The 57,671-nt window shown below is 31.5% G+C and carries 45 protein-coding genes and 2 rRNA genes (2 of these 47 cut by a window edge); 18 read left to right on the top strand and 29 right to left on the bottom strand.

Annotation, left to right across the window (positions count from 1 at the left end):
- From H0I32_RS09115 to H0I32_RS09090, 6 genes are all read right to left on the bottom strand, one after another.
- Window positions 1–1,399 carry the 5' portion of a TonB-dependent receptor gene (locus H0I32_RS09115; protein ID WP_173586186.1) on the bottom strand. 1,262 nt of this gene lie to the left of the window's left edge, so only the first 1,399 of its 2,661 coding nucleotides appear in the window; its start codon is at window positions 1,397–1,399; the stop codon falls past the left edge of the window.
- A 150-nt stretch (window positions 1,400–1,549) separates the two neighbouring features.
- Window positions 1,550–3,196, bottom strand: coding sequence for a glucose-6-phosphate isomerase (gene pgi / locus H0I32_RS09110; RefSeq protein ID WP_179313585.1), 1,647 nt, complete (start codon window positions 3,194–3,196; stop codon window positions 1,550–1,552).
- A gap of 8 nt (window positions 3,197–3,204) precedes the next feature.
- Window positions 3,205–4,512, bottom strand: a complete 1,308-nt coding sequence (locus H0I32_RS09105; RefSeq protein WP_179313586.1) for a peptidoglycan DD-metalloendopeptidase family protein — start codon at window positions 4,510–4,512, stop codon at window positions 3,205–3,207.
- Window positions 4,513–4,525: 13 nt separating this feature from the next.
- Window positions 4,526–5,458, bottom strand: coding sequence for a tryptophan 2,3-dioxygenase family protein (locus H0I32_RS09100; protein WP_179313587.1), 933 nt, complete (start codon window positions 5,456–5,458; stop codon window positions 4,526–4,528).
- A 7-nt stretch (window positions 5,459–5,465) separates the two neighbouring features.
- Complete coding sequence (locus H0I32_RS09095; protein WP_173586182.1) at window positions 5,466–6,248, bottom strand: DUF3108 domain-containing protein; 783 nt, start codon at window positions 6,246–6,248, stop codon at window positions 5,466–5,468.
- 323 nt (window positions 6,249–6,571) lie between these two features.
- Entirely contained in the window at window positions 6,572–7,048 is a 477-nt protein-coding gene (locus H0I32_RS09090) for a CCC motif membrane protein (RefSeq protein ID WP_173586181.1), read from the bottom strand.
- A 1,014-nt stretch (window positions 7,049–8,062) separates the two neighbouring features.
- On the opposite strand from H0I32_RS09090, the gene H0I32_RS09085 reads away from it, so the two are divergent.
- From H0I32_RS09085 to pth, 6 genes are all read left to right on the top strand, one after another.
- Window positions 8,063–8,239, top strand: a complete 177-nt coding sequence (locus H0I32_RS09085; protein ID WP_179313588.1) for a hypothetical protein — start codon at window positions 8,063–8,065, stop codon at window positions 8,237–8,239.
- 8 nt (window positions 8,240–8,247) lie between these two features.
- Window positions 8,248–8,961, top strand: a complete 714-nt coding sequence (locus H0I32_RS09080) for a GLPGLI family protein (protein ID WP_179313589.1) — start codon at window positions 8,248–8,250, stop codon at window positions 8,959–8,961.
- Between the two features lie 92 nt (window positions 8,962–9,053).
- Window positions 9,054–9,254, top strand: coding sequence for a hypothetical protein (locus H0I32_RS09075; protein ID WP_179313590.1), 201 nt, complete (start codon window positions 9,054–9,056; stop codon window positions 9,252–9,254).
- 73 nt (window positions 9,255–9,327) lie between these two features.
- Window positions 9,328–10,056: a GLPGLI family protein gene (locus H0I32_RS09070; RefSeq protein ID WP_173586177.1), complete on the top strand. Its 729-nt coding sequence runs from the start codon at window positions 9,328–9,330 to the stop codon at window positions 10,054–10,056.
- A 50-nt stretch (window positions 10,057–10,106) separates the two neighbouring features.
- The gene (locus H0I32_RS09065) at window positions 10,107–12,758 is read left to right on the top strand and encodes a carboxypeptidase-like regulatory domain-containing protein (protein WP_246293600.1); all 2,652 of its coding nucleotides are present in this window, start codon (window positions 10,107–10,109) and stop codon (window positions 12,756–12,758) included.
- A gap of 109 nt (window positions 12,759–12,867) precedes the next feature.
- Window positions 12,868–13,500: an aminoacyl-tRNA hydrolase gene (gene pth / locus H0I32_RS09060; RefSeq protein WP_179313592.1), complete on the top strand. Its 633-nt coding sequence runs from the start codon at window positions 12,868–12,870 to the stop codon at window positions 13,498–13,500.
- A 56-nt stretch (window positions 13,501–13,556) separates the two neighbouring features.
- Here pth and H0I32_RS09055 read toward each other — a convergent pair whose 3' ends face one another.
- The gene (locus H0I32_RS09055) at window positions 13,557–16,868 is read right to left on the bottom strand and encodes a reprolysin-like metallopeptidase (protein WP_179313593.1); all 3,312 of its coding nucleotides are present in this window, start codon (window positions 16,866–16,868) and stop codon (window positions 13,557–13,559) included.
- Between the two features lie 94 nt (window positions 16,869–16,962).
- On the opposite strand from H0I32_RS09055, the gene H0I32_RS09050 reads away from it, so the two are divergent.
- The 3 genes from H0I32_RS09050 to serS all read left to right on the top strand — a co-directional run bounded on the left by H0I32_RS09050 (window position 16,963) and on the right by serS (window position 20,625).
- Complete coding sequence (locus H0I32_RS09050) at window positions 16,963–17,868, top strand: bifunctional riboflavin kinase/FAD synthetase (RefSeq protein WP_217363212.1); 906 nt, start codon at window positions 16,963–16,965, stop codon at window positions 17,866–17,868.
- Window positions 17,865–19,178: an HTTM domain-containing protein gene (locus H0I32_RS09045; protein ID WP_179313594.1), complete on the top strand. Its 1,314-nt coding sequence runs from the start codon at window positions 17,865–17,867 to the stop codon at window positions 19,176–19,178. The genes H0I32_RS09050 and H0I32_RS09045 overlap by 4 nt, the downstream gene beginning before the upstream one ends.
- Window positions 19,179–19,353: 175 nt before the next feature.
- Window positions 19,354–20,625: a serine--tRNA ligase gene (gene serS, locus H0I32_RS09040; protein ID WP_179313595.1), complete on the top strand. Its 1,272-nt coding sequence runs from the start codon at window positions 19,354–19,356 to the stop codon at window positions 20,623–20,625.
- 278 nt (window positions 20,626–20,903) lie between these two features.
- Here the strand turns inward: serS and H0I32_RS09035 are convergent, their stop codons facing one another.
- Window positions 20,904–21,857 carry an NAD-dependent epimerase/dehydratase family protein gene (locus tag H0I32_RS09035; RefSeq protein WP_179313596.1) on the bottom strand — a complete coding sequence of 318 codons (954 nt, stop codon included), beginning with the start codon at window positions 21,855–21,857 and terminating at the stop codon, window positions 20,904–20,906.
- A gap of 173 nt (window positions 21,858–22,030) precedes the next feature.
- On the opposite strand from H0I32_RS09035, the gene H0I32_RS09030 reads away from it, so the two are divergent.
- Window positions 22,031–22,558: a hypothetical protein gene (locus tag H0I32_RS09030; protein ID WP_179313597.1), complete on the top strand. Its 528-nt coding sequence runs from the start codon at window positions 22,031–22,033 to the stop codon at window positions 22,556–22,558.
- A gap of 94 nt (window positions 22,559–22,652) precedes the next feature.
- Window positions 22,653–24,719 (top strand): M13 family metallopeptidase, encoded by a 2,067-nt coding sequence (locus H0I32_RS09025; RefSeq protein WP_179313598.1) that lies wholly within the window; start codon window positions 22,653–22,655, stop codon window positions 24,717–24,719.
- A gap of 72 nt (window positions 24,720–24,791) precedes the next feature.
- Here H0I32_RS09025 and H0I32_RS09020 read toward each other — a convergent pair whose 3' ends face one another.
- Complete coding sequence (locus H0I32_RS09020) at window positions 24,792–25,505, bottom strand: hypothetical protein (RefSeq protein ID WP_179313599.1); 714 nt, start codon at window positions 25,503–25,505, stop codon at window positions 24,792–24,794.
- Between the two features lie 93 nt (window positions 25,506–25,598).
- Complete coding sequence (locus H0I32_RS09015; RefSeq protein WP_179313600.1) at window positions 25,599–26,408, bottom strand: NAD(P)H-binding protein; 810 nt, start codon at window positions 26,406–26,408, stop codon at window positions 25,599–25,601.
- A 121-nt stretch (window positions 26,409–26,529) separates the two neighbouring features.
- Between H0I32_RS09015 and H0I32_RS09010 the strand changes: the two genes are divergently transcribed.
- Window positions 26,530–27,012, top strand: coding sequence for a CBS domain-containing protein (locus H0I32_RS09010; RefSeq protein ID WP_173586167.1), 483 nt, complete (start codon window positions 26,530–26,532; stop codon window positions 27,010–27,012).
- On the opposite strand, the gene H0I32_RS09005 is transcribed toward H0I32_RS09010, so the two are convergent.
- Together H0I32_RS09005 and H0I32_RS09000 are read right to left on the bottom strand one after the other, a co-directional pair.
- Window positions 27,009–27,359, bottom strand: a complete 351-nt coding sequence (locus tag H0I32_RS09005) for a hypothetical protein (RefSeq protein ID WP_179313601.1) — start codon at window positions 27,357–27,359, stop codon at window positions 27,009–27,011. The two genes, H0I32_RS09010 and H0I32_RS09005, sit on opposite strands and share 4 nt — an antisense overlap.
- 41 nt (window positions 27,360–27,400) lie before the next feature.
- Complete coding sequence (locus H0I32_RS09000; RefSeq protein WP_179313602.1) at window positions 27,401–28,045, bottom strand: spermidine synthase; 645 nt, start codon at window positions 28,043–28,045, stop codon at window positions 27,401–27,403.
- Window positions 28,046–28,249: 204 nt separating this feature from the next.
- Between H0I32_RS09000 and H0I32_RS08995 the strand changes: the two genes are divergently transcribed.
- Entirely contained in the window at window positions 28,250–28,645 is a 396-nt protein-coding gene (locus H0I32_RS08995; RefSeq protein WP_173586164.1) for a hypothetical protein, read from the top strand.
- A 45-nt stretch (window positions 28,646–28,690) separates the two neighbouring features.
- On the opposite strand, the gene H0I32_RS08990 is transcribed toward H0I32_RS08995, so the two are convergent.
- Window positions 28,691–29,692, bottom strand: a complete 1,002-nt coding sequence (locus H0I32_RS08990; protein WP_173586163.1) for an NAD(P)H-dependent glycerol-3-phosphate dehydrogenase — start codon at window positions 29,690–29,692, stop codon at window positions 28,691–28,693.
- 235 nt (window positions 29,693–29,927) lie between these two features.
- Between H0I32_RS08990 and H0I32_RS08985 the strand changes: the two genes are divergently transcribed.
- Complete coding sequence (locus H0I32_RS08985) at window positions 29,928–30,869, top strand: nicotinic acid mononucleotide adenyltransferase (RefSeq protein ID WP_179313603.1); 942 nt, start codon at window positions 29,928–29,930, stop codon at window positions 30,867–30,869.
- A gap of 116 nt (window positions 30,870–30,985) precedes the next feature.
- On the opposite strand, the gene H0I32_RS08980 is transcribed toward H0I32_RS08985, so the two are convergent.
- The 4 genes from H0I32_RS08980 to mfd form a co-directional block, all read right to left on the bottom strand.
- Window positions 30,986–35,422, bottom strand: coding sequence for a chemotaxis protein CheB (locus tag H0I32_RS08980; protein ID WP_179313604.1), 4,437 nt, complete (start codon window positions 35,420–35,422; stop codon window positions 30,986–30,988).
- Between the two features lie 569 nt (window positions 35,423–35,991).
- Window positions 35,992–37,293 carry a TlpA family protein disulfide reductase gene (locus H0I32_RS08975; protein WP_179313605.1) on the bottom strand — a complete coding sequence of 434 codons (1,302 nt, stop codon included), beginning with the start codon at window positions 37,291–37,293 and terminating at the stop codon, window positions 35,992–35,994.
- 135 nt (window positions 37,294–37,428) lie between these two features.
- On the bottom strand, window positions 37,429–38,292 hold the full coding sequence (locus H0I32_RS08970) for a DMT family transporter (protein ID WP_179313606.1): 864 nt from the start codon (window positions 38,290–38,292) through the stop codon (window positions 37,429–37,431).
- Window positions 38,292–41,621 (bottom strand): transcription-repair coupling factor, encoded by a 3,330-nt coding sequence (gene mfd, locus H0I32_RS08965; RefSeq protein WP_173586158.1) that lies wholly within the window; start codon window positions 41,619–41,621, stop codon window positions 38,292–38,294. Before mfd ends, H0I32_RS08970 begins: the two co-directional genes overlap by 1 nt.
- Before the next feature lie 113 nt (window positions 41,622–41,734).
- Between mfd and H0I32_RS08960 the strand changes: the two genes are divergently transcribed.
- Window positions 41,735–42,166 carry a TerB family tellurite resistance protein gene (locus H0I32_RS08960; RefSeq protein WP_173586157.1) on the top strand — a complete coding sequence of 144 codons (432 nt, stop codon included), beginning with the start codon at window positions 41,735–41,737 and terminating at the stop codon, window positions 42,164–42,166.
- Window positions 42,167–42,244: 78 nt separating this feature from the next.
- On the opposite strand, the gene fbp is transcribed toward H0I32_RS08960, so the two are convergent.
- Window positions 42,245–43,261: a class 1 fructose-bisphosphatase gene (gene fbp, locus H0I32_RS08955; protein WP_173586156.1), complete on the bottom strand. Its 1,017-nt coding sequence runs from the start codon at window positions 43,259–43,261 to the stop codon at window positions 42,245–42,247.
- A 126-nt stretch (window positions 43,262–43,387) separates the two neighbouring features.
- Between fbp and H0I32_RS08950 the strand changes: the two genes are divergently transcribed.
- Genes H0I32_RS08950 through H0I32_RS08940 form a run of 3 tightly spaced genes read left to right on the top strand, consistent with a single transcriptional unit; the run spans window position 43,388 to window position 46,963 of the window.
- Window positions 43,388–43,864, top strand: a complete 477-nt coding sequence (locus tag H0I32_RS08950; RefSeq protein ID WP_173586155.1) for a GNAT family N-acetyltransferase — start codon at window positions 43,388–43,390, stop codon at window positions 43,862–43,864.
- Complete coding sequence (locus H0I32_RS08945) at window positions 43,864–45,114, top strand: aspartate kinase (RefSeq protein WP_173586154.1); 1,251 nt, start codon at window positions 43,864–43,866, stop codon at window positions 45,112–45,114. The genes H0I32_RS08950 and H0I32_RS08945 overlap by 1 nt, the downstream gene beginning before the upstream one ends.
- Before the next feature lie 19 nt (window positions 45,115–45,133).
- Window positions 45,134–46,963, top strand: a complete 1,830-nt coding sequence (locus tag H0I32_RS08940; protein ID WP_173586153.1) for a GNAT family N-acyltransferase — start codon at window positions 45,134–45,136, stop codon at window positions 46,961–46,963.
- Window positions 46,964–47,086: 123 nt separating this feature from the next.
- Here H0I32_RS08940 and H0I32_RS08935 read toward each other — a convergent pair whose 3' ends face one another.
- The 11 genes from H0I32_RS08935 to H0I32_RS08885 all read right to left on the bottom strand — a co-directional run.
- Entirely contained in the window at window positions 47,087–47,533 is a 447-nt protein-coding gene (locus tag H0I32_RS08935; RefSeq protein WP_173586152.1) for a TM2 domain-containing protein, read from the bottom strand.
- 75 nt (window positions 47,534–47,608) lie between these two features.
- Entirely contained in the window at window positions 47,609–47,995 is a 387-nt protein-coding gene (locus H0I32_RS08930; RefSeq protein ID WP_173586151.1) for a VOC family protein, read from the bottom strand.
- A gap of 71 nt (window positions 47,996–48,066) precedes the next feature.
- Complete coding sequence (locus H0I32_RS08925; protein ID WP_179313607.1) at window positions 48,067–48,522, bottom strand: DUF1801 domain-containing protein; 456 nt, start codon at window positions 48,520–48,522, stop codon at window positions 48,067–48,069.
- Window positions 48,523–48,532: 10 nt separating this feature from the next.
- The gene (locus tag H0I32_RS08920; protein ID WP_179313608.1) at window positions 48,533–50,242 is read right to left on the bottom strand and encodes a phytoene desaturase family protein; all 1,710 of its coding nucleotides are present in this window, start codon (window positions 50,240–50,242) and stop codon (window positions 48,533–48,535) included.
- Between the two features lie 38 nt (window positions 50,243–50,280).
- Window positions 50,281–51,222 (bottom strand): 2-hydroxyacid dehydrogenase, encoded by a 942-nt coding sequence (locus tag H0I32_RS08915; RefSeq protein WP_173586148.1) that lies wholly within the window; start codon window positions 51,220–51,222, stop codon window positions 50,281–50,283.
- A 196-nt stretch (window positions 51,223–51,418) separates the two neighbouring features.
- Complete coding sequence (mgtE, locus tag H0I32_RS08910; protein WP_256928798.1) at window positions 51,419–52,795, bottom strand: magnesium transporter; 1,377 nt, start codon at window positions 52,793–52,795, stop codon at window positions 51,419–51,421.
- A gap of 56 nt (window positions 52,796–52,851) precedes the next feature.
- Window positions 52,852–53,640 carry a 16S rRNA (adenine(1518)-N(6)/adenine(1519)-N(6))-dimethyltransferase RsmA gene (rsmA, locus tag H0I32_RS08905; protein WP_173586147.1) on the bottom strand — a complete coding sequence of 263 codons (789 nt, stop codon included), beginning with the start codon at window positions 53,638–53,640 and terminating at the stop codon, window positions 52,852–52,854.
- A 236-nt stretch (window positions 53,641–53,876) separates the two neighbouring features.
- Entirely contained in the window at window positions 53,877–54,194 is a 318-nt protein-coding gene (locus H0I32_RS08900; protein ID WP_179313609.1) for a DUF4286 family protein, read from the bottom strand.
- A 229-nt stretch (window positions 54,195–54,423) separates the two neighbouring features.
- A complete protein-coding gene (locus H0I32_RS08895) occupies window positions 54,424–56,208 on the bottom strand; it encodes a tetratricopeptide repeat protein (RefSeq protein WP_179313610.1) in 1,785 nt (594 codons plus the stop codon).
- A 177-nt stretch (window positions 56,209–56,385) separates the two neighbouring features.
- Window positions 56,386–56,495: ribosomal RNA gene (rrf, locus tag H0I32_RS08890) — 5S ribosomal RNA — on the bottom strand.
- A gap of 126 nt (window positions 56,496–56,621) precedes the next feature.
- Window positions 56,622–57,671: ribosomal RNA gene (locus tag H0I32_RS08885) — 23S ribosomal RNA — on the bottom strand; it runs 1,777 nt beyond the window's last position.

Genomic DNA, 57,671 nt, shown 5'->3' with positions numbered 1-57,671 from the left:
TTGACCAATTTTCATTAGCCTCATACTCTAAACTAGATAATAGACCGTACCAATTATGATTATTTATTGAAGAACGTCTTAAATAAGAGTCATCAGATGTACCATACTGACCTCCATTAATGGTTGTTGCGGTTGCAATGTTATTCAATTCTATTTGATCAAAATCAATTTCTTCAGCATTTAAACCATCTCCGCCAACTCTAACTCTACCACTACCAACATTACCGGTTCCTCCACCACGACCCCATGATGCATATAAAACAGTAGATAAATCTAATTTCTCGTTAATACTTAAATCCCAGTTTAAGTTAGCAACTGGTTTGTGGTAAAAGTTACGACGTTCTGTATAGCGTTCACCTTCGTAAAAACCTGTATTACTGTTTGCTTTATCACCATAGTCTTGATAAAACTCAAGATCTTGAGAAAAATTTTGATCGTGCCATTGCGGAGCTCCTGTTAACAAGAAGTTGAATGTGTTTTTTTCGTTTGGCTTATAACCAACTGAAAACATATAGTTTTGTCCTTGACCTGCAGTACCAATTGAATATTTTCTATGTGCTTGCCAATGATCTAATAACACAGAAAACGCCCATCCTTTTTCACTTAAACCAGAATCGTAACCAATTGAACTTTTAACATAACTATCATTACCTCCTAAAAATCTTACAAATCCACCTTTTTGTTTATCTGTTGTCTTAGACACAATGTTTACTGTACCTCCAACAGAAGAAATAGCTAATTTTGAAGATCCTAACCCTCTTTGAACCTGTACTACATTAGCAACATCTGACATACCTGACCAGTTAGACCAATACATTGCTCCGTCTTCCATACCATTAATTGGTTGACCATTTAATAAATAAGCTGTGTTTGTTTGATCAAAACCTCTTAAGAAAATCTGGCTATCACCAAATCCCCCAGCTTGGTTTGAAACGTACACAGAAGGAGTATTCTTCATAGATTCTCCAAATTCAACGTTACCAGATGACTTTAATCGAATATCTCTTCCACTAATAGTAGAAACTGCAACAGGTGTTTCTCTACTATTTGCTAAATCAATTACCCTCGTACCAACAAGTACAACTTCATCCAAAGAACTATCTAGGCTTAAAAAGATAGTACCAAAGTCGGTATTACCATTAAATTTCAACGTTTTACTTTCAAACCCAACGTAAGAAATTACAATTTCACCCGACTTTTCCTTTGTTAATAATGTGAATTCTCCTGTGAAATCTGTATCAACCCCATTTTCTGTATAATACTCTATAATATTAGCCCCTGGAAGTGCTGAATTTGTCTCAGCATCTATTATTTTCCCGGTAATAGTACTTTGAGCAAATGTTACTGTAGTAAACAACGTAATTACAGCTAAGAGTAAAAATTGATTAAAATTTTTCATTATAAAATTATCAGTTAATTGTTTTTACAGAAGCAAAATTACATAATACAATAGTCCTACTAATAATTAAATGTTATTAATTACTCACATAGAAAAATAAATATAGAATTAACAAATCTTAACAATTAATATTTAAAATAATTACAATTTTTAACAATTACTCATATAAAAAGCCAATAAATTTTGCGTAGAGGCATCATGACTGGCGTCTTTACTCGCTTTATTAAGCTCATCTAGTATAGATTTTGCGAGTTGTTTACCTAACTCAACACCGAATTGATCGTAACTATAAATGTTCCAAACGATGCCTTGAACAAATATTTTATGCTCATACATAGCAATTAATTTCCCTAAACTCTCTGGTGTTAGCTTCTGAATTAATAAAGAAGTTGTTGGTTTATTACCTTCAAATATTTTGAATGGTGCCAATGTAGAAATTGCTTCTTTAGACATAGATTTACCTTCAAACTCTGCTAAAACTTCTGCTTCTGTTTTACCATTCATTAAAGCTTCTGTTTGCGCAAAGTAATTAGACATCAATTTATCATGATGATCCTTATTGCCATATAATGAATTTACAAAACCAATAAAGTCTGTAGGAATAAGTTTTGTTCCTTGGTGAATTAATTGAAAAAAGGCATGTTGAGAATTTGTTCCTGGTTCTCCCCAAATTAAAGTACCTGTTTGGTAATTTACTTTATTACCATCTCTGTCTACACTTTTACCATTACTTTCCATAATACCTTGTTGAAGGTAAGTTGCAAACTGGTTTAAATATTGTGTATAAGGAATAATTGCTTCGCTTTCTGATTGAAAGAAGTTATTATACCAAACGGTTAATAATGCTGAAATTACAGGGATGTTTTGATCAAAGTCGGCCGTTTTAAAATGCGTATCCATTTTATGCGCTCCGTCTAATAAACTTTCAAAATGCTTGTAACCTAAAGCTAAACTAATAGAAAGACCAACAGCACTCCAAAGTGAGAATCGTCCGCCTACCCAATCCTTCATCGGGAAAATATTTTCTTCATCAATCCCAAAAGCTTTTACGCTTTCAATATTAGTAGAAACAGCAACAAAATGCTTAGAAACGGCTTCTTGAGGTAAAGATTCTAAAAACCAAGCTCTAATAGAATTAGCATTAGAAAGTGTTTCTTGTGTTGTAAATGTTTTAGAAACAATTACAAAAAGTGTTGTTTCTGGATCTAAATTTTTTATAATTTCCTGGTAATGATCACCATCTACATTACTAACAAAATGTGTTTCTAATTGGTTTTTATAAAACTGTAGTGAATCTACTACCATTGCTGGCCCAAGATCTGAACCTCCAATACCAATATTTACAACATCAGTGATTGCTTTGCCAGTAAAACCTTTATGATCACCATTAACAACAGAATTTGTAAACGCTTCAATTTTTCGTTTTACTTCATGGATTTCAGGAATAACATTTTCTCCATCTACTAAAATCTCAGCATCTTCGGGTGCTCTTAAAGCGGTATGTAAAACTGCTCTACCTTCTGTAGCATTAATTATATCTCCATCAAAATACTTAGAAATGGCATCTTTTAGATCTAACTCATTTGCTAATTCTAAAAGTAAACTTACCGTTTCTTTTGTAATTCTATTTTTAGAAAAATCTGCATAAAAATCATCCCACTTAACCGTTAGGTCGTTTGCCCTTTCAGCATCAGAACTAAATAAATCTTTTAAATGTTTAGATTTAATATCTTCAAAATGTGCTTGTAATTTTCCCCAAGCTTTTGTTGTGGTCGGATTGGTTGCTTTTAATGCCATAATTTTAATTATAAAATTGGATCTTCAGTTATTGTGTTTTCAGTTTCCTTAGGTTCTGCTTCTAAGAAAAAGATATTATCGAGTTGTTTTCTTATTGGTTTAATATGCTCTAAGTATTTCACCTTTAGACTATCGGAGATTGGTTCTGCATCGGGCAATTCCTCTTTAAAAGGATCTACTTGTTTTCCATTTTTCCAGAAACGATAACATACGTGTGGACCTCCAGTATTACCTGTCATACCTACGTAACCAATAATATCACCTTGTTTAACATATTCACCTTTTTTTACATTTTGATTTCTCATATGTAAATATTGTGTGCTGTAAGTAGCGTTGTGTCTAATTTTTACAAATTTACCATTACCACCACGTCTTGTAGACTCTATAACGGTTCCGTTAGCTGTTGCCATAATAGGCGTACCAATTGGTGCTGCAAAATCAGTTCCTTTGTGTGGACGTACTTTGTAACCATAAACAGCTATACGCCTTGTTAAATTATAGCGCGAAGAAATACGGCTAAATTGAACAGGTGCTTTTAAGAAGGCACGACGTAAATTTTTAGCATCTTCATTAAAATAATCTCTAATACCTTTTATTGAATCGGTTTCAAATTGAAACGCATATAATGAATCTCCGTTATGCTCAAAATAAGCAGCTTTCACATCTTTAATTCCTGCATAAATAGTATCATCAATATATTTATCAGTGTAGATAACCTTAAAGCGATCCCCTTTTTGTAAACGTCTAAAATCTATAGTCCATGCATAAATTTCATCGGCCATTTTATAAGCTAATCTTTGGCTCAATCCTTTTTCTTCTAATGTTGCAGAAATACTACTTTCTATAACTCCGGTTGCTGTTTTTTCAACATAAGTTATTTTCTTTCTGCTCTTATAAGCATGAATAGAATCTTTTAACCCAATAACAACATAATCTATTTGATTTGGTTGATAGATAAATGTACTTGGACTTGGGAGACTATCTTTTTCTGATCCTTTTGAATATAATAAAGTGTAAGGTCTACCAGCACGCAAGTTCCTAATATCAAAAGTATCTTTGGTCGTTTCTGCAATTTGAAAAATATTAGGATACCCAATATTGTTTCGTTGCATAATTTCACCAAAACTATCACCAGATTTAATGGTGTCTCGTTTTACAATGTAATTATTGATATCGAAACCAAATTCTAGAATTTTTTCTTCTTCAGCAATTTCTGCTTGTTCTTTTTCGTAGGCAGACTTTGCAGAATCATCATCTTTACATGACCATAAACTAATTGCAATAATGAATATTGCTAAACTTTTTTTTAATTGCATTAATATTAATCGCTTATAAATTATTTCCCCAATTTTCTACTTCTTCTTTACTCCAGAGTTCCGGAAAGAAAATACGCTTCTGATATTTTGGATGCATATATTTTTTCCAATTACTTCCTCCTGTAGCTTCACCATCTCCAATACCACTATCTATGTAATGTTTTGCTGCATTGTAATGTGCCATTACCCAAGAAACATTAACCGTATAATCGTAATGACGCATTGCTTTTATAAGCGTTTTGCTTTTCTGATCTTTCTCTGGTAACTCCTTAAAACGCGTCCAAAGATTTTTGGTGTTATAGGTTTCCATAAACCTTAAAAATTCATCTTTATAACGTTTTTCAAAATTAACTAAAAGTGTGGATTTTTTACCAGTTTTATGGTCTTTTCCTGCGGCTTGCCAATATAAATGTTCAAAGGCGTGAGTAAAAAGCGTTTCCCTGTCAATATCTTTTCTAAATCTATAATCTATGAGATTAATTAATTCGGTTGAAGCAAATTCAATTAGTCTATATTGAGCACTTTGAAAACCACTTGCAGGCGTAAGGGTATATCTAAACTTCATGTATTGTTCTACATCCATTCCTTCTCTCATAATATTAAAAGAGGTTGAAAGCATATCGAAATAACGACTAACACGCATTAGTTTATTTTCGAAAAACGTAACATCTAAATCTTCTTTTTCTGCGACTTGAGCTATTTCCCAAAGAATCATTTTAAAAAGTAATTCGTTAATTTGATGGTAGGCAATAAAAACCATTTCATCTGGAAGTGTGGTACGTTGAATTTGCAGATTCAACAAAGCATCAGTTTGTATATAGTCCCAATAGGTTATGGGTTTACTGTAAAGAAGACCATATAAATGGTCGTCTGTATCTTGATCTATTTTTGCGTACTTTTCTTCAAGCGCTTTTACAATATCATCGTAATTTTTTTGCTCTGACATATTTAAATTATTCTTTGTAAATGATTTCAAACGGATGTTTTAAACCTTTAAAAGCAACTAACTCTGCTCTTAAAGAACCTACCGCTAAATCTGCTTTTATTTTTAATGGAATTTTATTTTTATCCTCGCTTACCCATAACGTTAAGCTTTCTTCTTCTTTAAATACACGACCTGCCATAACGTAAGGTCTAAACTTAAGCGCTTTAACTTTACCAAATTCAGTCTTAATAATTTCTTTCCCTAAATATTTTATTTTGAAGCCATAATTCTCTTCATCAAAAAACATATTCGTCTTTATTTCATCTCCTACTTTTAAAGATGGAATATCAATTTTGTTTCTAAGATGATAATACATGGATACCATATCTTGAACATCTTTCTCAGTAGAAACTGTACTTATTTCATTTTTCTTAAGATTCTTTACTTGTGCTAACCTAGAATCATGATCAAAATTAATTTCAATGTCTTTGGTATGACCGCCTTCATCTATTTTTCTAATAAATTTATACGGTACACCTGTTTCTCTATCAAAATAACTTTCATAGCGGTCTTTTACTTTAAAAAACCATTTTATAGCACCGGTGGTCCAACCTTTTCCGACAACATGGTAAACAGGTTTTCCTTTTAAATTTGTTTCATTAACCGATAGTGTTGCGTTACCTGCTTTTAGAAAACCACTATAACTCATTTCAAACTTAAACCATTCGCCACCTTGAAAAGCAGATTGCTTCTCACCATTAGGCGCTTGGAATCCCACAAAAAATAATATGATAGTAAATAAATGTTTCATGTTCTTATATCTAGTTATTTACGGTCACATACGCTCGCTATTAATTACCTCTCCGATATAATTTATTCTTAAATTACTCGACTCATAACCTCTAGTTTGTAAATATAATTAATGTGACGCATTTTTTATGTTACAAGCATCACAAATACAATTACCGTTCCAAATGTAATAATAACAAGGCAATCATATATTTCTTTTCTAAAACATCACCTAACAGCTTAGTTGGCGTTAAGCGAATGAAAATCAAGTTTTATTTAAACAAAAAACGCGTCTAACTTTAAAAAGTTAAACGCGTTTTTGTATTTTAAAGTCTCTCTTCTTTTTTATAATTCTTCAACCTGAACTGAATCTACCTCTTCTTCTTCTATAATATATGCATCATCATCCCAATTTTCAGAACTCTCTGGCTCTATAGTTGTTTCGTATTCAGACTCGTAATAATAATCATCTTCTTCAAAATTTCCATTTTGGATACCATCTAAAACGGCAGATGAAACTAAAGTACCATAAAAAGCAAGTGCAGCAAGTGCAAAAAGAACTACTAAACCATTAAGTACAATGGCAATAATATTTATAATCCTTGCGGTATTTACATTACTTCTAGACTGTGGATTGAAAGCCTCTGGGTTTTCGCCAAACTCTCTTAAACTTTTATTTGCCATCACCAGACCAATAATAGACATTGCTAATGGAATAATTGCCGTAATACCATAACAGCAACAACCAGCAATACCCATAACTAATGCTAATATTCCTAAAATAAGTGCTAATGGATCTGCAGGTAATTTGTTTTGATTCATCTTTAAGTTTTTATTTGAATTTTATTGTTTACTAATTAATGTTCTTACCAGGATTAAAAATAATCTCTATTTAAAATATTTGAGTATTAAAACCTTTAGATTGCACTCAAAATCACTAGGAATTAACAAATTTGAAAGTACAAAAATGCATATTTATTCTGAATACTTTGTTATGATGGAATAAAAGTGATTTTTTTTCTAGACCAAAACAGTTTCAATTCCTTGCCTCTATACTCTTTTGGATTTATTTTAAATGATCTATTAATTGTTTTCAACTTAAAAATAAAAAAGCAACATCTATTAATTTTGAAATGAAAAACCTTGACAATAACTACCAAAATGATTTCAATTTATCTAGAGGATGTGGCACTTTAGAAGATATATTTACCCAAACCCCTAATAGTAAATGTGTTATGATCTAAAGATTTATAGACTCTATTGTGAATGATTATTTGAAATCCCTAATTTTAAAGATTGATTCTATTTTAAAAACCGCAACAACATATTCACCCACAAAAATTTAACGTCAAAACTCAAACTCAAAACTGTTAAATTTTTAATTATCTCACGATTTTAATTACGGTTTTTCCACAGCGTAATTACGGAAAAACCGTAAACTTAAAATTGATAGAAAATTCTCATAATTCCCTTGGCTACTTCTATTTTTTATTTTTAGATTTACAGCGTTGGAAACCACATTTAGAGCAATTTAGAAGTCACTCTTTATGTTTCAACCAACAAAAAAATGTTTAAACATATAACTTGCGCAAGCTTTTTATTTTGTTAAAGAATACAATAGCAAAAAAAAATGACTTCTACTTCTCATTTTCTTAATGAGAGAACAAATGACTTCTAAATTTAAAAGACTTCTATTCCCTAAATTTTAGGGAGACATTATTTATTAACTAACCTGTCTTAAAAAATATGATGGGTTTAAAATCTTAAATTATGAAGAAAAAAGTATTTAGCCTTATGGCTGTGGTAATGTTTATGTGAAGCATGAATGCTTCTAAAATGGATAATAAAAGCTATGAACTCGAAGCCACCTCCTGTTTTGAGCAAGGGCATTATTATGCTCAATGGTGGGGTTCTGTAACAGGTGCGACCGCGATTCAAAGAGTGCAAATGACATTATTATACGCTGAGTTGTGCGAACAAGAAAAAGCAAACAGATTTAATCAACAAGCTTAAACATACTTATGAAAAAATTGTACTTCATATTTCTAATTATTCCTATATGTTCATTTTCACAATCAAATATTGAAATTCACTACGAATCAAACATTTCGATTGATTTTGACACACTCAAAGGACCTGAAAATTTTAAAAAAATCTTAAAAAGTTCATTAAGCAAATCTAATTTAATAAATTACATTTTAATGGTTAATGAAACTAAAGGTTTATCTATTTTCAAAAAAGACGAATATAATGATCCATCGATATCAAAATTGGACTTATTAACAATTAATCAAATTCTTAACATCGAAGGAATTTATATAAAGAGTAAAAATAAATTAATTCATGATTACAATATTTTAGACAAAAACTTAAAAGTTGATGTCGAAAAAAGAGTAAGTTGGAATTTAGTTAATGAGAAGAAAAAAATCGGAAATTATATTTGTTTAAAAGCAATCGGAGAAATAGAATATGGAAAAAATAAAGGTGAAATCGTTGAAGCTTGGTATGCACCAAAAATCCCATTGTCATATGGCCCAGTAGCTTACGATGGCTTACCAGGTTTAATATTTGAAATAAAAGAAAAAAATTATTCCCTTTATGTAAAAAAAATTGAATATACCGATAAAGATATAAAAATTGAAGTACCAAATCAAGATCAATTAATTACTGAAAAACAGGCTGATAAGCTTATAGATGAAATGAACAAAAAAGCTGAAGAATATTTTAAAAATTAAAATATTTGTTTCTGAGCAATATGTTTGACGAGTTAAAAGCAACTTGTTTTTCAAAAACTATTATCCCTATAGTTAAGGCTGTGGTAATGTTTATGAGTAGTTCATTAATGGTAAATGCGAATACACAAAACGAGGATTTAGATAGTGGAACTTGTTTTGATGTAGCTGCTTCTGCTGAACAAAATTTCATGAACGATATGGCCAATAGACTTCAAATCATTCCATCAGATATGGCAGCATATAATGTGTTTGCAGCAGCATATGATGCTTGTAACGAAGCTGGAGGGCAATAAAGAGGATTTGAATCAATAAATTATCCAGACAGTTAAAGGTGAAATTTTAACTGTCTTTTACAAATATGCGCTTATGGCTAAAAAATATATTTCATTCTTAATATTTTACTTTTTTTCTATATCAATGTTTTGCCAAATAGGTAATGCGGTTTATGGTAAACAATTAGAATCGTTAAGTATTAATAAATCAGGCACTTCAGATGATATAGATCAATCTATTAAAAAAATATTAGAAAATCTTGAAACGCACGAATATCAATTAGTATTTAATGATAGAGAAGCTTTTTACAAAAAAAATAAATCGTTAAACAGTAATGTAAATCCTATTGTCAAAGCAATGACAGAAGGGGTTGCTAATTTCAAAGGCACTATATTCTTTGATAGTAGTTCTGAAATAGTTTTACACGAACTAGAATTCGCTGGTGTGAATTACCTTATAAAAAAAAATAAAATAGACTGGATTTTAACTAAAGACACATTACAAATTGATAATTACCTGTGTTATAAAGCAAAAACCACTATTATTATAAACAACCTTAAAGGCAAACACGAATTAGAAGTTATAGCTTGGTATGCGCCAGAAATTCCAATACCTTATGGGCCAGATGGTTATGGAGGATTGCCAGGTTTAATTCTACAGCTTAATAATAATGGCATCATAACGTCTTTGAAAAAAATAGAATTCTTTAAAAAGGATAAAACAATCGATATAGAATTGCCTACAAAAGGCGAAAAAGTTTCTGAAGATGAATTTAGCAGTATAGTTGCTAAACAATATGCAAACAGAAAAAATAAATATTGAAAGCTTTGTTAAAATTTTCATCAAAATATATTGTTGTAACCCTGCTATTTTTGGCAGGATTTTCTTCTTTTATTAATGCCCAACAAATCAAAGTCTCAGGTAAAGTATCAGACACCTTACAAAACCCTCTAAGCTACTCCAACATCCTAGCCATCCCCAAAGCAGACGACCAAGACGTTAAATTCGCCATCACCGAAAACGATGGCAGCTACAAACTTGGCTTAGCAAAAAACCAAACCTACGAACTCACGGTAAGTTATTTGGGCTACAAACCACAAACGATTATTATAACTACCACAGACCAAAACCTCTCTAAAAACTTCATCCTCAAAGAAAACCCAGACCAACTAGACGAGGTTAACATAAAATACACACCACCAATAACCGTAAAAAAAGACACCATCACTTACGATGTTTCTAAATTTGTAACTGGAGAAGAACGCAAACTAAGAGATGCTTTAAAAAAATTACCAGGCGTAGAAGTAGATAGAGCAGGTAATGTGATGGTAAATGGCAAAAAAGTAACCAAAGTCTTAGTAGAAAACAAAACCTTTTTTACAGGCAATAGTAAATTGGCTGTAAATAATATACCAGCAGATGCCGTAGAAAAAATAGAAGTTTTAGATAATTACAATGAGGTGGCTATGCTAAAAGGCTTGCAAGACTCTGAGGTTATGGCAATGAATATCTTATTAAAAGAAGACAAAAAGAAATTTGTGTTTGGTGATATAGAAGCTGGTGCTGGCATTGAAGAGCGATATTTGTTGCATCCTAATTTGTTTTATTACAGCCCAAAAACCAATGTTAATTTTATAGGCGACTTAAACAACCAAGGAATAAAAAGTTTTAGTTTTAGAGATTATTTAGAATTTGAAGGTGGTTTTGGTAAACTACTAGATGATGCTGGTAATTATTTTAGTTTATTTAATAGCGATTTTGCGCAATACCTCAATAACCAAGATTTTACAGATAATACTAACCAATTTGGAGCTTTAAATATTAGGCAATCCGTTTCTAAACATACAGATATTAGTGGTTATTTAATTACATCTAACTCTAAGACCCAAACAGCTAGCAATACGCTAAATTCTTACCAAAATATTGCAGACCCTTTTACTGAAGATAGAACAGTTGCCAATAATCTCAATAACTTTTTTACCATCGGCAAGGTCACCGTTGACTACGATCCAACTTACAAACAAGATTTTGCATACAACGCCTTTGTAAAGGTTACAAATAATGACAGTCATGGTCTTGTAAATACGGTGACCCTAAATGAAAGTAACAACATAACTACCTTAACCGATGTTACGGCACTTAATCTAAAACAAAACATTACTTACAGTCGCAAATTATCTAAAGCGCACACAGCAACCTTAGAAGCGACTTATAATTTTCAGAATGATAAACCGATTACCGAGTGGCTAACTAATCAGCAGATTTTACAAGGTTTAATCCCTTTGGAAGATGATGCTGTTTACAATATTCTACAGACTAAAAGATCAACGTCGCATAATTTTAACGCCATTATAAAAGACTATTGGGTAATTAATAACTTTAACCACCTCTATACAAGTTTAGGCGTTAATACATCTTTTAACGATTTCTACAATGAAGATGTACAATTACTTAATGATGGTAGTATTAATAATTTTAGCTCTGCTGGTTTTGGCAATGATTTTGGCTATAGTTTTATAGACACCTATTTGGGATTAGAGTATAAATTCCAAATTGGCATTGCCACGTTTAAACCTGCTGTGTTTTATCATGGGTATTTATGGAGAACGCAACAGTTTGAAGACTCAGAAACGTTTTCTAAAAATCTAGTTTTGCCACAATTCACAACAAAAGTAGAATTTAATAATAGCGAAAAACTCAATTTTAAATACAAACTGAATGCTCGCTTTCCTGGTATCAACCAATTAGCTAATAATTTTGTACTCTCAAATTTTAATAGTGTTTATAGAGGCAATAATCAACTAGAAAATCAGTTGTATCATTCTGCAACATTGAGTTATTATAAATTTAGTTTGTTTAGAGGTCTTAACTTTAACTTAAACACCAGTTTTAATAAACGCTTAAAAACTATAAAAACAGTTTCTGAACTTAATGGTATAGAATCCTTTAACACAACCACTATGTTTGATCAGCCAGAACATAACTGGGTGCTTAGTGGGCGCATTTCAAAAAAAATAAATAAAATTAGCTATAACCTGAGTAGTCGTTTTAGTTATAATGATTTTTATCAAATTTTAAATGACGAAACCAATCTTAATATTTCAAAATCTATCGCTTCCACCATTGGCATAGAAACATCTTTTAAAAATTATCCCAACGTAGAGATTAATTACACCAAAGATTTTAATAACTATAAAGCCTTAAATAACGTCTCTAATTTTGAAAATGACCAATTAGAAGTCATCTTAGAATACGATTTTTTAAAGGATTTTATCTTTAAAGCAGATTATACCTTTGATAATTACAACAACAAAAGTCTCGATACCAAAACCACTTTTGACACGGCAAATGCATCGTTATTCTACCAAATTGAAGATAGTCCTTGGGGATTTGAGATAAATGCTACTAACCTTTTTGATACACGTTTTAAACAACAGAATTCGTTCAACGCTTTTGTAATTAGTGATAGTAGAACATTTATTCTACCTCGTATTGTGATGTTTAAAGTGAGCTACAAATTGTAAGTCTGTATATAAACAGCTTCAAAAACTAAATCCACAAACCAAAGACCATAACGATATAATTAGTTTTTAGTCAACTTCTTTTTATTTTTACACCAAGCAAGACTGCGCTATGCAAAATTTATTTAAAAAATTGTTCGGTTTTAGTGATAAACCAGAACTCACAGAAGAAGATACAATGAAAAAATTCTTAATTGTTGGCTTAGGAAACATAGGCGAAAAATATGCGAATACTAGACATAACATTGGCTTTAAAATTCTAGATTATTTAGCCGAAACAAATGATATTCTTTTTGAAACTGTAAAACTTGGTGATGTTTCTACATTGAAAATAAAGGGAAGAACTTTAATCCTTTTAAAGCCTAGTACATTTATGAACCTTAGTGGAAAGGCTATAAAATATTGGCTAGAGAAAGAAAAAATACCTTTAGAAAATCTACTCGTTATAACCGATGATTTAAATCTTCCTTTTGGATCGCTTAGACTAAAAACCAAAGGTAGTGCCGGAGGCCATAACGGCCTAAAGGACACACAAGATAAATTACAAACTGGAAGCTATAACCGTTTTAGATTTGGTATTAGTGATGCATTTAGCACAGGCCGACAAATTGATTATGTTCTTGGTGAATGGACCGATGAAGAAAACACACAACTTAAGGAACGCTTAAAAATTTCGGCAGAACTTGTAAAATCTTTTGCATTAGCGGGAGTAAATACCACAATGAATCAATTTAATGGAAAATAAAAAAAGCGGTCTAAAAATTTAATTTAGACCGCTTTTTAAGTTAAAATATTTTAATATTAGTTAACTACAATCTTCTTAATACTTTCAAAAAGACCATCTGTAATTTTAATTAAATAGACACCAGACTGTACTTGGTTTAAATCTATTTTTTCATCAAAGCTTTGATTGGCATTAAATTGCTCTTCAAAGATTCTTCTTCCATTAATATCGTAAACAGCAATTTTTATTTTAGTAGATTGTGGGTTACCGATTAAAATATTAAAAGAACCATTATTAGGATTAGGATAAATAGTTAAATCAGAATCTAAAGCTACTTCATCAACCGATAAGGTTGGCTCTAAACATAAATCTAATGTAAATTCTTCAATTGAACCACCATCTAGTGCCGTATCATCTACCACTGTTAAAACCCAATTTCCTGCAGAAGGCTCACCATATAATAATGACAAATCTCCTTCAGGCAAAAAGCTACCCGTAAATGGAGCAGAAGCATTAACAATAGATGCAGAAGCCTCTGAATCAAATATTGTTTCGGTATAATTATTTTCATTCCCTCCATTATCTGTTGATAATTCTATTGTTGTTCCACTTGGACTTGTTAAAGAGATATCTAAATCACTAGTATAAGTATGACTAATATTTATTAAAACAGCGACATCTGTAATAACTCCTTCTTCTACAATATTTAATATAGACGTATAAGTTACGTTTCCTGCTGCAGAAATATTAATTGGAGTATCTAAAGAACTATAAAAATCACAATCTACACTTGATGTCGTAAAATTATTTACCGAAAAACCACCCAATGCACAATCATTTATACCTCTAACTCTCCAAAAATAAGAAGTCATTAAACTTAAAGTAGATATTGTATAAGTTGGACTGTTAATAACAGAAGTCTCTATAACATCTGTAAATTCAGAATCTGTAGCAATATCAATCTCATAAGATGTTGCGTTAACATCTTCTTCCCAAGTAAAAACAACTGAACCTACTAAAACACCTGCAGATCCATTAGTAGGAGTTAATAAATTTAATGGAGAAAAATTAGAAGTAAATACATCAAAATCTAAATCGATCGTCTTTATTATTGATCCCGATGTTGCTTCTATTGTAAAAGGATAATTACCTGCAGCTAAATTTTCTATTCCACTTACATTTACCATTACCATTGTATCATCCACACTAGCAACTGAAGGCGAAAATAATACCGAGGCTCCTGTTGGCAACCCTTGAGCACTAAATGTCGTTGTTGCAGAAAACCCTGAGATGGTATTATAAGTAAAATTAAACACGGCATCATCAGGAGAACAAACCTCAACCCTATTTTCTTCATAATTCAATACAAATTCAGCTTCTTGAATACTAAAATTTGTTGAATTTATAGCATAAAAAATATTATCATTCGCTTCAACTTTTACCCTAACAGTAGAAGAACCTCCATTAATGATAGGCACTGTTATGATCTGTTCTCCATCATTAGGAACAGCAGAAACCAAAAGATAAGGATACGTATATCCACCATCAGTAGATAGCAAAATATTAACTGTTGATGTATTTACGTTACCTGTATCTGTACCTGCAACATCCCAAGTAACGACCTGGCTAGATTCAGCATCCCAAGTTTCATTGGCAGATTGAGATGTTACAACAAACGGACCTACTGTTGCATCTACATTTACAAGCATAGTATCAAAATCGCTTTGAGGTGTTAAACCAACGCCATTACCCTCACTTCTATCTCTAACTGTTAGTGCAAAATTTAAAGATCTTGCAACATTAGACACAGTCTCCCAAGAAGTGTTATCAGTTGTTTCAACAGGGTTAGATTCTGTTAATTCACCAGAAACTACACGTTCAATTATCGGCATATAACGATCCTTTGAGGTACTTGGAGGTCGTGATCTCCAAACAGCTCCTGAAGTCTTATCTGGACCAAAATTTGAAAATGACGATACACCATCATCTATTTGCTCCCAAGTATATGTTAACACATCATCTGTGTCAGTGTCTGTTGCATCACCTTTAAGCACAAAAGCAGTTCCCATAGGGATAGTATAATCTGAACCCGCATCTGCTATTGGCGCATTGTTAACAATAGTAGTACCAACCCAGCAAGTTCTACTTTCTAAATTATTTAAAATTTGTGCAATACTATAATAATGAAAATAAGGATCCGAATGATCCTGTACATCATTACTTCCTGTAATTCCAGCATAACCCATTATAGTTGTACCACTACCTGGCTCTGCATTTACACCTGTTCCTTCAGAAGAATTAGAAAATGTATGATTTGCTCCCATTTGGTGACCCATTTCATGTGGTACATAATCAATATCAAAAAAATCAGTCATATAAGGACCTCCGTTATTATCCGTAAACTCATGTGCTGAAAAACCACTTCCTTTAGAACCATCTACACAAACGCAACCAATACAACCTGCATTACCGTTATTATTATCATAAGCAAATAAATGCCCAATATCATAGTTTTCTTCGCCTATTACACTTGTTAATGTTGACTGTAATTCTGAATTATAACTTCCTGTATAAGGATCGTCGTCTTCATCTACATATATAATCTCTTCACCTGTAACTAAAGTGAAAGACACTGCCATATCAACCTCAAATACTTCATTAAGTCTATTTAAAGTTGAAACTACCTGAGCTAAAGCATCTTCTTGAGCATTTCCATTAGCAGCATTACCGTCATCCCAAAAATTAGTATATTCTGCAGTTGTAGAAATGGCTATTCTAAGCGTTCTTAACAATTGATCATTAGCATCTCTATTGCTATTCGCTGTATCTTTAGTTTTTACAGCAAAATCTTCGGTTAAGCATTCAAAATCTTTAAGTCCCTCTTCTCGTGCTGCTCTACTATAAACAATATAAGACGTTGGGTCTGCTTTGCTTTGAGGCACTAAGAAATTCATATCATCCCCAGGGTAAGTCACCATACTTTGCAAGCCTTGTGGTGTTACACTAAAACGAGCTCTTACACCTGGTGTCTTAGTACTAAACCCTAAATACGTTTTAATATTTGGATGTAATCCTGTCAATTCTTCAGACAAAACCCTTGTTTCAACAACCGAAAAAGGTTCTAATTCCCCTTTTACATTAGGAAGATACATTGTAATATTAGATGCAGAAATTGATGCTGATCTAAGTGGTGCATTAACAAGTTGAGATTTAAAACCGTCAATATCTAGTTGATATGTTTGATAAAATTTTGAATTAAGAGTCGTTGTATTACCATTAATCCTTAATTGATTTTTTTCTGTTTTTTGCCAGTAACTCTGCTGAGCCATTACCGAAAATACAGTTAAAAAGAAGGATAATGACAAAACAAAATGTAGTTTTGTTTTCATAAGTGTTTGAGTAAAAAATTATAATTCTCCGAATTTATGTTTTTTTACAGATATACATTTAAATTTAACATCAATAACTCATAAAACGCAAAACTTGACGAATAATTCGCCAAAAGTCACAACAATAGGCACCTTTGATGGTGTACACATCGGGCATCAAAAAATACTAAAACGGGTCGTAAAACTTGCAGAAAAGCAAGGTTATACCCCTGTGGTATTAACACTTTTTCCGCATCCAAGAATGGTGCTTCAAAAAGACAATTCTATTAGACTTTTAAACACCATAGAAGAACGTGTTAAACTATTAAAAACATTAGGAATCAAGGAGGTTATTGTAAAAGAATTCACCAAAGAATTCGCTAATTTATCTGCTGAAGATTACGTACAAAAAATTTTAGTAGATGAATTAAACACCAAGCAAATTGTTATTGGTTACGATCATCATTTTGGCAAAAACAGAAGTGCTAATATTAAAGACCTTAGAGCATTTGCTAATCAATTAGATTTTAAAGTCGAAGAAATAACGGCTCAAGACATAGAAGACGTTACCATAAGTTCTACAAAAATCAGAGCCGCTTTAAACCAAGGAAAAGTAGATTTAGCAAATTCGTATTTAGGGTATAATTTCTTTATTACAGGAACTGTTATAAAAGGAAAAGAACTTGGTAGAACTATAGAGTTCCCTACAGCAAATATTGATGTAACTGCAACTTATAAATTAATACCAAATGACGGTGTTTACATTGTAAAATCTATGATCGACAATGAAACTGTTTACGGAATGATGAATATAGGTACTAACCCCACTGTGGATGGCAAAACACGCTCTATAGAAGTTCATTTTTTCGATTTTAATAAAGATCTTTACGATATAGAAATAAGAATTGAATTTTTAAAACGTTTACGTAGCGAACAAAAATTCGAGAACCTTGAAGCATTAAAAATTCAACTTAAAAACGATATGGTTAATGCCCACAATTTCATAAATAATTTAATATGAATAAGTTCCTCTTTAAGCACATAGACAATTCCGGATTAATTGTTTTTAGAATAATATTTGGGTTTCTATGCTTCCTAGAGGCCTTTGGTGCTATTTTTATAGGTTGGGTAAAACGCAATTTAATAGATCCTAAATTTACATTTTCTTTTATTGGGTTCGAATGGTTACAACCACTTCCAGGGAATTGGATGTATGTTTACTACGCTATGATGGGTATTTTTGCAATTTTTATTATGTTAGGCTATAAATACAGAACCAGCATACTGGTATTTGCTTTAATGTGGACAGCCACGTACCTAATGCAAAAAACCTCTTATAACAATCATTATTATTTACTAATGTTATTGAGCTTTTTAATGGCTTTATTACCAGCAAATCGCTATGCCTCAATAGATGTTAAACTAAACCCTTCTCTAAAAAGTATTTCGATGCCAAATTGGTGTAAGTGGCTTTTTATAGTTCAGCTTCTTATTCTTTACACCTATGCTTCAAAAGCAAAAATCTACCCAGATTGGTTAGACGGCACTGTGATGGAAATATTTATGAAAAGAAAAGAAAACTATATTCTTATTGGCGATCTTTTACAAGAGAAAACCACTCATCTCTTTTTGGCTTATGGAGGAATTTTATTTGACGGATTAATCATTCCTCTGTTATTATTTAAGCCCACTCGTAAATATGCGTTTTACGGTTCAATTTTCTTTCATTTATTTAATTCAATCGTTTTTCAAGTCGGTATATTTCCATATATGTCTTTAGCTTTTTGTTTATTCTTTTTTGAACCTAAAATTGTTAGAAACATATTCTTAAAACAAAAAGATTACTACGATACTAACGAGGTTATCATCCCTAAATACAGTAAAGTATTGGTTTCTTTCTTTTTAATTTATTTTTGTTTTCAAATAGGATTACCGTTAAGAAATCACTTTTTTAAAGATGATGTTTTATGGACAGAAGAAGGCCATAGACTATCCTGGAGAATGATGTTACGCAGCAAACAAGCTAGAATAACCTACAAAGTAATTGATGCCAATACAAATAAAATGATCCCTTTTAATATAAATTATTTTTTGACTAAAAAACAACAACGGGGAGCCAGTACAAAACCCGATGTAATATGGCAATTTTCTAAGTATATTAAACAAGATTTTGCTAAAAAGGGGATTCCGGTAAAGGTTTATGTAAATTCATTTGTAGGAGTTAATGGCAGACCTTCGCAACGATTTATAGACCCAGAAGTAGATATTGCAAATGAAGAATGGCATCCTTTTAAACATGAAGATTGGATTCTGCCTTCAAAATTAGATTAACATGACTCAAAATTAAAATTTCGCGTTAAAAAGCAACATTAAAAATAGCAGCTATTAGTTAAATGAATACTTCAATTAAAATAGACTAATTTATATTTTTTCTTGCTCATTTTCTTTTTACTTTTGTAGCTTGTTGTATACTGAATACAATTGGTTAAATACCTAAAATAAAGATATGTTACAAGTTGCTTTTATACAAGAGAATAAAGAAGACATCATTGCACGTTTAGCAAAACGAAATATTGATGCTACAGAAATGATTAATGAAGCGATTGCTTTAGACGAAGATCGCAAAGCGATACAGACTAAATTAGACAATACAAAAGCAGAATCTAACACATTATCCAAAGAAATAGGAAATCTTTTTAAATCTGGCGAAGTACAAAAAGCCAATATTTTAAAAGAAAAAACAACACAATTAAAAGAAACAACTAAGGAATTAGAACAGCATCTTGGAGATAAAGTCTATGCACTTTCTCAGTTATTGTACAGAATTCCTAATGTACCAAACCCTATTGTACCAGCTGGTAATACAGATGAAGACAATGAAGAAACCTTTAGAGAAGGAGATATTCCTAAATTACATGAAGGTGCTTTACCACATTGGGAATTAGCAAAAAAATACAACATTATAGATTTCGAATTAGGTAACAAAATTACCGGAGCCGGTTTCCCTGTTTATATTGGTAAAGGTGCAAGGTTACAACGTGCATTAATCGCTTATTTTTTAGATAAAAACACAGAAGCAGGTTATACAGAATATCAAGTACCACATTTAGTGAATGAAGCTTCTGGTTTTGGAACAGGTCAATTACCAGATAAAGAAGGACAAATGTACCATGTTACAGCAGATAATTTATACTTAATACCAACTGCTGAAGTCCCTGCTACTAACATTTTTAGAGACACACTTTTAAATGAAAATGATCTACCTATAAGTATCACAGGTTATACACCTTGTTTTAGACGTGAAGCCGGTAGTTATGGTGCTCATGTAAGAGGACTTAATAGGTTACACCAATTTGATAAAGTTGAAATACTTCGTGTTGAACATCCTGACAATTCTTACAAAGCCTTAGAAAGCATGGTAGAACATGTAAAAGGAATTCTACAAGATTTAAAATTACCATACAGAATTCTAAGATTATGTGGTGGTGATTTAGGATTTACATCTGCATTAACTTATGATTTTGAAGTATTCTCAACAGCGCAAGACCGTTGGTTAGAAATTTCTTCAATCTCTAATTTTGAAACTTTTCAAGCTAATCGTTTAAAATTACGATTTAAAAATAGTGAAGGTAAAAACGAATTATGCCACACATTAAATGGGAGTTCTTTAGCCTTACCAAGAGTATTAGCCGGAATATTAGAAAATTACCAAACAGAAGACGGTATTAAAATTCCTGAGGCATTAATTCCTTACACAGGTTTTGATATGATTTCATAATAATCTAACAAAATCCCGATGTAAAATGTTAAACTTTAATGTATTTTAACGGATATATTGGCATTTGTTCGTTTTAAACGTATTATTTTCAGTAATTTGAAGTTTTAAATTGAGAAGTTTTTTTTTCTATAATTTAAAATAGTTATATGAGTTAATAACACCTAGCCAAGATAATTGAATCATATTTTATAAATTATTGATTAATAGCACATTTATTTAGCTGGTAAAAGCCTAAACTTTGTTTAGGCTTTTTTTATTTTATAACATCTGCTTGCTTTTTAAGCATCATACTTTTTCTTCAATTGGCTTAGCATCACAGAAGTCATTTTTTCAAGATTAAAATCGTGAGACCAATTCCAATCTTTACGTGCCACACTATCATCAATAGAAGAAGGCCAACTATCAGCAATAGCTTGTCTAAAATCGGGTTGATACGTAATTTCAAACTCTGGCATTTCTGCCTTAATACTTTCTGCTATTTCTTGTGGTGTAAAACTAATAGCTGATAAATTATAAGATGACCTTATCGATAAATCTTCAGGTTCAGCAGCCATAATATCTGTAGTCGCTTTAATGGCATCATCCATAAACATCATGGGTAAATTAGTGTTTTCAGATAAAAAGCTTTCATACTTACCATTTTTTATAGCTTCGTGATATATTTCTACGGCATAGTCTGTTGTTCCTCCACCTGGCATAGCCTTATGACTAATAATACCAGGATAACGGATACTTCTTACATCTACATCATATTTATCATGGTAGTATTCACACCAACGCTCACCAACTTGTTTTGTAATTCCATAAACCGTTGTAGGTTCACAAATGGTATGTTGAGGTGTGTTTTCACTTGGAGTTGTAGGTCCAAAAACAGCAATACTGCTTGGCCAAAACACTTTTTTAATTTGTTTAGCCTTTGCTAAGTTAAGAACATGAAAAAGCGAATTCATGTTTAGATCCCAAGCTTCCATAGGGTATTTTTCTCCCGTAGCACTTAATAGAGCAGCCATTAGATAAATAGTATCTATATTATGATTAATACAACAATCTTTTAAAGCATTAAAATTTTTAGCATCTAAAATAACAAAAGGACCAGCATTAACTAGATCTAAATTACGCGTATTAATATCGCTCGCAACGACATTATCTACACCATGGATTTCTCTTAACCTAGTGGTCAATTCTGTCCCTATTTGCCCACAGGCACCGATGATTAATATTTTTGAAGACATTTATTTTATTGATAATTTTCGCCAAAAGTAATAAGAATTAATTCATTGAAATATTAAAGTTATCAGAAAACAAACTGTTTTCATTATGGATTTCTCAACTTCGTATGAAATCTATATATTAAAATAAAAAAAAGGATAGTTTAGTATATTTACAGTCAAATTAATAGCTACTTATGAAAATTAGATTTATCATTTTATGTTTGAGTTGTATTCTTGTAATTAACTGCGACGATGACACAAAGCAAAATACCGAAGTTGAAACAACCTCAACCACTGATCAGGATGCAAAAATCACTGCAAAAACAATTGAAAACATCCAATATAAAGACTTTGTACTAAGTAATGAAGCTGAAGATGCTATCGTAACTTGGGAAAAATATCATGAATTAGCAACACAGCTTAGCTATTTAAAAAGAGGAGATTTTTCGTTTTTTAATGGTGATATAGAACTATTAAAAAAGTTTATAAAAGAGTACAATGCTCAAATTCCTGAAGTATTTAGTACCAACCCTATCCTATCTAGAAATACAATTATAGAAACCGAATTATTAAAACTTAATGAAAGTCTCACTTTAGACAACATTGAACGAAACGAAAAAATAGAGAACATAAAAAGTCTTTTTATCGCATTTTCTAATTTAAATGATATGATGAATAAAAAATTAGAACGCGATATATACAGTAAAATAGTACCCGAATAATTAAATATATAAACTATAACAAGTTGTAACATTTTAAAACACCAATAGACTTATAGCTAATTATTCTCAATTAAAACTAAACAATAATAGAATTATGAAAACCAATTTTAGTCGTATAGTAGCGATATCAGGTTTAGCATTTTTTACAATAGTATCTTGTAAAGAAGAAGCTAAAAAAGAGAAAGTCATGGCAGAAGTAAAAACGCCAGGAATTGTTTTAGAAAACATGGATACCTCAGTAGATCCAAAAGATGACTTTTATAATTACGTTAATGGTAATTGGGCAAAAAGCAATACCATACCAGATGACGAATCTAGTTGGGGAGGATTTGGAGTTTTACGTAAGTCTACAAGGCATGATGTTTTAGATATTTTAAAAACATCAAAAGAATTAGGAACTTACACTGAAGGATCTGACCAAAGAAAAGCGTTATTAATTTACGAATCTGAATTAGATACTATTGCACGTAATGAAGCTGGTATTACACCACTACAACCTTTATTAGATAAAATAAATAGCATTAAAAATCTTAGCGATATGCAAACCGTTTTTGCTTCTACGTTAGGAGTTGCAGCACCATTTGCAGGTATTGGAGCTAATGCAGATCTTAATGATAGTAGTATGAATACGGCTTGGGTATTTCCAGGTGGTTTAGGCTTACAACGCGATTATTATATAGATGAAGATGAAAAAACTGTAGAAATCAGAGGTAAATACGTAGATCATATTACAAGAATGCTTCAATACATTAATTACTCAGAAGCAGATGCACGCACTGCAGCAGAAAAGATTTTAGCTTTAGAAACAGAATTAGCAAAGCCACGTCTAGATAAAGTAGCAAGTAGAGATATTAGAAATTTTAATAATCCAACGGCACTTACAGATTTACAAAAAATGGCACCTTCTATTAATTGGCAAAAATTAATGGATGATATGGGTGTTGACAAAAAAGTAGACACACTTACTGTAATGCAACCTGCTTACATGAAAGCGATGGATGCATTTTTAAAAGCGACTCCAATAGAAGACCTAAAAACAATGATGGTTTGGAATACGTTAGATAATTCAGCAAGTATGCTTACAACCGAAATGGAGAAAGCTAATTGGGAATTTTTCGGAAAAACACTTAATGGATCTAAAGCGATGCGCCCAGCAGACGAACGTGCTTTAGGAACTGTAGATGGTAGCGTAGGTGAAGCAATAGGACAATTATATGTACAAGCTAAATTTCCACCAGAAGCAAAAGTGAAAGCTGAAAAAATGATTGCAAACGTTATTAAGGCTTTTCAAAACAGAATTAATAAGCTAGACTGGATGAGCGAAGAAACAAAAAAGAAAGCCATTGTTAAGCTTGATAAATTTACCGTTAAGATTGCTTACCCAGATGAATGGGAAGATTATTCAACTATGCAAATAGAAGAAGGTAATACTTATGCAGAAAACATGATGGCTGTTGGTGCTTGGGCTCAAAAGAAAAACTTAGAAGACATTAACGAACCTGTTGATAAATCTAAATGGGGAATGGCCCCACAAACTGTTAATGCATATTTTAACCCAATGAACAATGAGATTGTTTTTCCTGCGGCTATTTTACAACCTCCTTTTTACAACTACACAGCTGATGAAGCTGTAAATTATGGTGGAATTGGTGCTGTAATTGGTCATGAAATCTCTCATGCTTTTGATGATTCTGGTGCGCGTTTTGACGGAGATGGAAATGTAAATAACTGGTGGACACCGGAAGATTTAGTAGAATTTGAAAAAAGAGGAAAAGCTTTAGCGGATCAATATTCTGCTATTGAAGTTTTAGATAGCGTTTACATTAACGGAGCTTATACTCTAGGAGAAAACATTGGAGATCTTGGTGGTGTACTAGGTGCTTATGATGGTTTACAACTTTATTTTGAAGAACATGGAAGACCAGAAAACATTGATGGTTTTACACCAGAACAACGCTTCTTTATGTCTTGGGCTACTGTATGGAGAACATTAACAAGAGAAGAGGGATTAAGATCACAAATTAAATCTGATCCACACTCTCCTGGAATTTATAGAGCGACACAACCTTTAAAAAATATAGACGCTTTCTATGAGGCTTTTAATATTAAAGAAGGAGATTCAATGTATTTAGCACCTGAAAAGCGTGTAAGAATCTGGTAAATAAATCAATCTAGATATCATAAAAAAAGCAGCTCAATGAGCTGCTTTTTTTATATAATGTATAAGAAGAAATTAATTTTTATTCCCTGTAGCTTGTTGTGCACGTTGTGCTTTTTGAGCTTCTAATGCTTCTCTACTTATTTTAGCTAAATTAAAATTAGGATCAATAGCTAAAGCGTCATTCATAAATTTTAGTGCAGTATCTATATTTTCAGTATTGTTTTCTGTAAACGTTAAAAGTCCTTTTAAATACAACAAACTAGCTTTCATAGAAGTTTCGTAAGGTTGTTGGCGCTCATAAAAAGCACGTTTCATATCGTCTTTTACATTAGCTAAACCATATTCTATATTTAATTTCGCTCCTGCTAAATCTTTAGTTTGAATTTTCATATCTGCTAATTCATAAGCCAAGTAAACATTAGGATCACGCTTATAAAGCACTTCAAAATGATCAAGTGCCATTTTTGGTTGATTTAAGTTTTTTAACGCTAATGCTTTTACCTCAACATTCATATCAGAATCTGTTGCATTTTTTTCAATTCCAATAGTATTTAAAGCTTGCATATATTGTCCATCAGAAAGGTAAATGTATGCTAAAGTATCTTTACGTGCCACAGAAGGCTCTATAACTTCGAGATGTGTCATAGCATTAATAACGCCTTGAGTATCTCCTTGTTTTTTCATTTGTTTGTAATAGGCTTCAAAATGATTTTTCAGTTCTGTATTGCTTTGCGCAAAAATACTTACCGAAAATAACATAAGAATTGCAATTGTAATAGTCTTCATCTGTCCTTAAGTTTATTGTTCTTTAATTTATTGAAAATATGAGGTTAAATCTATAAAAATTAATAAGAAAAGGTCTTAAAAATCTATTAATTTCTAAGGCACCACTTTAAAAGTATAATTCAAAAGTTGTACCAATATTTTACTTTCTACAATTTTCCCTTTACTTTCTTCTGCAGCACTAAATTCTGGTAAGGGTAAATTTTTGGCAGCACAGTAATTTGTATAATAGTCTTTTTTACAAATATGGCTTGGATAAACAGCATTTAATGTCTTATCCCAAAAGTCTTTTTTTAGAACATGAGTAATCACTGAAATGCAATCTTTTTTATGAATTAAATTTATTGGGGCTTTTGGATTTGAAATATCGGTTCTCCCAGATAAAAATTTTCCAGGATGCCGATCATCACCTATCAAACCACCAAAACGCAGAATTGTCGTTTTAAAATTAGGATTCACTTGAAGCATTTTTTCTATTTCAATAAGCTGTTTACCTGTTTTAGAACTTGCATTAGGAATTGTTTTAGACGTTATAACAGGAAAAGAAACTTCATCTTCATATACAGAGGTAGAGCTAATATACAAAACGTGTTTTATCTTCTGTTGTTCTATCTGATGGATTAAATGTTCTATTTCTACAACATGATTTTTATTCGGGTTTCTCCTTAATCCTGGTGGAATATTAATAATTACAGTATCACTTCCTGTTAAAAATTGAGCACATTCTTCTGAAACTCCAGATTCAGTTAAGCTTACTAAAAAGGGCGCTATACCATGTAATTTTAATACCTCTAATTTATCTCTAGAGGTTGTAGAACCTTGAACTTTAAATCCTAACTCTACCAGTTTAGTAGCCAAAGTAAACCCTAACCAACCACAACCTATAATACTAATTTGTCCTTTCAATACAATCAAATAATTTACGTGTTTAAAGATAATGAATATTTATGCCTTTACAGCTCCATTTTATTAAGTCATTAATTTTCAGTAACTTTAAGACAATCTCTAATTTATAAACAACAATCTTATGGCTATTAAAAATTTTCAAGGCGCACGTAAACAACAAAATATAACCGAAACAAAAATGTTAAGAGTCAGAGACTATATGTCTACAAATCTTATAACATTTAAACCCAATCAACCTATACAAGAAGTTGTAGAAACCTTAATAAAAAATAAAATTTCTGGTGGTCCTGTGGTAAATGATAAACAAGAATTAATTGGAATTATTTCTGAAGGAGATTGTTTAAAGCAATTAAGCGAAAGTAGATATTACAATATGCCATTAAAACATGATACTGTAGATAAACGAATGGCTATTAGTGTTGAAACCATTGATGGAAATATGAATATTTTTGATGCTACAAATAAGTTTTTAAATTCTAAGCGAAGGCGTTTCCCTATTGTTGAAAACGGTAAATTAATTGGACAAATTAGTCAAAAAGATATTTTAATTGCGGCTCTAGAGCTTAAATCTGAAAATTGGAATAGTACTACAAAAGGAAGCTAATCATCACGTTTTACTAAAGCATAATACTCACCTTCTAGTGGCAAATAACCTTGGTCGTAAACAAAGTAATAAATTGTACCCGCTTTAGTGGTATAAGTACTTGTAAAATAGTTAAAATCAAAACCTTTTTCTATAAGCTTAGCTCTAGAACATTTCAACTTTTTATTAGGATTAAGAGCTTCTAAAATTCTGTAATTTTTTCTTAATCGGTTATTGGTATTTCTAATTAGGTTCTTAGAATCCTTATTGAGACGGTTATTTTGTGCGTTTCTGCAACCATCACTACAGTATTTCTTATCAACTCTACCGATAATTAAATCACCACATTCTGGACATTTTTTTCGCATATTGTAAAATTAAGTTCTTACAATATACTAATTAAAAATCATTATAAACCACTAGCAATGATTACAGTATTGGTATTATTTACTTTTTTATAGATATCAACTTTAAATATTTTTGATTTAAAATAATTCACCAAACTATCAATTTTACTCTCATTAGAAGCCTTTACCGAAGCATTAAAGAGAATAAAACCTTTTGATGATTTTGAGTTTAAAACTGAAGTCCAAAATTCTTGACTCAAAAATTTATCAGGCACGGTAAGATCTATATAAAGGTCAACAATAATTAAATCAAAAAGTTTAGTATTTGTCTTTATAAACTGAAAAGCATCTGCACAATTAATTTTTAATTGACTATTTTCTGTAACACCAAATTCCGTTTTAGCAATATCAATAACAACGGGATCGAGTTCTACTGCTTCTATAAATTTAGTATAACCAAAATCATCCCTAAGCGTTTCAATAACACTTCCTCCACCCATGCCTAAAACTAAAACAGAATTAACACTGTTAAGGTTTATTTTCTGAAGTCCAAATTTTAAAATACGCTGTAAAGATCCATAACTGTAATTAGCATTTTCTGAATTAAGATGCTTTTTTCCGTTATACCAAGTAATTTCTAATTCACCACTATATTTTGACGTTATGGTTTTAGTAACGGGATAGATATAACTTAATATTCGCTTCATAATGGACTTAAAGGTAAGATTTATTCTACCTGTTTATAGTTTTAAAATGCTATGTAAAATTACAAATGGTATGTTTAGCACGATTATTTAGTTATTTCAAATAATTTAGCTGCGAATATCACAAATTAACACAACTAAAATGTGTTGGATTTTCTATTTTTGAAAACTGAAAGATAATACGCCTTAGATTTTAAATACCATTTTATGAAAAAAGATATTGAATTTCCAAAAGTACAAGATGTTTACGTTACTGTTGTACAAGAAAAACATTTAGAGTATAAAACTTTAGATTGGAATGCTTATATCATTAACAATAGCGATAAAGATCTAGACACCGTACTTATTGTTTCTAGAGGCTATAGCGACACCAAATTAACACCTGTAATGCGACATACTATAGCAAAACTACCCGCAAGAAGTTATGCTAAAATTGAATTTTTACAAGAGAAAGTTATAGAACTAAATAACGAGTTTAAGGTTACATTTTTTGAAGGCAACAAAATGTATGATAAAAGCTATTTATTTAGAAAAAACACCATTAATGAAAAAGCCTTACAAACGGTACCTTTAATGCAAATGAAAGGAATTCTTGTAAAATAAAATTCCTGCAAAAAGCAGGAATCTCACTATATGTTTTATAAAAGTTTAATCTAATTTATCTACTAATTTCTCAAAGACTTTTTTAGGGTTTTTATTTTCATATAAAATCTCATAAACAGCTTTAATAATTGGCAATTGCGCTTTACTCTTATTCTTTTTATTTAAGTCGTAAGCACTTTTGGTGGCGTAATATCCTTCTGCAACCATGCTCATTTCCATTTGTGCAGATTTAACGGTATAACCTTTACCTACCATGCTTCCAAACATTCTGTTACGAGAAAACACAGAATAACCCGTTACTAATAAATCACCTAAATAGGCAGAATTATTAATGTTTCGCTTCATTTTGTGTGTCTTTTTAATAAAGCGCTTCATTTCTCGAATAGCATTACTCATCAACACACTTTGAAAATTATCGCCATACCCCAAACCATGTGCAATTCCGGCAGCGATAGCATAAATATTTTTAAGCATTACGGCATATTCTATACCAATTACATCATCACTCGTTTTAGTTTTAATGTAATCGCTAGATAAATTATCTGCAATAGATTGTGCTTTTTCAGTATCGTCACAAGCAATGGTTAAATAAGATAAACGCTCTAAAGCTACTTCTTCTGCATGGCAAGGACCTGCAATGACAGCAATGTTATTAAAAGGAATATTATAGATATCATGAAAATGCTCACCGACTAATTTTCCGGTTTCGGGCATAATGCCTTTTACAGCAGAAACTATTGTTTTATTACTAATATCTACTGTAAGTTTTTCGAGTTCAGAATGAATAAAAGCAGAAGGAATAACAAAAACAAGCACATCTGCCCAATCTGCTATTTCATTAATATCATTACTTATTTTTAATTGATCTGTATGGAATTCTACCGAACTTAAATAACTAGGGTTGTGTTGTTCTTTTAAGAGATGTTCTTTAACATAAGAACTTCTCATATACCAACCGACTTCTTCTAAGTTTTCGCAAAGCATTTTTACAATTGCAGTTGCCCAACTTCCAGCGCCAAATACAGCGTATTTTGTAGTGTCACTCATAAGGTTTTAATCAATTTTAATATATCAAAAGTACATAAAAATTATAGAAAAACTCTTGTTAACACTGAGTAGAAACCATACAATTAGCATCAATTTATATAACCTAAAAAAACACTTATTGTGTATATATAAGATAATGTTCTTTATGAAAAAATTTCATAATTATAAACCATAAAAAATATTTTTGGCATATGTTTTGAAACTAAACTAAGTAGTAACTATAAACCGTTAAATTATGAAAACGACAAAACTACTCTTAGGATTTGCTTTTATAGCAACATTATTTACCTCATGTTATACTGAAGAGGTTTATATAAATGACGAGCCAGCAATATCATTAAACCAATTATTAAATTCTTACGATTTATGGTATGTCGATATTAATGCAACACAAGGTTATAATGAAACCTCATTTTTACAAATGGCATTTACTATTTCATTTAATAATGGTCGACTATACGCTAATAATAATTTAGTTGGTATAGGAAGCCAAGGTAATGGTTATGGTGTACAAATAGGAACCTATAGTGCTTATGATATGATTATAGATATAGACCATATTATTGATGGTTATGATAGCTTTGATGTATACCAAATAGATAATAATACCATTGAGTTGTACAACCCTTTTAACAACACCTCTTATTTTTTAGATGGTTACCAGAAATCTAACTTCGATTATGATTTTGTTTTCTATGATAACATTCATTATTTCTTACAAGAATATGAAGCTTGGGAGAAAACATACACAAGCAATTTTGGTGCTTTAAACGACTTTGATAACGAAAATTATTTACAATTTTTAGCTGGTGGAAATGACGATACTTTTAGAAGTTCTCAAGATCAAAATATCTATAACACTAATAATATTTATTGGGATTTTACAGGAAACTATAACGTCGGTGATATTTCTGGAAATATGTACTCAAAAAGATTAACATTAGATTATGATTTCTTTTATAATGAATTCTTCAAACTCACCGTTATAGATGACAGTACGATAGAGTTGTTACATTCAAACTCTGGTACCGTTTACGAGTTTAAAGGACGAGAATACATTGCTTATTATAGAAGTGAAAACTCGGAAGAGAAAACTACTACAGAAATAGAAAAAGTTAAAATACGTAAGCAAAAAACAAAAAAAGTAGAGAATACAAGATATAGTGAAAGAAGCTAAATTTGGTTGGTTATTTAGCTTCAAAAACGCTCAGTAAAACATATAGTTTTAACTGAGCGTTTTCTTTTTTTTAATAATTATTACTAAATAATAGTTGTTTTTCAGCACTAAGCACGCTATTCTTTGACATTAACCCACTTATTTAAAGTAGAATATAACTCATCCTTAATGATTGGTTTAGAAAGAAAACCTAAACATCCTTTTTTATAACATCTTTCTTTTTCATCTGGCATTGAATATGCCGTTTGCATAATAATTTTAGCCATAGGATTTATTTTTAAAATTTCTCCCATTGCTTCAATTCCATTCATGGCAGGCATTCTAATATCTAGTAACACAATATCAATAGCCTCTGTATTACTATAGATTTCTACAGCCTCGACACCTGTTTTAGCAAATAAAACATTTGCTCCAGTATCTTTGAGGACTATTTTAAAGAGTAATCTTATTAAAGAATCATCTTCTGCTATTAAAATGGTTTTGTTCTTTAAGAAATCCTTTCTTTTAGGTAGAGCTACTTTTTTCCTTACCAAGTCTTCTTTTGCATATTCAATAGGGATTGTAAACTCAAATAAGGTTCCTTTGTTTTCCTCTGAACTTACAGTAATATCTCCACCTAATAAAGTTAATATACCTTTACAAATAGTAAGACCTAATCCTGTGCCTCCATATTTGGCATTACTTTCGTAATTAAGTTGTTTAAAGCGCTCAAATATTTCTATTTGTTTACTTTTTTTAATCCCCATTCCGTTATCTTGAACAAAGAACTTAATAGTATTATCATTCACATTGAACCCGAATGAAATTTCTCCTTTTTCAGAAAACTTTAAAGCATTGTTTAAAAGGTTAGAAACAACTTGTTGCAGGCGATGCTCATCGGTAATGATATATAATGGTTTAACGGGAATATGTGTTTTAAAAACAATATCTTTTTTATGCTTTGCTATTTTTAGTTGGTTATAAGTAATCTCTAAGTTTGAGATTAAACTTGAAATATCACATTCTTTAAAAGATACTTTTAACTCATTAGATTCTATTTTAGCAATATCAATAATATCATCGATTAAGTTTAAAAGTTGTTTAGAATTTCCATCTATTATTTCAAGATACTTAAAACGTTCTTCTTTAGTTAAACTATCATTTTTTAATAATTCAGAAAAACCTAAAACACCATTCATTGGGGTTCTTATTTCATGACTCATATTAGCAAGAAAATAGTTTTTATGAAGGTTAGCTTCTTCTGCTATTTTTTTTGCATTTATAAGTTCTACCTCAGACAGTTTTTGACTAGTAACGTCCTGAGCAGCACCTCTTAAAGCTATTTTATTCCCATCTTCATCTTCAACAATTTCTCCTTGTGCTTTAATCCAAATTTTATTTCCATCAGACCTGTAAAGATTTAATTCTAACTCATATGGAGTACCATATTTTTTGGTTTTTTCTATGGCTTTAGATAATTTAGCCCAACTCTCTTTTGTAAAAAGGTTTTCTTGTTCCTTATAGTCTGGGGGTTGAGAATTAGGATCTAATCCATAGATTTTAAATAATTGTCCAGTCCAAGTTACTTTACCGGTTTTTATATCTAAATACCATCCGCCAACGTGAGTTAATTCTTGAACTCTATTAAGTTCTTTTTCACTTTTACTAAGTGCTTCTTCTTTATTTTTTAGCTCTGTAAAATCTGCAATAGTACCTGCAAATTCACCTTTTTTAGGTGAAAATATATTTATAAAATAATGTTTTTTTGAATTTGCAATGTAGGTCTCAAAAGTTTGATTTTCTCCAGACAATGCTGTTTTTCCATATTTTGAAATCCAGTCATTAGGGTCATGCTCTATCCCTGGAATTATTTCTAAAATCCTTTTTCCAATAATTTCATCTGTTGTAAGATTCAATATCTCTTCAAAAGCAGGGTTTACATCAATATATTCCCAATCTACGGGCTCACCATCTTTATTGGTTATAATTTTTGCATGCATAAAACCTTCATTAAGGTTCTCAAACAATTTATGATATTTTACACCGGTATCTAGAAGCTCGAGTTCTGTTTCTATAAGCTTGTTAATGTTATTTAAAGTAATTACTACTCCATTAATAATTTTATTAGATGTAATAAATGGACTTATTCGTAATAAATAGTGGTTATCATCCTGATCTTTGACTTGTTTTTCAACAATTTTTAATTTGTCTAACACAAATTTAGAATCTTGAATAATTGAGTTCCTAGTATCTTCTTTAAAATTAGACGTAAAGCTAGATAATGTTCTGCCAAGATCTACCTCATCTAAATTAAAGACCTCTTTTAATGCTGGTGTAAATTTTCTTATTCTTAAATCAGTATCTAAGAATAAAGTTGCAATTTCCGTATTATCTAAAAGATTAGTAATATCATTATTAAGGTTTGTAAGTTCCTTATTTTTTTCCTGCATTTCTGTATTTACAGTATACAGTTCTTCATTTACAGATTGTAATTCTTCATTTGTACTTTGCAACTCTTCATTAGATGCCATTAACTCTTCATTAGACGATTGTAACTCTTCGTTACTCGTTTCTAATTCTTCAATAGCATTTTGTAATTCTGTTTTAGCTATTTTTAAGGCTGTTTCTAAATCTTCTAATCTTTGATTAGATACCTCATCTAAATCAATATTTCCTAAAACTAAAGGAGTTGCATTTGCTAAAGGTATATCGTTTGTAAACTCAATTAAATAGCAATTATTTAGATTATCATAATCCTGTGCTTTATGAAATTTTAAATCAAAAGAATAAGATTTCCCAAGGGTTTCATTAATAACACCCTCAATGATAACGTCGTGCTTTGTAACTTCTGCTCTTCTAATACCGCTTCTAATAATAACAGCAATATCTGGATTCACCATTTTTAAGAGGTTATTCTGAAAAATTCCAGAACTGTGCGAAAGACGTTTCCCTGCATCTCCATTAATAAATAGAATATTAAAATCATGATCTATAAATATAGAATCTGGACTAAATTTTTGACTTAAATATTTATGAAACACCAGTTCAGGGCTTTCTTTTATATTTAAAACAGGAGTACTTCTGGGTGTTTCAGGATATTTATACGCAAGTGTTGTTATTCTATCTAAATTAGAACTGTGCGAAGGGATTTGTTTTGGAGGAGAAATATTTTGAAATATTTTCCATTTAACATCAATCGTTTTAAACAACTTAGCAACTTCACCTAAAGACTCACTATTACCTAAAAACAAATAAGAAAATTGATTTAAAGCAAACTGAAAATTAAACATTACCTTTTTTTGAATATTAGTATCAAAATAGATAAGTAAATTTCTACAAGAAATAAGATCCATTCTTATAAATGGAGGATCTTTAATTAGGTTGTGATTAGAAAATACAATCTTCTCTCTAATGCGTTTAATGATCTGAATTCTATCACCATTTTTAATAAAGTACTGGTCTAAATATGGCTTTTCAATTTCATTTATAATATTTACGTGATATACACCTACCCCAGCTATAGCAAGTGCTCTTGGATCTATATCGGTTGCAAATATCTTAAAATCGAGATTTAATTGATGTGTTCTTAGATAATTATCTATTAGAATCGCTAAAGAATAAACTTCTTCACCAGTAGAACATCCTGCAATCCAAACACGGATAGTACTTTCACTATTTCTGTTTTTACAAATCTCGGGGATTACTGTGTTTTTTAATCTTTCAAAAGCTTCTGTATCTCTAAAGAAACGAGTAACTCCAATTAAAAAATCTTCTTTTAGGGATTGTTGTTCACTTACATTACTAGACAAATAAGTCGCATAATCAAAAACATGATCTATGTTGTTGATATTCATACGCTTCTCAATTCTTCTTAAAAGCGTATTTTTTTTGTACTCCCTAAAATCTACTCCAGAGTATTTATAAACGATGGTAAGTATATCGTTTATTAAAGTTTCATTTGAAGGATGCTTGTTAAAATCTTCTTGAAGTAATGGTCTGCTAATAGGATTTTTATGTAATATTTCTGCAATCTTAGGCGGACTTAAAATGTAATCTACTGTATTAGTTGAAATGGCTGAATTTGGCATTCCATCAAACTGAGCCGTAGAAGGGTCTTGTACAATAATTGTCCCTCCACCTTCTTTTATCGTTTTAATTCCTCTTGAACCATCAGAACCAGTCCCGGAAAGTATAACACCTATAGAACGTTCTTTATATTCTTCACCTAAAGTGTGAAAAAAGATATCTATAGGAAGGTTTAAATTGTGTTTAGGTCCTTTATCTAAAAGATAAAGTTCAGAACCTTTAACATGCAGGTTTTTACTTCTCTGATTTAAGTAAATACAATTGGGTTTTATTGTTTGCTTATCTTCCGCTGTATAAATAGGCATTTTAGTATGCTTACTAAGCAATTCTGGCATAAGACTTTTAAAATCTGGAGACAGATGCTGAATAATAATAAAAGCCATTCCAGTATCGCTTGGCAGATGATCAAAGAGGTTTTGAATTGCATCTAAACCTCCTGCAGAGGCACCAATACCTACAACGTAGAACTTAGGGTCGTTCTTTTTCATTGAGTTTTTGTTGTAAAACAGTTTTAAAAAGGGGGAAACTATCTTACTTAATTAGGGGGTTAATTTTTGTGTTGTATTATATATACGTGAAAAAGGAAAAATAAGTTTTATAAAATTATAAAACTTAGACAATGAAATTGTAATCTAACTTTCACTTATATATTTAGGGCGCATGTAATAATCTTAATGTATTAACTAATAATAACAGGCTTATAAAGTTGTGTCGTAGTTTTTTCATCAGCCCGTTTTACATAAAAAGTAAAAAAGGAAGTGATACTTATTAAATACTTACGAAAACGTAAGCAATTACTTTTATAATGAATAAGAATTCTACTACACACATAATTACCACAAGAAATTAGCTTTGCGGTAATACATATTTTTAGAGAATACAGAATTGTTTTACCAAAATCTGTTGTATAATAAATCATTAAGTAATTATAAAAAGCGTCAAAAATAATGATAAATATAACCAATTAAGGCATTATTTATATTAAGTCCAGATTATTAAATTCTGATTACTTAAGTTTTAAGAGCTTATTTTAAGTGAAATTTATTAGTTTAAAAATCTACAAATCTTTTAAAACAACCTCTAAATCTTCTAGACTATTCGGTTTTGCTATAATTACTTTAGAAGCATCTAATAAAAAATACGTTGGTGTAGAAGACACTCCATAGTTTTTTACTAATGGATTATCCCATTTTCCCAAACCAATTTGATGTATAAACTCAGGGTATTTTTTAATTTCTCTTTTCCAATTAGTATCGTTATTCTCTAAACCAAAAGCAACAACTTGCAAATTTGGCTTATTAGCTACCATTTTTTTTACTTTAGGCAATTCATTTAAACAATGACCACAAGCACTACTCCAAAAAATAAGCAAATAATTATCAGCACCTTCTAATTGATGTAAACTTGTTTTTTTATCATCAGATGTAATTTCAAAATCGGATGCAACAACACCGATTGAAGTATTTTTAAAAGAAATAAGCATATCTTCTAAAACCATATTATTTGTTTCCTTAGCTAACTCTAACAAATAGTGATCTGTAATGTAATTGGCTACTTCATTATTTTCTATGCTTACAAAATTTTGCCAAAGCATTTGTAAAAGACTTATTTTAATAGCAGAATCATTATCTCCAATAGCCTTAGCAACATCATCTATATGTGCTTCGTAAGTTTCATTATTTGGATTTGAAACCATATTAAAAACATATGCTGTTACACGATCTGTTAAATACGAAGAACTCTGTAAAAGGTAATCACTAAAATCTACCTGACTTAAATAATGCGCTTTAAGATGTTCTGAGTAAACACTTATCGTTTCATATTTTTCAGGTATATAAGGACGATTAGCAATAATAAACCGAGAAACCAACTTACCTTCAGCTAATTCTTCATAGGCAGTTTGCGTGTCTTTTAAAGTCTTAAAAATAGCTTTAAACCCTTTTTTATCTGAATTCGATTTACCAAAATAATTACTTATGGTTTGGTTAACCATATCAATACTTTTTAAATAAGAACTCCAAAGTTTATTTTCTTCAGAAGCTGTAAAGACTAAACCATTAGCATGACTAAAATTAAAAGCAACATCTTCTTTTCCGTCGTAGATAAAATCAAAATTATTCTCTTCTGGAGGTGTTGCATATACAATTTTATAAATCCCAGGTGTTAATGTAGAATCTAATTGAATTTCAAAATTACCCTTCTCATCTATTTGACCTCTATTAACATAATTAGCACTCTCTGGTGTTGCTTCGTATAAAAAAGCATAGCTAAAATCTTCTACAGGCGAAAATGTTCCTTTTACACTTTGCGCTTGTAACAGTAATGGTAAAACCAAAAGTAGAATTAATAATTTTTTCATCTTATAAATTGTTTTCATTATACCTCTAAAAAGAGGTCTTGTAAGCTTATAAATTATGATGTAAACTTAATACTTATTCGTATGCTATAATAACGGTTTAACAACTTCAATAATTGTACCATTATAATTCTGTTTTTATCCCTTTTTAGACCTCACACTTTCAATAATAACGGTTGCTAATATTAAACTCCCCCCTATAAATGTATGGATTGTTGGTGTTTCGTTTAAAAAGAAATACGCTATTATAATTCCGAAAACAGGTTGTGTACTTCCTATAATACTTGCTGTACTTGCTTTAAAATGATTTAAACTATTTACAAACATTGTATGTCCTAAGGCAGTCGTTACAAATGCTAATAGTAAAACATATGGATATTGCGTTGTAATTGTAGAGGTCCCCATAAAATATAGAGTAGGCGCTAATACAAAGGAAAGTATAAGTACTTGATAAAACATAAGCATTATACTGTTATAAGTCTTTACATGATTTTTTAACATTAAAATTCTAAGCGCATAAAATAAAGCGGACAATAAGCCCGAGAGAACACCTTGCAAATGGCTACTTTCTACATCGAATTCTGGAGCTAAAATATAAATACCTAAGAGTACCATAAATCCTAAAATAATATGTATTGGATCTAGTTTTACTTTTGTAAAAAAAGGTTCTAAAAGCGCTATTAAAACAGGAAATGTAAATAGAGAAAGCATGCCTATAGCAACATTAGAGAGTTTTAAAGCATAGAAGTAAAAAATCCAATGTCCTCCCATAAATAAGGCTGCAACAATAAAAGTTCTACGGTCTTTATGATTTTTTATTTTTAGATTAATGCCTTTGTATAAACAAAATGCTAGTAAAATAAATACAGATAAAATACAACGCCACCAAATAATTACTGGAGTAGGCATATCTATAAATCTACCCAAAGGACCAGAAGTACTCATAAATAATGTTGCCAGAGTTAGCAACAATAGGTTATTTAAATGATTTTTTTCATTCATTATATATCCTTTAAAGCCAGGAGAGCCTGCTTGGTATTTTTAATTTTATCAAATGTAATAAGCAGACGTAATCCTTTTCGGGTTTGTTTTTCTTTTATGGTACATTTTCTCGCATTAGTTTGAACAAATTGCATCACTCTTAAAAAATCTGCACTTTGATAAAAACTACTTTGTTGATCATTTATAAAGTAACCAATCATCTTACCCTGCTTCATAATAAGCTTTTCAATCCCCATTTTAGTAGCAATCCACTTTAAACGAACACTATCTAACAAGTCGGCAACTTGTGTAGGTAACTCTCCAAAACGGTCAATAATATCAGCTTCAAACTTAGCAAGTTCTTCTTCGGTTTTAATAGCGTTTAACTTGGTATAAAGATTAAGACGCTCGGTAATGTTATTTATATAATCATCTGGAAACAATAATTCAAAATCCGTATCAATGGTCATATCCTTAACGTAATTTTTAGGCTTACCATCATCTTTATATAAATCTGAAAATTCTGTTTCTTTTAATTCTTCTATCGCTTCATTTAAAATTTTCTGGTAAGTATCAAAACCGATATCGGTAATAAATCCACTTTGCTCTCCTCCTAATAAATCTCCTGCGCCACGAATTTCTAAATCTTTCATAGCAATATTAAATCCGCTACCTAATTCTGTAAATTGCTCTAAAGCCGAGATACGTTTTCTAGCATCTGATGTCATTGCAGAATGTTCTGGTGTAATAAAATAACAGAATGCTTTTTTATTACTTCGACCTACACGTCCACGCATTTGGTGCAAATCACTCAACCCAAAATTATTGGCGTTATTTATAAAAATAGTATTGGCATTTGGTACATCTAAACCACTTTCAATAATAGTAGTACTGACTAAAACATCAAATTCACCATTCATAAAAGCCAACATAAGACCTTCTAGTTTTTTTCCATCGAGCTGTCCGTGACCAATTCCTATTTTAGCATCAGGTACCAAACGTTGAATCATACCCGCAACTTCCTTGATATTTTCAATACGATTATGAATAAAGAACACTTGTCCGCCACGCTCAATTTCATAACTCACAGCATCTCTAATGGTTTCTTCTCCAAAACGGACAACATGACTTTCAATTGGGTATCTATTTGGCGGTGCGGTATTAATAACCGATAAATCTCTTGCTGCCATTAAACTAAACTGAAGTGTTCTAGGTATTGGAGTTGCTGTCAATGTTAATACATCTACATTTTCCTTAATCGTTTTTAATTTTTCTTTTACGGCAACACCAAATTTTTGCTCTTCATCTACAATTAGTAAACCTAAATCTTTAAATTTTACGTTTTTACTAGCCAATTGGTGTGTCCCTATAATAATATCGATATTTCCATTTTCTAAGCCCTCTAATGTTTCTCGTTTTTCTTTAGCAGTTCTAAAACGATTAACATAATCTACCGTTACCGGAAAATCTTTTAAACGCTCCTTAAATGTTCGCGCATGCTGATACGCTAATATTGTTGTTGGTACCAAAACGGCAACTTGCTTTCCATTATCTACAGCTTTAAATGCTGCTCTAATTGCAACCTCTGTTTTTCCGAAACCAACATCACCACAAATTAAACGATCCATTGGACGCTCGCTTTCCATATCTTCTTTTATAGCTGCAGTAGAAGACATTTGATCTGGCGTATCTTCATAAACAAAAGAGGCTTCAAGCTCTAATTGCATATGACTATCTGGTGCGTACTGAAAACCTTTTTTAAGTTTTCTTTTCGCATATAATTTTATAAGATTGAAAGCAATTTCTTTTACTCTAGACTTTGTTTTTTGTTTTAAAGTTGTCCAAGCTTTACTTCCTAATTTGTAAACTGTCGGTGGTTTTCCATCTTTACCATTAAACTTGGTAATTTTATGTAAGGAATGAATACTGAGATACAAAATATCTCGCTCCCCATAGACTAACTTTATAGCTTCTTGCTTTTTGCCTTCTACATCTATTTTTTGAAGTCCTCCAAATTTCCCAATACCGTGATCAATATGAGTTACATAATCACCAATTTCTAGATTTGTAAGTTCCTTTAAAGTTATAGCTTGCTTTTTAGCATATCCATTTTTAAGATGGAATTTATGATAACGATCAAAAATTTGATGATCAGTATAAACCGCAATTTGATGCTCTGTATCTACAAAACCTTGATATAATGAAAGGACTATAGTCTGATAATGAACTTCTTGCTCTGCATCATCAAAAATATCATGAAACCGTTTGGCTTGCTGCTCGCTTACACAAGAAATATAATTGGTAATACCGTTAGCGTGGTTTTCATTTAAATTTTCTATTAATAAATTGAATTGCTTATTAAACGTAGGTTGTGGCGTGGTATAGAATGCAATAAGTTGCTTTGCGAATAGTGCTTCTGTTCCAAATTCAACCAAAGAATACTCTAAAAATTGACGCTTTAATAATCCCGAAGTACAGAATAACTGTTCAGGTGAAGCATGTTTTATATCACTCGACAGATTTTTAAAAGCCTCTTCTGCCTTTCCATAAAAATCATCAATTTTAGAAAATATAAAAGCTGCATTTTTAATAAATATAACCGTGTTATTGGCAACGTATTTTAAAAAACTTTCACGCTGTTCGGCTATAAGCTTATTAGCCACATTAGGTATAATACTCACCTTTTTAATACGCTCTGTAGAAAGTTGTGTTTCTACATCAAAGGTTCTTATACTATCTACTTCATCTCCAAAAAACTCTATACGATAAGGCTCATCATTAGAAAATGAAAACACATCTACAATTCCACCTCTGACAGAAAAATCACCTGGTTCTGTAACAAAATCGACACGCTTAAACTTGTATTCAAATAAAACTTCGTTTACAAAATCAATACTAAGGTCATTACCAACAGCGATCTTTAACGTATTCTTTTCAAGTTCCTTTTTAGTCACTACTTTTTCAAAAAGTGCATCTGGATACGTAACTATAATACACGGTTTTTTACGCGAATTAATACGGTTTAAAACCTCGGCACGTAACAGAACATTAGCATTATTTGTTTCTTCAATTTGATAAGGTCTACGATAACTACCCGGATAAAAAAGAACATCTTTAGCACTAATAAGTTGCTCTAAATCATTAAGGTAGTATGCCGCTTCTTCTTTATCATTAAAAACAAGTAAAAACGGTTTTTCTGCTGTTTTAAAAGCTTCCGCAACCGTAATTGAAAAAGAAGATCCTACTAGACCTTTTAAATGTGTTTTTGCTTCGCTTTGGGCAATAGTAGTTTGTAGATTTTGCAGTTGCAAAGTCTGTGCGAGTGTTTGGGTAATAGTCACTTTACTCAAGTTTCTTTGTTTGATAGTCCTGCAAATATAAAATATTTGAAATGCCCAATACTGATAATTATGTGAATAGAATTATATTTGTCCTCAAATTACTAATATTTAAACATTAAAATATGTCATTTTCAGATTTATTCGATAGCGGATTTAAAAAGCGCAACGAAGACCATTTTGCAGCCATTGTAAGGGTTGCACAAAGTGATGGGATTATTACTGATAAAGAAAAAGCTTTCCTAGATCGTCTAGCAACACGCTTAGATATTTCTGCAGAAGATTACGAAGAAATACTAAAAGATTATAAAAGTCATCCTATTAATCCTCCATCTTCATACGATCTACGTTTAGAGCGTTTATACGATTTAGCACGTATGGTTTGGATTGATGATATCGAAGGACCTAATCAACATTGGTTATTAGAAAAATTATGTGTTGGCTTAGGGTTTCATGCTCAAAATGTAAGATATATTGCTGATAAAGCTTTAGCTCTAGCGCATGATAAAGTAGATGCTGATACTTTTATTACAGAAATGAAAAACATGAACAAATAGTCGTTGACTTAAGTTCTGTAAAAGTAAAAAGCAACCTAAATAATTAGGTTGCTTTTTTGTTGTTGTTTATGACTTAGTTTAAAACTCTTTTTCTGCGTTACGCATAAATTCTTCTACTTTTTCTACCATATTTTTACTACCACAAATAAAAGGTGCACGCTCGTGTAATTCTTTTGGATCTAAATCCATAATACGGGTATATCCGTCACTCGCTTTTCCATTAGCTTGCTCAGCTAAAAATGCCATAGGATTACATTCATATAACAAACGTAGTTTTCCATTAGGGTTTTTAGAACTTTGAGGATACATATAAATCCCTCCTTTAATCATGTTTCTATGAAAATCAGAAACCAAAGAACCTATATAACGACTTGTATAAGGACGATCTCCTTCTTCTTCCTGGCAATATTTTATATATTTTTTGATACCAATAGGGAAATGTGAATAATTACCTTCATTTACAGAATAGATATTTCCATCTTCTGGAAATTTCATATCAGGGTGAGACAAATAATAAGATCCTATTGCTGGGTTAAGCGTAAAACCATTAACACCATGTCCTGTTGTATAAACTAACATCGTAGAAGTTCCATATACCACATAACCAGCTGCAACTTGTGCACTTCCTTTTTGTAAAAAATCTTCAATTTTAACAGGTGTTCCTATGGGAGTAATACGTCTGTAAATTGAAAAAATAGTTCCTACAGAAACATTAACATCGATATTAGAAGATCCATCTAACGGATCAATTAAAACAACATATTTGTTCTGATTATTTTCATCTTGACTATTAATGGCAATAAAGTTATCTTCTTCTTCACTCGCTATTCCACAAACAATATTTCGTTTGGTTAAAGTTTGAATAAATTTATCATTAGCATACACATCTAATTTCTGCTGATCTTCACCTTGAATATTAACATCACCAGCTGTACCAATAATATCTACCAACCCCGCTTTATTTACTTCATGGTTAACAACCTTAGCTGCTAAACGAATAGAATTTAAAAGACGAGAAAGTTCACCAGAGGTATATTTAAAAGACGTTTGATTTTCTATTATAAATTCCCCTAGGGTTTGATTTGGTTTAGACATGAAATATATTATTGATTATATGCTCACAAATATCGTATTTTTTTAAAGAACTACAACGTTTTCGCTTTCTAAAAATTGTTTTATGAAGCGAGTTTAGATTACCTTTGATGTTTTTTATTCGTAATAATGAAACAACCAAGATTAGCGGTCATACAAGATATGCCAAGAGTGATAGAGCTTATTCAAGAATTAGCAACTTTTGAAAAAGAAACAGATGCTGTAGAAATCACACAATCCGATTTAGAAAAAGATGGCTTTGGTACCAACCCAAAGTTTACCTGTTTTGTTAGTGAGCTTGAAAATAAAATTGAAGGTATTGCCTTAGTTTACCCGAGATATTCTACTTGGAAAGGCCCAATTTTACATTTAGAAGATCTTATTGTTAGTGAAAATTCTAGAGGCAAAGGACTTGGAACTCTACTTTTAGACGCCGTTGTTAAACATGCTAAACAACTTGGTGTAAAACGTGTAAGTTGGGAAGTTTTAGATTGGAACGAACCTGCTATAAAATTCTACGAAAGTAAAGGTGCAAACGTTATGAGAGATTGGAATGTAGCACATTTAAATGAAAAAGGAATTGAAAATTATTTAAATCAATTATAATGCAAATTTATAAGTTTGGTGGCGCATCTGTAAAAGATGCTGATGGTGTAAAAAACTTAGCAAAAGTTTTAAAAACTACAGGGTATGAGAATACTTTGGTTGTTGTTTCTGCAATGGGAAAAACAACAAACCATATGGAATTGGTTATCAAAAATTATTTTGAGCACAAAAATGAATTGCAAAGTGCCATCTATGACGTTATAAAATGCCATAACGATATTTTAATTGATTTATTTGAAAATAATCGTCATCAAGTATTCGTAGATGTCAAAACACTTTTTGAAGAATTAAATGCTTTTTTTAAAAGTAATAAATCACCAGATTACAACTATGTTTACGATCAGGTTATTGGCTATGGAGAATTAATTTCAACCACTATTATTAGTCATTACCTTAATGAAATAGGCTTAAAAAACAATTGGTTAGATGTTAGAGAATTTGTAAAAACAGATAACTATTACAGACATTCTAACGTAAACTGGGAAGCTACACAACAAAATATTTCTTCTAATTTAGATCCAAAAGTTTTAAATATTACACAAGGATTTTTAGGCAGTGATGCCAATAACTTTACCACAACATTAGGTAGAGAAGGTAGTGATTATACGGCTGCAATTTTTGCTTATTGCCTAAACGCTAATAGTGTAACCATCTGGAAAGATGTTCCTGGAGTTTTAAATGCAGATCCTCGTCATTTTGAAAACGCACAATTACTACATCATATATCATACAGAGAAGCTATTGAATTGGCTTTTTATGGTGCTTCTGTAATTCACCCAAAAACGCTTCAGCCCTTACAGCAAAAGGAGATTCCTTTGTTTGTAAAATCGTTTTTAAACCCAGAAGGAGCAGGAACTTGTGTTAGTAAAGGAAAAGCATTAGAACCTAAAATTCCATGCTTTATTGTAAAGAAAAACCAGACTTTAATTTCACTTTCATCATTAGATTTTTCGTACATTATGGAAGATAATATTAGTGAAATTTTTAGTTTATTACATTTATACAAAATGAAGGTAGATATGATTCAGAATTCGGCAATTAGCTTCTCTGTTTGTATCGATAATTTATATGATAATTTAGAAAAATTACTTCAACATTTAAAAGCTAAATTTAAAGTAACATGCCATAATAATGTCAGTTTATACACCATTAGACATTATAATGAAGATGTTGTAAAAGAGCTTGAAAAAGATAAAATCGTGTTATTAAAGCAGCTAGCACAAGTAACAGTACAAATAGTTACTAAATAATTAGTTGTTACATTTGTTTATGGGGAAATCATCAGATAAAGGATTAGTCACCGCAAAGGAAGTTGCAAAGGCAATTCATGTTGATAAATATGGGTTCTTAGGAACCTTTTTGGGTTGGGTATTAATGAAAGTCCTAAAAATATCAACAATAAATAAATTCTACTTGCGAAATAAGCATCTTAGTGATGGTGCTTTTTTAGATGCTATATTAGACGAATTTCAAATTAAGTTTGAAATCCCAGAAGAAGACATGAAAAGGCTTCCAAAAGAAGGACCTTATGTCACAATTTCTAATCATCCTCTTGGTGGTATTGATGGTATTTTACTGTTAAAATTAATGATAGAGCAACGTAGTGATTTTAAGATCATTGCTAATTTTTTACTGCACCGCATTGAGCCATTAAAACCATACATCATGCCTGTTAATCCTTTTGAGGGTCGTAAAGATGCAGCAAGCAGTATTTCAGGTTTTAAAAATGCAATTTTACATTTAAGAGCGGGGCACCCATTAGGTATTTTTCCTGCTGGGCAAGTATCTACCTATAAAGATGGAAAATTAGTTGTGGATAAAGAATGGGAAGCCTCTGCAATGAAATTAATTCAGAAAGCAGAAGTTCCTGTAGTTCCTATTTATTTTCATGCTAAAAATAGTAGATTATTTTACCGACTTTCTAAAATAAGTGACACACTAAGAACTGCAAAATTACCATCAGAAGTGTTAACGCAAAAAAGACGTATAATTAAAGTTAGAATAGGTAAACCTATCTCTTTAAAAGATCAAAAAGAACATCCAACGCTTCCTGAATTCTCAGAATTTTTAAGACGAAAAACCTATATGTTGTCTAAAACTTTTGAAGATAAACCTAAACTTTTAAACAATATTCAATCTCAGTTAAAAGTGGCTAAGTTACCTAAGCGTATTGTTACTCCTATTGCACCAAAATTAATGATTGCCGAGGTAGATAAGCTTAGACTTGGAGATTGTAGACTTTTAGAAAGTAAAAACTACGAGGTATTTTTAGCATCTCCAAAAGACATTCCTAATATACTAAGAGAAATAGGCCGTTTGCGTGAAATTACTTTTAGAGAAGTTGGAGAGGGAACTAACGAAGCGATTGATTTAGATAAATTTGACACTTATTATCACCATATGTTTTTATGGGATAATGTGCAAAACGTAATTGCCGGAGCTTACCGAATGGGCTTAGGTTCTAAAATTTATAAGCGTTTTGGTATTGACGGATTTTATCTTCAAGATTTATTTCGTTTTGAACCAGAATTACATAAAATGATGAGCCAATCTATTGAAATGGGGCGTGCTTTTATCATTAAAGAATACCAACAAAAACCAATGCCTTTATTTTTACTTTGGAAAGGAATTGTACACATTACATTGCGTTTCCCTGAGCACAAATACTTAATTGGAGGTGTAAGTATCAGCAACCAATTTTCTAATTTCTCTAAGAGTTTGATGATTGAGTTTATGAAATCTCATTACTACGATCCTTATGTGGCACAATACGTACATCCTAAAAAAGAATTTAAGGTAAAACTAAAAGATGCTGATAAAGAATTTGTTTTTGACGAAACAGAAGCCGATTTAAATAAATTCGATAAAATTATAGATGAAGTAGAACCAGGTGCTTTACGTTTACCTGTATTGCTTAAAAAATATATTAAACAAAACGCAAAACTTGTAGCATTTAATGTAGATCCGTTATTTAATAATGCGGTTGATGGTTTGATGTATATAAAAATTGCCGACTTGCCAGATAGTACTGTAAGACCTGTAATGGAAGAGTTTCAGGCTGAGTTAGAGCGTAAGTTTATGGACAATCAAGATAAATAAGCAAGTCTATTTATCACAAACACTTAACAAGGTTACTTGTTTTTGATTTTAATAATTTACTAATACTTCATAAAAAAACCAGAACTCACGTTCTGGTTTTTTTATAAATATTTTTAAGATCGCTTAAAACCAAGATTTTTTTCCTACTTGGTATGTATTATAGAAGTCTTCATCTGATTTTGTGAGGTAAATAATCCCTTCAATTAAACCAACTAGACCCACAAGCCAAACAACAAGAATACCAACGCCTACACAAGATAAAACAATACCTAATAGTGTAATACCTAATAAGATTCCACCTTCTTTATTGTAACCTAAAATAAATTTATGAACTCCAAAAGCACCAAGTAAAATAGCTAATATACCTGCTAACATTTTCTTATTGTCTCCGGGTGCATTACTAAATGTTTCTTTAGCATCATCAGAAAACTCCTTTGCAGACTCTTTAGCTTCGTCTGTAATTTCATTAACTTTTTTACTTATTGTTTCACCTGCTTTTTTTGCATTGTCTTTAGCATCATCTAACATATCGTTAAGATCATTACCTAAATTTTTATTATCGTCTGACATTTGTTTATTTAATTTAATGGTTAGTATTATTACAGATTTTTGATAGCGTCAAATTTAGTGAAAAAACGCAGATAATTACTTAAATGCAGAATCAATAGGTTCCCATAATTCAATTTTATTATTTTCATTATCTAGAATCCAAGCAAACTTACCATAATCATAAGTCTCCATATCACCTACAATTGTTACACCTTCGTCTTTTAAGACTTTTAAAAGCGTCTCTAAATCTTCAACACGGTAGTTAAACATAAATTCTTTTGGGGAAGGCTCAAAATACTTGGTCTCATCAGGGAAAGGACTCCATTGTGTTGAACATTCTTTACCTTCTTTGTCTTTCCACCAAAACGTAGAACCATAATCATCTGTATTAAAACCAAGATGTTTATTATACCAATCTTTAGAGGCTTTTGGATCTTTTGTTTTAAAAAATAATCCACCAATACCTGTAACTCGTTTTTTCATTTTGTCTTAAATTTTCACACTCTTATAATAAAATTTCGATAATGTAAAGTAACCGTAAGAGCGTTTTATTATTACTTTTTTATTGTTTGCTCATAAATTTTAATCCACTCTTCACAAGTTAACTTCGTAACGAGTTCTCCTATTAATTCAAAAGGAATTTCATCCATTTTTTTAAATCTAATACAGCTTTTTCCCATATCTAATTTACGTTTGCAATGCTTAGGATATTCGTTAATAAACCAATCATGTAATTCTTGTTGGGCATATATACCGCTATGGTATAGATTTATTGAGTTCTTTTGAGAAGCAAAACTCATAAAAGGTAAAGGTATTTTAGGATCACAATGGTAACCATCAGGATATACAGAATGTGGCACATAATAACCAATCATTCCATATTGAATGCCTTCTTCAAAACCTTTAGGTAAGTTAAGTCTAATAACATCTCTTAATTTTTGTAATATTTGCTGACGATCTTCTGGAGCTTGTTTAATATAATCTTCAGCACTTGTGGCCTTATATTGCATAGAGATACGTTTATGAGTTTTCTAAATTAGTAAAAACATCTTTAGAAGCTAATTTAGATTTTTTAAGCACAATTTTTTTTAACATCCAATCGGGGTAATTACTATTATCTTCTGCATCATAAACACGTAGATTTTGTGAGGAATCAGCCTGTATTAAATCGTCTTGTTTGCATCCTAAAATAACGGCTGCAGTTTGAACACCCGAATATCCAGCTCCAGCAACACCATGAGATAATGTACTAGAACCACACATATAGAGATTTTCTATTTCGGTTTTCATTTTATAAGCAAAAGGACCAATATGCTTTAAGCTTTTTTCTGTACCGTAAACGTTTCCTTTTGTAGCATTAATATAGTATTCATTAGTTATTGGTGTCCCTAATTCTTGATGTACAATATTTGAAGTAATACTAGGAACGACCTTTTCTATACTTTTTAAAAACTTCTGAATTATAGCTTCTTTAAATTCTAAATAGGCAGGTGAACGCTTCTCCGTTTCGTCTTTAAAAGCTGCAAAAGCATCGTAATTTATATATGTAATTGCTTCTATTGTGTGATATTTTCCATCAAAACTTACAGGATCTTTTAATGTGGTACAACTAATAAACATACCCGGAAATTCTTCGTCTTCTAAAAGGTCTATTTTTTGTGAATCATTATATACTTTATCTAAATCTTGGTCAGACAATAACCAGATATTTCCGGAATCTAAACCTGCATTTTTCACATCCATATCTACTGTTAAAAATAACATGATAGACGTACATGAATATTTTGTTCCATTTAATTTTTTAAGCAATTTTTTACTTAAATGCGTTTCTCCAATAAGTTTAGAATATGTAATACCAGGATCAGCATTAGAGATAATACGTTTGGCAAAAAGTTGCTCTCCAGATTCTAATTCTACACCAATAGCTTTTTTTGTATGACTTCCTTCTAATAAAATTTGTTTTACAGAAGTACTAGTTTGTACTACTCCATGATGCTTTTTTATTTTATTAGTCATGGCTTTAACTAAAGATCCACCTCCACCCATTGGATAATAGCCCCCAGCAGAATAATGATCCATAATAGCAGCATGCATAACAAAACTTGCTTTAGATGGCGGCAAACCATGATCACCAAATTGCACATTTAAAATACTTTGTAATAATGGATCTTTTACATGCCAATTAACAACGCGTTTTAAACTAAAGGGTGCATATTTTCCCATATGTTTAGTACGAAAGGGAATTGTAATTTGTTGCCATAAACCCTTTATTTTTGGAATAAGCTGCAACTGCCTACCAACATTTTTAACTAAGGTTAGATACTTAATAATTCCTTTTTTTTCATGTGGAAAAAGTTCTATTAAGGCCGCTTTTAAATCCTCGAAATTTGAAGGGTAATCAAAGCGTTCTTTTCCAATGTGGCAATGTTCATAAGCTTTAGGATTCATTTTATAGAAAGCAATATCATTTGCAATACCTAAACCTTCGTAAAGTTCGCTTGTAGATTGACCTTTGTCTAGTAAACCAACATAATGCACACCTGGCGTAAATCTATAACCGTTAAGATAAAAACTATGACACCAGCCTCCAGGAACATCATGTTGCTCTAAGACTAATACTTTTTGACCTGCTCTAGCAAGACATATTGCGGCGGATAAACCACCAACTCCAGAACCAATAATAATGGTATCATAAGTGATTTGCGGAGTGTTATTTTTAGTAGTTGACATACTTACAAGGTACTTTTATTTTTCTTAAAAAAAGCGTATTACTTTTTTGAAAAAGCGATAATTTTATCCACAATGGTTTGTGAGAGTTTTATGTTACTTTCAATAGTCCAACCAGCGACATGTGGTGATAATAGAACTTTTTCAGAATTTATAAGATATTGAAAAGCTTTAGGCATTGCATCGGAAGAAAATAAATTTTCGAATGATGATTTTTCGTATTCTAAAACATCTAATCCTGCTCCTAAAATTTTACCAGATTCTAATGCTTCTACTAAATCTTTGGTAACTACACTTTTTCCACGTGCCGTATTAATAAGCCAAAATGGTTTTTTAAATCCGTTTATAAAGTCCGAATTTACCATATTGAGTGTTAAATCGGTTTGTGGTATATGCAAGCTTAACACATCGGCTTTTGTTTTTAATTCTTCAAGTGTAACTTGTGTGGCGTTTGCATTACCTACGTCGGGTTTAATATCGTAACATAAAACATCGACATCAAAACCACGTAGTTTTTTAGCAAAAGCATTCCCCATATTTCCGTAACCAATAAGTCCAACTGTTTTACCATCTAACTCTAATCCTCGGTTTTCCTCACGTAACCATTTACCTTCTCTAACTTCTTTATCGGCTTTATTTAGTTTATTAAAAAGTGAAAGTAACATTCCTAAAGCATGCTCACCAACGGCATTTCGGTTACCTTCTGGTGCAGAAATAAGATGCACTCCTTTTTCTTGGGCGTATGTGCAATCTATGTTTTCTAATCCTGCGCCTACACGACCTATAAATTTGAGTTGTGTTGCGGCATCTAAAAATGCTTTATCTATACTAAAGCGACTTCGGATGATTAGACCATCGTAATCGGCAATTTTAGCTTCAATTTCTGATTTTGAAGAGGTAAAGTCTTCGTGATTGGTAAATCCTAAATCATTAAGTTGATTTAGTAATAATGGATGATTGGCGTCTAAGTGTAATATTTTCATAGCAATACCTTCTAAAGCAGGTGTCTTATTTAGAAATTTAATGAAGTAAAGTTACAAAGATTTGTGCTAGGCTTGTGTTCTATTTTGAATGAAAACGAGGATTTGCGTTAAGGATTGAACGGCTTGTTTGAGCTCTTTTGCTTTTTCTGCAAAAAGCGAGTAGTGAAAGCCTGACCCTTGTGGTAACGCCCAAATATTAAATACCTAAAATTAATTTAGCAATAAGGAAATAAATTAAAATCCCGAAAACATCGTTGCTAGTGGTTATAAAAGGACCTGTAGCAACGGCTGGATCAATACCACGTTTGTCTAAGAAAATAGGAATAAAAGTCCCGATAAGAGCGGCCATAATAATCACAGCAATTAAAGCAATACTAATGGTTATGGATACAATATATGGGGTTCCGAAAATAAAATGAGTGATTAAAATAGCAACTAAAGAAATAGCAATACCATTAACTACGCCTAGTAAAAACTCTTTGAATAATCGTTTTAAAATTTTACCATCAATAGTGCCATTAGCAATACCTTGAACTACGATGGCAGAGGATTGTACGCCTACATTTCCGGCAGTTGCCTGGATAAGCGGAACAAAACTTAATAGGACTACAAAATTGCCCATATTATCATTAAACTGCTCTATAATACTGGCTGCACCGAGCCCTCCAAACATACCTATAAACAACCAAGGTAAACGTGCTTTTGTGAGTTTTAGAATACTATCATCGGCTTCTACGTCTTGAGAAATACCTGCTGCTAATTGGTAATCTTTATCGGCTTCTTCTCTAATGACATCTATAATATCATCGACCGTAATGCGACCAACAAGAATGTTGTGATCGTTAACTACAGGAACAGCTTCTAAATCGTATTTAGCCATTATTTTTGCAACGTCTTCTACATCATCATGGACATGAACCCAAGCCACATTGTCTTTAACAATATCTGCAATTTTTTGATCACTTTTAGAAACAATTAAATCTTTTAAAGATAACCGACCAATAAGTTTGCCTTGTCTATCTACTACATAAACAGAATGTACTCTTGTTACATCTCTAGCCTGACCTCTAATGCGACGTAAACAGCCTGCAACAGTCCACGTTTCGTAAACTTTAACGAGCTCTTTTGCCATGAGTCCACCTGCTGTATCTTCATCGTAAGCTAAAAGTTCTTGAATTTCTTCTCTATGCTCAGTATCTTCAATTTGCGAAATAACTTCGGCTTGCCTGTCTTCGGGAAGTTCTGCTATAATATCTGCAGCATCATCCGTATCTAACTCTTCAATCTCTTCAGCAATCTCTTTATTAGAAAGATTTTTAAGGACCTTTTCTCTAATATCTTCATCAAGCTCCATTAGGATTTCTGAAGTTATTTCAGAACCCAAAAGCTTTATAACATATACAGCTTCATCTAGATTTAACTCATCAAGAATTTCGGCAATATCCGCGTGGTGATACTCATTTAAAAGTGATTTAAGTTCTTTGTCGTTTTGTTTTTCGACAAGGATCTCTACCTTTTCTACAAGTTTATCGGTAAGCTGAAATTGGATGTTATCTTGACTATTATCTTCCACTCTTAAGTTTGCTATTTAGAGTTGTTATTATAGGACTTAATGATTAAATGTAAAACTTAATCTTTATCATTTTCAATTAGCGATGTTAACTCAATAAATTGTGAAACGCTTAATTGTTCTGGTCGCTGGCCAAATATAGTATTTGCTTTTAAATCATCTGACAGATCAAATGTTTTTAAACTGTTACGCAATGTTTTTCTACGTTGTTGAAATCCTGTTTTTACAACTCTAAAAAACAATTTCTCATCGCATGGCAACGTAAAATTTTCTTTTCGCTTAAGACGTAAAACACCCGAATCTACTCTTGGTGGAGGATTAAAAACAGTTGGAGGTACCGTAAATAGATATTCGGCATCATAAAAAGCTTGTGTTAATACAGATAAAATACCATAAACCTTAGAACCTTCTTTAGAACAGATTCTAAGAGCAACTTCTTTTTGAAACATCCCTGAAAACTCAGGAATTTGATCCCTCATTTCTAAAGTTTTAAATAATATTTGAGATGAAATATTATAAGGGAAATTACCAATAATAGCATAAGGCTTACCGTTAAAAACAAGGTTTAAATCGTACCTTAAAAAATCTTTTTCAATAACTCTATCTGCTAAATGAAGGTAATTATTTTTTAAATAAGCAACAGACTCTGTATCGATTTCAATAACATGCGTCGTGGTATCTTTTTTTAGAAGATATTTAGTAAGCACACCCATTCCCGGACCAATTTCTAAAACATCACTATATCCTTCAAGAGATAAACTATCTGCTATGTCTTGCGCTATAGATTCGTCTGTTAGGAAATGCTGTCCTAAATGTTTTTTTGCTTTTACTTGATGTTGATTTTCCACGAATACAAGGCTGTTTTTAATGAGTTGTGATGCAAAGATAAGCGATGGTTAATTGAGAGGCGAAAAGTTCTAAGTTTATTTCAGGAAACAAAGGATCTTGAAACATTGGACACAATTAAAATCTGATTATAAAATTATAAGGCAGTAAAACCTTTAGGCTAAGAAATAGAAAATAACATTGGTATTAAATCACCGATATATCATATTAAAATCTCAATACTTAACAGGATGATGATTTATGCTTTCACAAAATATTCATCTACCACTTCTAATTCTGTTCTAAATGATAAAACTTTTTCTCCAAAACGCTTAAGCCCTACTTGTCTTAAACTATCGGCATCATTATCGTAATAAGCCTCTAATGCTTCTCTAGAGTGTGCTCTATATTGCACAGAATACGTATCTGTCTCTTCATCCTCTACCAAAACTTTGGTAAGCTTAGCTTCTTTAAATTTACCTGTAGCCAACACTTCTGCAATATGGTCTTTAATCCATATTAACCATTCGTCATGAATACTTTTATCAATGTTAAGAGTAACATTATATATAATCATTTTATTAAAATTTAAATTGAACGCAAAAATAAGAATTAAAAAATGATAGTTTAATATAGTTCTTAACACGAAAATAGGAAAACGGACTTAAAACTCTATTACAAAATTAAAATACTATAAATAGTTTTGGAAAGAAACTAAAAAAAGAGTTATAGACTAATAACAAAACCTATAAGCGAATACAAATTATCTATATTTGGCAATTGAAAGTATAATTTAATACTGAAAATCAATTTAAAAGATCTCCACGTAACGCTCTAAAACGTCGTCTAGCTTCAATAAAATAAATACTATCTTGGTAATCAAATAAAATGCGCTCGTAATGTTCTTTGGCTTCTTCAGGATTTGCTAATTTTGCATTATAGAGTTCTGCTAAATAGTAATGAGCATCATCAGCTAAAATACCTTCGCCATAATCTTTTATAATTTCTAAATAATTAGATTCAGCTTTATCAAATTGTTTTGTTTTTTCAAAAAGTTTGGCTTGTTGAAAAAGAGTTTGGTCAGTTATACTTCCCCCTTTATGTTCTTTTAAAATTTGAGATAAAAGCGTAATCGCTTCTTTTGTTTTATTCTGAAAGGCAAACAAATCGGCTTTAGCATATTGTTTTAATGCTGTTTGTGTACTATCCTCATATTTGTTATCAGAGATCAAAAGTTTTAAATCTAACGCATCATTTGCAATAAGCTGTGAAGTTGAAGATTTTAAGATATTAAGTTGAGATTCTGCCCAATCAAAATCACCTTTATAATAACTGGTTTTAGCAACTTTAAGTCGTGCTTCTTGTGCAAGAGGACTATTTTTTAAGTTGACTTGTATTTGAGAATAATAAATCAAAGCCTCATTAAACTTTTCTTGAAGGACTAAAATATCAGCTAATAGTAATTTAACTTCTGCTTCTTGAAATTTAGAAATAGAAAGTTTTAAACTTTTCTTTAAAAATTTAATGGCAGATTCTGTGTCTTTTAAGTTAAACGCTAAGAATTTACCATAAGCAAGTTGTAATGGTAGTGTTCTTTCAGATTTTCCGTATTCTTCAAATAGAGATTGATATTTTTTATCTATCTCTAACATCATTTTATCATCAGCATTATTAGTCTCAATTTCTAAAAGAGATTTATGAGCATTTAAAAGTGCTCCCAAATTTTGAGTTGATTCTAATATAAACTTATAAATCGTCTGTGCCGTTTCATCGTCGTTGTCCTCATGTGCAATAGAAGCTAATTCAATAATACGATAGAAACTTTCTTGACTACGTTTATAAAGTGCCTTTTCTTGAATAAAAGATTTTTTATACGCTTTTTCTTGTACGTATAACCAACTCAACATTTCGTACCAGTAGATTTTTGGCTGTTGCTGTATTTTTTTTAGTAACTGACGTCTTAAATATATATTATTATCATTAGAACTATCTTCAGATACAAAGTCGCTAAATGCACGCTTAATACTATTGATATGATCAGGAGAATAAGCAATGAAATCTATATAATTAGAAAACATTAATTCTACATCACCTTGATCACCATAAATTCTAGCTAATTGAAGACTATAGTTTTTTTCTGGTGTTAATCTTTTTCCTTTTTCATAGACTTCTATCGCTTTATCTAAAAGAGAATAATCTTCAAATCTCTTTGCTACTGAATTAATGTAGTTAGGATTTTCATCTATAAAGTCAATTGTTTGACCATAATATTTATCCGCAGCTAATTGATTGCCTTCTAATTGATAATTATAACCTAAAACAACAACTGTCATAGGGTTGTATCGCTGTGATAAGATTTTTATAATAATCTCTCTAGCATCACTAAACTGCTCTAACTGTTGGTAAATATCTATGAGCTTTAAATTGTACTGGTAGTGATAAGGACTTTCTTTAACTAGATTTTCATAGATAATTAATGCTTTTTTAAATTCTCCTTTTATATAATAACTTTCAGCCTGGTCTTCGTTTGTTTGTGAAAAACCAGAATACCAGCAACAGATTATAAGTAAAAGAAAAATTCGTTTTAGCATTATTCTATTTTAAGACATTGAGATCGTCTAGATCAATTCAAATATAATAAATGAAACGTTATTAAAACATAAAATAAATACTTTAGTATAAGCTTAGCTTTACTTCTAAACATTTATTAAAAATCAAAAGTTATAAAAAACAAAAAACCCTTACTAGTTAACTAGTAAGGGTTCTTAAAAAGGCGGCGACCTACTCTTCCACAGTAAAGTAGTACCATCGGCGCAAACGGGCTTAACTACTCTGTTCGGAATGGTTAGAGGTGAGCCCCGTCGCTATAACCACCTTAAATTTTTATTCTGAGTTTATCAGAACTTGGGTTGTTATAAATAATCAACACTAATATTGTTGACATATTGAAAAAATCACATGATATCTGTCTGTATAAATAGTAAACTGTTATAAAAAAACGCTGTACAATAAGCCTATGGGTTATTAGTACTACTTGGCTATGACATTACTGCCTTTACACCTATAGCCTATCAACGTGGTCATCTTCCACGACCCTTAAAAGAAATCTCATCTTGTGGTGGGTTTCGCGCTTATATGCTTTCAGCGCTTATCCCTTCCGAACGTAGCTACCCTGCAATGCTTCTGGCGAAACAACAGGTACACCAGAGGTTCGTCCAACTCGGTCCTCTCGTACTAGAGTCAGATCCACTCAAATTTCTAACGCCCACAGTAGATAGAGACCGAACTGTCTCACGACGTTCTGAACCCAGCTCGCGTGCCACTTTAATGGGCGAACAGCCCAACCCTTGGGACCTTCTCCAGCCCCAGGATGTGACGAGCCGACATCGAGGTGCCAAACCCCCCCGTCGATATGAGCTCTTGGGGGAGATCAGCCTGTTATCCCCGGAGTACCTTTTATCCTTTGAGCGATGGCCCTTCCATACGGAACCACCGGATCACTATGCTCTACTTTCGTACCTGATCGACCTGTATGTCTCTCAGTCAAGCTCCCTTATGCCATTGCACTCTACGCACGATTACCAACCGTGCTGAGGGAACCTTTAGAAGCCTCCGTTACTCTTTTGGAGGCGACCACCCCAGTCAAACTACCCACCAAGCACTGTCCCTGGTTAGAGGTTAGACTCTAGATAAGCAAAGGGTGGTATTTCAACAATGACTCAACAACGCCTAGCGACGCTGCATCGAAGTCTCCCACCTATCCTACACATTACTTATCCAAAGCCAATACTAAGCTATAGTAAAGGTTCACGGGGTCTTTTCGTCCCACTGCGGGTAATCGGCATCTTCACCGATACTACAATTTCACCGAGCTCATGGCTGAGACAGTGTCCAGATCGTTACACCATTCGTGCAGGTCGGAACTTACCCGACAAGGAATTTCGCTACCTTAGGACCGTTATAGTTACGGCCGCCGTTTACTGGGGCTTCATTTGAGATCTTCGAAGTAAACTTCTAAACCCTCCACTTAACCTTCCAGCACCGGGCAGGTGTC

The organism is Winogradskyella sp. HaHa_3_26 (genome assembly GCF_019278425.1).
In the GTDB taxonomy this organism is placed as follows: Bacteria; Bacteroidota; Bacteroidia; order Flavobacteriales; family Flavobacteriaceae; genus Winogradskyella; species Winogradskyella undariae.
Note: the sequence above shows the minus strand (reverse complement) of the source record. Positions and strands in the feature narration are given on the sequence as shown.

What these genes read in the sequence shown, in the direction of transcription:
- H0I32_RS09010 (WP_173586167.1), top strand. Translation starts at nt 26,530, where the DNA reads ATGGCTATTAAAAATTTTCAAGGCGCACGTAAACAACAAAATATAACC.
- H0I32_RS09030 (WP_179313597.1), top strand. Translation starts at nt 22,031, where the DNA reads ATGAAAATTAGATTTATCATTTTATGTTTGAGTTGTATTCTTGTAATT.
- H0I32_RS08985 (WP_179313603.1), top strand. Translation starts at nt 29,928, where the DNA reads ATGAAAACGACAAAACTACTCTTAGGATTTGCTTTTATAGCAACATTA.
- H0I32_RS09000 (WP_179313602.1), bottom strand. Translation starts at nt 28,045, where the DNA reads ATGAAGCGAATATTAAGTTATATCTATCCCGTTACTAAAACCATAACG.
- H0I32_RS08945 (WP_173586154.1), top strand. Translation starts at nt 43,864, where the DNA reads ATGCAAATTTATAAGTTTGGTGGCGCATCTGTAAAAGATGCTGATGGT.
- H0I32_RS08970 (WP_179313606.1), bottom strand. Translation starts at nt 38,292, where the DNA reads ATGAATGAAAAAAATCATTTAAATAACCTATTGTTGCTAACTCTGGCA.
- H0I32_RS09100 (WP_179313587.1), bottom strand. Translation starts at nt 5,458, where the DNA reads ATGTCAGAGCAAAAAAATTACGATGATATTGTAAAAGCGCTTGAAGAA.
- H0I32_RS08915 (WP_173586148.1), bottom strand. Translation starts at nt 51,222, where the DNA reads ATGAAAATATTACACTTAGACGCCAATCATCCATTATTACTAAATCAA.
- H0I32_RS09090 (WP_173586181.1), bottom strand. Translation starts at nt 7,048, where the DNA reads ATGAATCAAAACAAATTACCTGCAGATCCATTAGCACTTATTTTAGGA.
- H0I32_RS09045 (WP_179313594.1), top strand. Translation starts at nt 17,865, where the DNA reads ATGAATAAGTTCCTCTTTAAGCACATAGACAATTCCGGATTAATTGTT.
- H0I32_RS09085 (WP_179313588.1), top strand. Translation starts at nt 8,063, where the DNA reads ATGGATAATAAAAGCTATGAACTCGAAGCCACCTCCTGTTTTGAGCAA.
- H0I32_RS08935 (WP_173586152.1), bottom strand. Translation starts at nt 47,533, where the DNA reads ATGTCAGACGATAATAAAAATTTAGGTAATGATCTTAACGATATGTTA.
- serS (WP_179313595.1), top strand. Translation starts at nt 19,354, where the DNA reads ATGTTACAAGTTGCTTTTATACAAGAGAATAAAGAAGACATCATTGCA.
- H0I32_RS08995 (WP_173586164.1), top strand. Translation starts at nt 28,250, where the DNA reads ATGAAAAAAGATATTGAATTTCCAAAAGTACAAGATGTTTACGTTACT.
- H0I32_RS08925 (WP_179313607.1), bottom strand. Translation starts at nt 48,522, where the DNA reads ATGCAATATAAGGCCACAAGTGCTGAAGATTATATTAAACAAGCTCCA.
- H0I32_RS09095 (WP_173586182.1), bottom strand. Translation starts at nt 6,248, where the DNA reads ATGAAACATTTATTTACTATCATATTATTTTTTGTGGGATTCCAAGCG.
- pgi (WP_179313585.1), bottom strand. Translation starts at nt 3,196, where the DNA reads ATGGCATTAAAAGCAACCAATCCGACCACAACAAAAGCTTGGGGAAAA.
- H0I32_RS09070 (WP_173586177.1), top strand. Translation starts at nt 9,328, where the DNA reads ATGGCTAAAAAATATATTTCATTCTTAATATTTTACTTTTTTTCTATA.
- pth (WP_179313592.1), top strand. Translation starts at nt 12,868, where the DNA reads ATGCAAAATTTATTTAAAAAATTGTTCGGTTTTAGTGATAAACCAGAA.
- H0I32_RS09055 (WP_179313593.1), bottom strand. Translation starts at nt 16,868, where the DNA reads ATGAAAACAAAACTACATTTTGTTTTGTCATTATCCTTCTTTTTAACT.
- H0I32_RS08975 (WP_179313605.1), bottom strand. Translation starts at nt 37,293, where the DNA reads ATGAAAAAATTATTAATTCTACTTTTGGTTTTACCATTACTGTTACAA.
- H0I32_RS08980 (WP_179313604.1), bottom strand. Translation starts at nt 35,422, where the DNA reads ATGAAAAAGAACGACCCTAAGTTCTACGTTGTAGGTATTGGTGCCTCT.
- H0I32_RS09105 (WP_179313586.1), bottom strand. Translation starts at nt 4,512, where the DNA reads ATGCAATTAAAAAAAAGTTTAGCAATATTCATTATTGCAATTAGTTTA.
- H0I32_RS09080 (WP_179313589.1), top strand. Translation starts at nt 8,248, where the DNA reads ATGAAAAAATTGTACTTCATATTTCTAATTATTCCTATATGTTCATTT.
- H0I32_RS09005 (WP_179313601.1), bottom strand. Translation starts at nt 27,359, where the DNA reads ATGCGAAAAAAATGTCCAGAATGTGGTGATTTAATTATCGGTAGAGTT.
- H0I32_RS09075 (WP_179313590.1), top strand. Translation starts at nt 9,054, where the DNA reads ATGAGTAGTTCATTAATGGTAAATGCGAATACACAAAACGAGGATTTA.
- H0I32_RS08940 (WP_173586153.1), top strand. Translation starts at nt 45,134, where the DNA reads ATGGGGAAATCATCAGATAAAGGATTAGTCACCGCAAAGGAAGTTGCA.
- H0I32_RS09025 (WP_179313598.1), top strand. Translation starts at nt 22,653, where the DNA reads ATGAAAACCAATTTTAGTCGTATAGTAGCGATATCAGGTTTAGCATTT.
- H0I32_RS08900 (WP_179313609.1), bottom strand. Translation starts at nt 54,194, where the DNA reads ATGATTATATATAATGTTACTCTTAACATTGATAAAAGTATTCATGAC.
- H0I32_RS08960 (WP_173586157.1), top strand. Translation starts at nt 41,735, where the DNA reads ATGTCATTTTCAGATTTATTCGATAGCGGATTTAAAAAGCGCAACGAA.
- H0I32_RS08990 (WP_173586163.1), bottom strand. Translation starts at nt 29,692, where the DNA reads ATGAGTGACACTACAAAATACGCTGTATTTGGCGCTGGAAGTTGGGCA.
- H0I32_RS09020 (WP_179313599.1), bottom strand. Translation starts at nt 25,505, where the DNA reads ATGAAGACTATTACAATTGCAATTCTTATGTTATTTTCGGTAAGTATT.
- H0I32_RS08895 (WP_179313610.1), bottom strand. Translation starts at nt 56,208, where the DNA reads ATGCTAAAACGAATTTTTCTTTTACTTATAATCTGTTGCTGGTATTCT.
- H0I32_RS08920 (WP_179313608.1), bottom strand. Translation starts at nt 50,242, where the DNA reads ATGTCAACTACTAAAAATAACACTCCGCAAATCACTTATGATACCATT.
- H0I32_RS08930 (WP_173586151.1), bottom strand. Translation starts at nt 47,995, where the DNA reads ATGAAAAAACGAGTTACAGGTATTGGTGGATTATTTTTTAAAACAAAA.
- H0I32_RS08950 (WP_173586155.1), top strand. Translation starts at nt 43,388, where the DNA reads ATGAAACAACCAAGATTAGCGGTCATACAAGATATGCCAAGAGTGATA.
- fbp (WP_173586156.1), bottom strand. Translation starts at nt 43,261, where the DNA reads ATGTCTAAACCAAATCAAACCCTAGGGGAATTTATAATAGAAAATCAA.
- H0I32_RS09035 (WP_179313596.1), bottom strand. Translation starts at nt 21,857, where the DNA reads ATGTCTTCAAAAATATTAATCATCGGTGCCTGTGGGCAAATAGGGACA.